The sequence below is a fragment of the Microbacterium trichothecenolyticum genome, assembly GCF_041938625.1.
Lineage (GTDB): Bacteria > Actinomycetota > Actinomycetes > Actinomycetales > Microbacteriaceae > Microbacterium > Microbacterium trichothecenolyticum_D.
Map to the genome: position 1 here is coordinate 798,279 of NZ_CP169427.1, position 57,671 is coordinate 855,949.

Sequence of the window (57,671 nt, forward strand, 5' to 3'; positions counted from 1 at the left end):
AGAGCCGCGCGAAGGCCGAGCGCCTCGAGGCCGAGCTTCAGGCGGCCACCGAACGTCGCCAGGCCGAGATCGACGCGGCGATCGCCGAGCGCCAGGCCGAGTTCGACGCCACGCTCGTCGCCCGCCAGGAAGAGATCGACCGGCTCGAAGCGGCTCTCGCCGACGCGGAGCAGACGCGCCAGACCGAGCTCGCGCGCGTCGCGGCCGAGGCGTCCGCCGCCCGCGAAGAAGAGGGCGATGCCGTCCAGCGGCTCCGGGCGGAGCTCGAGCTCGCGCACGCGAAGATCGCCGACGCCGAGCAGCGTGTGCAGACCCTGAGCGACGAGCTCGTCGGTGCGACCACCGAGTCGCCCAACCGCCAGCAGTTCGAAGAGGTGCTACGCGTCGCAGAAGACCAGGCGAGCCTGCTCATCCGCAATGCGACGATCCAGGGCGACCGGCTCCTCGAGGCCGCCCGCGAAGAGATCGCGAACCGCCGCGCATCGGCGCAGGCCGAGGCCGACGGCATCGTCTCGCAGGCCCGGCACGACGCCCAGCAGATCCAATTGAAGATCGACACCGAGCTGACCGCCCACGAGGCACGTCTCGAGCGCGAGGCCGCCCACGCTGCCGAGAAGGTCTCGCAGGCCGAGCGCGAGGCCGCCGCGATCCGCTCCGAGGCCGAGAAGGGCGCCGCCGTGCTGCGCTCGACCGTCGCCCGCGAGACCGCCCGCGACCGCGCCGAGGCCGAGGAGACGGTGCGGGAGCTGCGCCTGCGCGCCCTCGAGTTCGAGGCATCGCTCACCCGCCGCCAGGACGACGCGCACCAGGAGTTCCTCGTGCTGCACAACCAGGCGGTGGCCCACGCCGAGCGCATCACGCAGGACGCCAACGAGCAGGTGTCGGCGTCCCTCGAGCACGCGCAGCGCGTGTCGGTGAAGGCCGAGGACTTCGAGCGCCTCATGCGCGCCCAGTCGCAGCAGATCGAGGCCGACGCGCAGCTGCGCGCCCGCGAGCACCTCGACCGCGCCCACGTGAAGGCCGAGCGCATCATCGACCTCGTCACGACCCACTCGCAGTCGGTGCTGCGCGACGCCGAGGACCGCACGCGCCAGCTGCGCTGGCAGCAGCACCAGCTGATGAGCTTCATGGCCGAGGTCAAGGAGCTCATCCGCCCTGAGACCCCCCTCACGTCAGCCGAGGCCGCCGCCGAGGGCGACGAGGCTGAGGAGACGGATGCTGCCGCCGCTGTCGACGGCGAGGCCGAGGTTGTCGAGGCCGAGGTGGCGGAAGGTGAGCAGCACGAGCACGAGCACGACGAGGATTGACCCCTCCACCGCTCGTTGAGCGAAGGGTGCTCTGGCGCCCAAGTCGAAACGCCCCGGACTTTCGGTGAAGGCTCGCTCAACGAGCGGTGGAGGAGGCGGGGCGTTCCACCCGCTCGCTCAACGAGCGGTGAGCGAGGTCTCCCGGGCGATCGCAGCGAGGAAGGCGTCGATGTCGTTCTCGCTCGTGTCGAAGCTGCACATCCAGCGGACCTCGTTCTTGGCAGCATCCCAGTCGTAGAACCTGAACGAGGTGCGGAGGCGGTCGGCGACGCCGTCGGGCAGGGTCGCGAAGACGCCGTTCGCCTGCGTCGGCTGCGTGAACGCGACGCCCTGGATCGAGCCGTCGGCGAGCCCCGCCTCGATGCCGGCGCGCAGGCGCTGGGCCATCGCGTTGGAGTGCGAGGCATTGCGGTGCCACAGGTCGCCCTCGAGCAGGGCGAGCAGCTGCGCCGACACGAAGCGCATCTTCGAGGCGAGCTGCATGTCGAGCTTGCGGAGGAACTTCAGCCCTTCCGACGCCTCCGGGTTGAGCACCACGACGGCCTCGCCGAGCATCGCGCCGTTCTTCGTGCCGCCGAAGCTCAGCACGTCGACGCCCGCGTCGCGCGTGAAGGCGCGCAGTGGCACGTCGAGCGAGGCGGCCGCGTTCGAGATGCGCGAGCCGTCCATGTGCACGTGCATGCCGAGGCTGTGGGCGTGGTCGGCGATGGTGCGGATCTCGTCGACCGTGTACAGCGTGCCGAGCTCGGTCGACTGCGTGATCGACACGACCAGCGGCTGCGCGCGGTGCTCGTCGCCCCAGCCCCACGCCTCGCGGTCGATGAGCTCGGGGGTGAGCTTGCCGTCGTCGGTCGCGACCGTGAGCAGCTTGATGCCGGCCACGCGCTCGGGCGCGCCGCCCTCGTCGACGTTGATGTGCGCGGTGCCGGCCGAGACCACCGCACCCCAGCGGGGGAGCATCGACTGCAACCCGACGACGTTCGCGCCCGTGCCGTTGAACACCGGGTATGCCTCGACGCCGTCGCCGAAGTGGCGGGCGAACACGACCTGCAGGCGCTCGGTGTACACGTCGTCGCCGTACGCGACCTGGTGGCCGTCATTGGCGGCGGCGATCGCCGCGAGCACCTCGGGGTGGATGCCGGAGTAGTTGTCGCTGGCGAAGCCGCGCAGGTTCGGGTCGTGGATCGTGGTCACGGGTGTCCAATCTCGTATCGCGTGCGGCGGGCCGGGTGCCGGGGGCCGTCACAGCGAGGGGTCGGTCAGGTCGACGATGGTGTCGTTGATCTCGGTCGCGTCGGCGATCCAGAGATCGGCGAACCGCTGCGCGAGCGCCTCCTCCAGTCCGTCGAGGCTCTTCACGCGGAAGATCACGGATGCTGCGGCCAGCGGTCTCCCGGAATCCCGGGCGTCCTTCGCGAAGCCCTGCGCGACGGCGCGCGTCCACGCCTCGGTTGCGGCCTTCACGGCAGCGTAGTTCGCGCCTCCGGCGAGCGGACGTGCCACGGCGGTCGAGGACACCACCGCGAGGCGGCCCGCACCTGAGGCACGCAGATCGGCGTCGAACGCACGGCTGACGTGCCGGAGCGCCGTGAGCGAGCCCTCCAGGAAGCGGAAGTCCGCGTCGGTCTGGGCCGCCAGCCCACCTCCGCCGCGCCAGCCGCCCACGAGGTGGAGCAGGCCGTCGACGGGTCCCTCGGTCTCCCGGATGCGTTCCGCCAGCGAGGCGACCGCCGCCTCGTCACCCAGATCGCACACCTCCGTACGGACGACCCCGGCAGGATCCGAGCCGAGGGGCGCAGCATCCGTTTCCAGTGCACCGGCCAGGTCGCGCAGCTTGCCGGCGTCGCGGCCGACCGCCACCACGCGCGCACCCGCGTCGCGCAGCACACGCGCGGCCGCGAGGCCCGAAGCACTGGTCGCGCCGGCGATGATCACGAGTCTGCCTGAGACGCTCATGTCTCCACCTTTCCACGTCGCGAACGAGCGTTCTCGGCGAGAGGCGAGCCTCGCCGAGAACGCGCGCCCGCGTCAGGAGTCGCGTCCGGTGATCCCGGCGGTCGATTCGATGACGGGCTTCATCTTCTTGTCGAGCGCCTCGAAGAACATCGACAGTGGGAACTCGTCGTCCATGACCGCGTCGGTGTAGCCCTTCGGCGTGCCGGCGAGGATCTCGTCGGGGAGGCCTCGTGCCCACCGCGAGGCGGGGTTCGGCGTCAGCGTCGAGCGCACCAGATCGTACGCCGCGAGCCAGTGCGCGGTCTTCGGCCGGTCGATGGACCGCCAGTACAGCTCGTCGATGGCCTCGCCGAGCGCGATGACGGCGGCGGGCACGTCGTCCCAGTCGAAGGCGAGCGCGGTGTCGGTCCAGTGCAGCACGTCGCGCTGGTGCAGCCAGGCGAACAGCAGCTGGCCACCGAGCCCGTCGTAGTTGCGCACGCGCGTGCCGGTGATCGAGAACCGGAAGATCCGGTCGAAGATCACGGCGTACTGCACGAGCTTCGCGTGCTCGAGCATCTCGGTCTCGGCGGGGCTGAGCGACTCCTGCGCGGCGAGGCGCTTCTCGATCGCGACGCACTCGCGGAACGCGGTGAGGTCGCAGCGCAGCTCTTCGAGCGAGTACAGGAAGTACGGCATCCGCTGTTTGATCATGAACGGGTCGAACGGCAGGTCGCCGCGCATGTGGGTGCGGTCGTGGATGATGTCCCACATCACGAACGTCTTCTCGGTGAGCTCCTGGTCGTCGAGCATGCGCGCGGCTGCCTCGGGCAGGTCGAGCTTGGTGATCTCGGATGCGGCGCGCACGACACGGCGGTAGCGCGCGGCCTCGCGGTCCTGGAAGATCGCGCCCCAGGTGAACGTGGGGATCTCGCGCATCGCGACGGTCTCGGGGAACAGCACCGCGCTGTTCGTGTCGTATCCGGGCGTGAAGTCGAGGAATCGCAACGACACGAACAGCTTGTTGCCGTAGTCACCGGCTTCGAGCTGGGCGATGAACTCCGGCCAGATCACCTCGACGAGCACCGCCTCGACGTGCCGGTCGCGCGAACCGTTCTGCGTGTACATCGGGAAGACGACGAGATGACGGATGCCGTCAGCCCGCTGCTGCTGGGGCTGGAAGGCCTCGAGCGACTCGAGGAAGTCCGGGATGGCGAATCCCTGGTCCGTCCAGCGCTCGAAGTCCCCCACGGATGCGGAGAGGTAGTCGGCGTCGTGGGGGAACGCGGGCGCCAGCGCGCGGATGCCGGCCGTGATCTCGGCGACCAGAGCGCGGGCCTCGTCGTGGGCGGCAGCATCCGGAATCGATCCGTCCTGCGCCTGGAGGCTCTGGATCGCGGTCGCGGCGGCTTTGAGGCGCAACCAGGCCTCACTGGTCTCGGCCAGGCGCGCGTCCTCGACGACCTCGGGTTCGCCGACGATCGCCTTCGACGTGTGAAGGGTGCTGCTGGACATGGTGAACCTCCGATCTTCGAGTGCGGTTTCGCGCTCCATTCTAGAGAAGTTCCCTTCATCACGAGATTCGGCAGGAAAATTTCCTGTTGGCCGCGTAGAGTCGAGCCATGCCCGGGCTGGAAGACGCGATGGATGCCGCCATCGTGCGCGAGGTGTCGCAGGACGCCCGTGCCACCCTCGCCGACCTGTCGGCAGCGGTCGGGCTGTCGGTGTCCGCCGTGCAGGCGCGACTGCGCCGGCTCGAGAGCCGCGGCGTCATCACCGGCTACCGCGCCCTCGTCGACGCCGAGGCGGTCGGCAAGCCGCTCGCGGCCTTCGTCGAGATCACTCCGCTCGACCCCGCCCAGCCCGACAACGCGCCGGAGCTCCTCGAGCATCTCTCCGAGATCGAGGCGTGCCACTCGATCGCCGGTGACGCCAGCTACATCCTGCTCGTGCGGGTCTCGACGCCGCGTCATCTCGAGTCGCTGATCCGCGACATCCGTGCCGCCGCGTCGGTCAACACCCGCACGACGGTCGTGCTGCAGACGTTCTACGAGAACCGCCCGATCCTCCCGGCCTGAGGCATCCGCTGCCTCGCGGACCCGCAGATCGCGGGCTTCGGTGCAAGCCCTCCGCCGAGGTGGACGGCTATCGGTAGCCTCGCCACATGGACGCGGCTCAGAACACCCCGGCCGAGGGCCGGAGAGTGCTCATCGTGCGGAACGTGCAATCCGGCACGGCGGTGATCCGGTCGGACCCCGGGGCGACGTTCGCCGAGCGCCTGCCGCACGCCGTCGTGCACGAGCTTGTCGAAGGGGAGGACCTCGCCGAGGTCGTCGGCGCCGCGATGGCGTCGGATGCCCCACCACACGTGCTCGGGATCTACGGCGGCGACGGATCGGTCTCGCGCATGGCGCACCTCGCCCGGCAGTACGACCGTCCGTTGCTCGCGATGCCCGGCGGGACGTTCAACCACTTCGTGCGGGCGCTCGGCGTGGACAGCGTCGACGCCGCCATCGACGCGTACGAGACGGGGTCGACGGTCGAGGTCGGCGTCGCCGATGCGACCGCAGACGACGACGCACCGCTCACGGTGCTCAACGTCGTCTCGGTCGGCGCCTACCCCGAGCTCATCGAGGAACGCGAGCGCCGGAACAGCCTCGGAAAGTGGCTCGGCGGAGTCGCTGCCACGGCGGTGGCGCTGCAACGGGCGGAGCCTCTCACGATCGTGCGGAGCGGACACCGCGCCCGCGTGTGGTCGGTCTTCGTGAGCGTCGGCCGCAACGATCCCGACCGGGTCGCCACGATGCAGCGTCAGGAGGCGGAGGCCGGCGTGCTCGATGTGCGCATCCATCATGCACGCGGATCCAAGGTGCGCGCCTTCGCGTCCCTGGCGTTCGGCAAGCGGTCCGCGGCGGTGCTGCGTGCGGCGCGCCTCTTCCCACGCGATGCGGACGTCGAGCGTCTCGTGGTTCCGGAGCTCGAGCTGCGGGTGCGCCCCGAGCAGGGGCATCCGTCCGTCTTCGTCCATGACGGCGAGTTGGAGCAGCGGGATCCCGGCGGCTTCATCCTGCGCTGCGTCGCGGTGCCGCGCGCCGTGACGGTCTTCGCGCCTCTCGGCGAACGCTGAGGTGAAGGGTCCAGGCGGACGGCGCCGGTGGTGGTGCGTGAACACTCCTGTGTGGTCGATGAACTTCCGGCTCACACGGGCATGGAGGTTCGCGTGTGGTTGATGAACTTTCGGCTCACACGTGTTCCCATCCTCGAGGGGAGCCGTGTGAGCCGGAAGTTCATCGAGGTTCTCGGAGCAGTCGAGCGCATCGGTGCCGCTGCGCGCGACTCAGTGTGAGTGGACCGGAGGCGTCAGTCGTGCTGGGGGAAGCCCAGGTTGATGCCGCCGTGCGACGGGTCGAGCCAGCGCGACGTGATCGCCTTCTCGGCCGTGAAGAACTCGAAGCCGTGCGGGCCATAGGCCTTCGCGTCACCGAAGAGCGACGCCTTCCAGCCGCCGAACGAGTGGTACGCCACCGGCACCGGGATCGGCACGTTGATGCCGATCATGCCCACGGTCGCCTCCCGCTGGAACCGCCGGGCGGCGCCGCCGTCGTTCGTGAAGATCGCGGTGCCGTTGCCGTACCGGCTCGAGTTGATGATGCCGAGGCCCTCTTCGTATCCCTCGACGCGCACGACGGAGAGCACCGGCCCGAAGATCTCGTCGGTGTACACGGTCGACGAGGTGGGCACGTTGTCGATCAGGGTCGGTCCGAGCCAGAAGCCGTTCTCGTCGCCGTCGATCTCGACGTCGCGCCCGTCGACCACGACCGACGCGCCGTCCGCGCCCGCCACGTCGAGGTACGACGTCACCTTGTCGCGGTGCTGACCCGTGATGAGAGGGCCCATGTCGCAGCCGCGCGTGCCGTCGCCGACCTTGAGGCCCGCCATCCGCTCGGCGACCTTGGCCACGAACGCGTCGGCGACCGTGTCGACCGCGAGCACGACCGAGATCGCCATGCAGCGCTCGCCCGCCGAGCCGAAGCCCGCGTTGACGGCGGCGTCGGCGGCGAGGTCGAGGTCGGCATCCGGAAGCACCAGCATGTGGTTCTTCGCGCCGCCGAGCGCCTGCACGCGCTTGCCGTGCGACGTGGCGGTCTCGTAGACGTACTTGGCGATCGGCGTCGAGCCGACGAACGAGATCGCGCGCACGTCGGGGTGCTCGAGGAGCGCGTCGACGGCCTCCTTGTCGCCGTGCACGACGTTGAACACGCCGTCGGGGAGTCCCGCCTCGGTGAGCAGGCCCGCGAGCCAGTTCGCTGCGGTCGGGTCCTTCTCGGAGGGCTTCAGCACCACGGCGTTGCCCGCGGCGAGAGCGATGGAGAAGAACCACAGCGGCACCATCGCGGGGAAGTTGAACGGGCTGATGATGCCGACCACGCCCAGCGGCTGGCGCAGCGTGTAGACGTCGATGCCGGTCGAGACGTTCTCGGAGTAGGCGCCCTTGGTCAGGTGCCCGAGGCCGCATGCGAACTCGACGACCTCCATGCCGCGGGCGATCTCGCCGCGCGCGTCCGAGAGCACCTTGCCGTGCTCGGCGGTGAGGATCTCGGCGAGCTCCTCCTTGCGGGCGTTGAGCAGCTCGCGGAACGCGAAGAGGACGCCCTGGCGCTTGGCGATCGACGCGTCGCGCCACTGCAGCCACGCCGCGGACGCAGCATCCACCGCTTCTCCGACGTCTTCGCGCGACGCGAACCGCACCTCCTTCTGGACCGTCCCGAGAGCGGGGTTGAACACCTGGCCGGTGCGCTCGGATGCCCCGGCCCAGGGGGCGCCGTTGATCCAGTGGTCGAGTACCGCCGTCTCGGTGCGCGGCAGGGTGTCAGTCATCGTGTTCCTCCTTCGGAAGCCCTCCTCGTGAGAGGGCGTGCACGTGTCACGCGAGGTCGCCTTCGACCTTCGTCAGAGCTTCATCGTAAATCGAGATCGCCTCCTGCACCTCCCCGGCGGTGACGACGCAGGGCGGCACGACGTGGATGCGGTTCTCCGCGGCGAAGGGCAGCAGGCCCCGCGAGGTGAGCTCCTTCTTGAGGCGGCCGATCACGTCGGCGCCGACCGGCTCACGCGTTTCGCGGTCGGTCACGAGGTCGAGCGCCCAGAACACGCCCTCGCCCCGCACCTCGCCGATGAGCGGGTGCTTCTCGGCCAGCTCGGCCAATCCGGGCCCGATCGTCTCCTCGCCCACGCGGCGCGCGTTGTCGACGATGCCCTCCGACTCCATCGCATCGATGGCGGCGATGATGGATGCTGCGGCCAGCGGGTGCCCTGAATACGTGAGTCCGCCGGGGAAGACGCGATCGTCGAACGTGGCCGCGATCTCCGGCGAGATGATGACGCCGCCCACCGGCACGTAGCCCGAGTTCACGCCCTTGGCGAAGGTGATGAGGTCGGGCACCACGTCGTAGCCCTGGAACGCGAACCAGCGGCCGGTGCGGCCGAAGCCCGCCATGACCTCGTCGAGGATCAGGACGATGCCGTACTTGTCGGCGAGCGCGCGAACTCCGGCGAGGTAGCCCGGCGGCGGCAGCATGATGCCGGCGGTGCCGGGGATCGACTCCAGCAACAGGGCCGCGATCGTGGACGGCCCCTCGGACTGGATGACGCGCTCCAGGTGGTGCAGCGCCCGCTCCGACTCCTCCTCGGGGGTCGTCGCCCAGAACTCGGTGCGATAGAGGAAGGGACCGAAGAAGTGCACGTGTCCGCGGGCGTACTGGTTCGGCATCCGTCGCCAGTCACCCGTCGCCACGATCGCCGCCCCGGTGTTGCCGTGGTACGAGCGATACGTCGAGAGCACGGTGTCGCGGCCGGTGTGAAGGCGGGCCATGCGGATCGCGTTCTCGATCGCGTCGGCGCCGCCGTTGGTGAAGAACACCTTGGCGAATCCGTCGGGCGCCTTGTCGAGGATCTTCTGCGCCGCCTGGCCGCGGTGGAGATTCGCCGTGGCGGGGCCGATGGTCGCGAGACGCCCGGCCTGCTCGCGGATGGCGGCGACGACGGCAGGATGCTGGTGCCCGATGTTCACGTTGACCAGCTGGCTCGAGAAGTCGAGCATGCGGTTGCCGGCGTGGTCCCACACGACGGTGCCCGAGCCGCCGGCGATCACCGGGAGGTCCAGGCCCGCCTGCGCGGACCACGAGTGGAACACGTACGCGCGGTCGAGCTGCGTCGCGAGGGCGTCGAGATCTTCGGTCATCGCTTCATCCTCCTCGTCGAGGTGCGGGGGCGCCACGCCTTCGCGTGACACCCCCGCTGGTGATGGTGCCTACTGGCCGCCCTCGGTGAGGGTGACGTCGATCGGCGTGTACTCGCCGGCGACTTCGACCCCCTCGTCCTTCAGCTCGGCCAGCGCCTTCTCGATGTACTCGTTGGAGTACGCCGAAGCCGGCGGGTCGGTCGTGATGAGCTCGAGGTCGTCCTGGTTCTTGGCCGACAGCGCACCCGCGACCGTCTTGTCCCAGGCCGCCTGATCGACCAGGCCGAAGTCGGCGCCGGTCCAGATCAGCTTGTTGACCTCGTTCATCTGCCACTGCTGGTGCACCGGGCCGACCGGGAACGCCGCCTCGGCGTTGGAGGCGATGTCGTAGACGATCGACGCCGCCTCCTCGGGATTGTCGCGTGCGAAGATCCAGCCCTTGGTCACGGCCTTGAGGAACCGCACCGCGGCGTCCGCGTACGCGGGATCGTCCTCCAGGCGCTGCGTGTCGGCCCAGATGGCATCCTGCAGCATGGCGCCTTCGGTGTCTTCGTATGAGATGACGTCGAAGTCCTCGGGCTGGTACAGCTCGCCCGTCGCCGGGTTGACGACCTCGAGGATCTGCGCCCACTCGTTGTACGTCATCGCCTGGGCGGCGTCGACGTCCCTGTCGAGGAGCGCGTTCATCGAGAAGTCCTGCGTCGTGATCGAGACGGTGGTCGAGTCGAGGTCTTCCGCGGCCATCGCCGCGAAGATCTCCCACTCGTTGCCGAAGCCCCACGAGCCGATCCGCTTGCCCTCGAAGTCCGCGACCTCGGTGATCCCGTCGCCGGCCCACGAGACCTGCAGTGTGCCCGACTTCTGGAACACCTGTGCGATGTCGGTGAGTTCGACGCCGGTGGCCTCGAGCGTTCCGAGCACCTTCGGAACCCACGCGATCGCGAAGTCGACGTCGCCCGCGACGAGGGCGTCCTGCGGCACGATGTCGCCGCCCGACGGGACGATCTCGACCTCGTCGAAGCCCTCCTCCTCGAAGTAGCCCTTCTCCTGCGCGACGTAGTACCCCGCGAACTGCGCCTGCGGCAGCCACTGCAGCTGCAGCGTGATCGACGTGAGCGGCTCGAAGTCCTCGCTCCCGCCTCCGCCGTCGTCGCCGGAGTCTCCGGACCCGGAACAGGCGGCGAGCGCGATTGCCGCCACGGTGAGGACGGATGCCGCGGCCCAGCCGCGTCTGATGCTGTGTCTCATTGCGTTCCTTTCGTGTGGAGCGTTGTCTTTCCCTCGGTGGTTGAGCTTGTCGACCGTCGGTTCAGGCCGACGACCGCCTCGTCGCCAGCCGCTCCAGGAGTGAGGTGACGAGGAAGAACACGAGGCCGATGATGATGCCGCCGAGCACATACGCCCACGCCAGCGCGGCGCGGCCGGACTTCGCGTAGGTGGCGATCGCGGTGCCGATGCCGTCGGCAGGGCCGCCGAAGTACTCGGCCACCAGGGCGGCGATCACCGCGAGCGAGCTCGCGATCCGCAGGCCCGTCATGAGGTACGGAAGCGCCGTGGGCAGGGTGAGCACGCGGAAGGTCTGCCACCCGGACGCCGCGGACGCGCGCAGCAGGTCGCGGTGCACCGGGCGGGTCTGCCGGAGGCCCCGCAGGACGTTGACGAACACCGGGATGAAGGCGGCGATCGTGGCCACGGCCTGGCGCCCGAACTGGCTGGAGGCGCCGAACATCGTGTTGAGGATCGGCGTGATCGCGACGATGGGGATGACCGCGAGCGCCGACACCAGCGGAGCGAGCATGCCGTCGATCGGCTTGGCGGCGGCGGCGAGCCCCGCGAACAGGAGTGCGAGGAGCGAGCCGACGACCAGGCCGATCAGCGCGTTCGTCGCGGTGATCCTCATGTCGTCGAGGATGATCGGGAACCGCCGCACGAACTCCTCGGCGATCGCGATCGGGCTCGGCAGCATGCGAGGTGCAGTGCCGAGCACGTCGACCCAGAAGATCCACACGGCGAGGATGAGGATCCCCACGATGATCGGCGCGACCCACTTCAGCCAGCCCGGAAGCTCGCGCTCGGCCGGCATCGGGCGTGGCGCCTTGCCCGACGGCGTCGTGGTGGCGGGCAGCATCGTGGTCGCGGCATCCGTCATGATTCGCTCGCCCTCGTCACGGGGGCGCCGTGGAGTGCCTCGCGGACCGCGGTGACGCGGTCGAAGAACTCGGGGGATTCGCGCAGGGCCTCGTCGCGCACGTCGCCGAGGCTCGTCTCGATGACGTCTGTGATGCGGCCGGGGCGCGGGCTCATCACGACGACGCGGTCGGAGAGGAAGACCGCCTCGGGGATCGAGTGGGTCACGAAGACGACGGCGGCCGAGGTCTCTGCGGCGATGCGGGTCAGCTCGGACTGCAGGCGCTCGCGCGTCATCTCGTCGAGCGCGCCGAAAGGCTCGTCCATGAGGAGGAGCTTCGGACGCGCGGCGAGCGCGCGCGCGATCGCGACGCGCTGCTGCATGCCGCCGGAGAGCTGATCGGGATAGCGATCGACGAAGTCCGAGAGGCCCACGAGTTCGGCGAGCTCGGCGACGCGCGCGGCGCGGGCCGCCTTGCCGGTGCCGTGCAGCTCCAGCGGCAGGCCGATGTTGGCGCCCACGCTGCGCCAGGGGAGGAGTCCCGCCTGCTGGAAGGCGATGCCGTAGTCCTGGTCGATGCGGGCGCGCTTGGCCGGCTTGCCGAAGATCTCGAGGGTTCCGCTCGTCGCCTGGTCGAGGTCCGCGATGAGACGCAGCAGGGTCGACTTGCCGCAGCCCGACGGGCCGATGAGCGACACGAACTCCCCGGCCGCGACCTCGAGTTCGACACCGGTCAGCGCGACGACCTCCCCGGTCTTCGTCGGGAACACCTTGCCGACGCCGGCGGCGTGGACTGCGAGGTCCGTCATACGGTCGCTTCTCCTCTGCGGTAGTTGGCGAGCCCGAGGCCGATGAGGGCGACCGAGCCGGCAGCGATGAGGCCCAGCGCGATGGAGCCGAACGTCGGACCCCACGGGGCGGCGGGGTCGGAGGAGGCCTGACCCGCGAGCTGGATGAGCATGCGGCCGATGCCCCCGCGCATGCCGATCGAGACCTCGGCGACGACGGCGCCGAGCACCGCGTTCGCGGCCGCGAGCCGGAGCGCGGGAAGGAGGTGCGGCACCGCTGCGGGCAGGCGGAGGCGGAAAAGTGTCGCCCAGTAGCCGGCGGCGTAGCTGTTCATGAGGTCGAGGTGGATGCGGTCCGGCGACGCGAGGCCGCGCAGCACACCGACGGCGACCGGGAAGAACGCGAGATACGACGCGATGACGGCGACCGAGAGCCATTGCGGCCAGGTGCCGCCGCCGCGGTCGATCTGGTTGCCGATGGCGTTGACGACGGGGGCGAAGGCGATGAGCGGCACGATCTGGCTCACCACGATCCAGGGGAGAAGACCCCACTCCAGCAGACGCCAGCGCTGCATCACGAGGCCCAGCACGGCGCCCACCGCGACGCCGATCAGCCAGCCGACGGCCGCGATGCCCAGAGTCACCAGCGCGGCGCCGGCCACCGAGACCCAGAGGGGCGGGGTGTCGCCGCCGCTGGTCGGCGCGAACAACCGCGTGACCATATCCCAGACGTGCGGCATGGCGCGGTCGTGCGTGCGGGGGAGGAGCATGACGCCCGAGCCGGACTCTCCTGGCACCGCGCCGACGATGAAGCCTTCGCTCGGTCCCGCGAACTTGTACAGCTCCCACAGCACGAGTACGGCGAGCACTCCGAGAGCGCCCCAGCCGGCTGCGATCCATCCCCGCAGCTCGCCCTGTCGCCGGGCCGACCAGCCGATGGGCCTCATGCGGCCGCCGTCACTTCTTCGCCGTCACGTGGGCCGAAAGTGCCGGGATCACCGTCTCGCCGTAGACGCGGAGCGTCTCCTCCTTGTTGTCGTGCTGCAGGTAGCCTGCGAACTGGGTCACTCCGAGCTCGCGCAGCTGCTCGAGCTTCGCGATGTGCTCGTCGGCCGTTCCGAGGATGCAGAAGCGGTCCACGATGTCGTCGGGCACGAAGTCGACGTGGTCGTTGTCGGCCTTGCCATGGGTGTTGTAGTCGTAGCCCTGGCGTCGCTCGATGTAGTCGGTGAGCGCCTCGGGCACGCCTTCGCCGTGGTGGCCGTACTTCGCCACGATGTCGGCGACGTGGTTGCCGACCATGCCGCCGAACCACCGGCACTGGTCCCGCATGTGCTCCCAGTCGTCGCCGATGTACATCGGCGCCGCCACGCAGAAGGCCAGCGACTCGGGGTCGCGGCCGGCGGCGGCCGCGGCATCCTTCACCGACTTGATCATCCAGGCGGCGATGTCGACGTCCGCGAGCTGCAGGATGAAGCCGTCGCCGACTTCGCCGGTGAGCTTGAGTGCCATCGGTCCGTACGCGGCGACCCACACGTCGAGCTCGGAGCCGCGGCTCCACGGGAACTGCAGGGTCGCGCCCTTGTACTCGACCGGCCGCGAGTTGGCGAGCTCGCGGATCACGTGGATCGACTCGCGCAGCTCGGCCATCGTCGTGGGTCTGCCGTTGGTGACGCGCACGGCCGAGTCGCCGCGGCCGATGCCGCAGATCGTGCGGTTGCCGTACATCTCGTTGAGGGTGGCGAAGACGGATGCCGTCACCGTCCAGTCCCTCGTCGCGGGGTTCGTCACGAACGGCCCCACGGTGATGCGCTTGGTCTCGGCGAGGATCGCCGAGTGGATGACGTACGGCTCCTGCCAGAGCAGGTGCGAGTCGAACGTCCACACGTGGCTGAAGCCGTGCGCCTCGGCGAGCTTGGCGAGCTGCACCGTGCGTGACGCAGGCGGATTGGTCTGGAGGACGACACCGAAGTCCATGGGCTGCTGCTCCTCAGATCAGGTACTGCGACAGGCCGCGCTTGAGGAACCGGCCGTCGCCCTTGGCGCCGAGGTAATGGCCGCCGTCGACCACGACCTTGCCGCGCGAGATGACGGTGTCGACGTGCCCGTCGATCTCGTAGCCCTCCCACGCGGAGTGGTCCATGTTCATGTGGTGCGTGCGGCCATCGCCGATGCCGATCGACGTGTGGCCGTTCGGGTCGTAGACCACGACGTCGCCGTCGGCGCCGGGCTGGATCACACCCTTGCGTCCGTACAGGCCGAACATGCGCGCCGGGGTGGTCGAGGTGAGCTCGACCCATCGCTCGAGCGTGATCTTGCCGGTCACGACACCCTGGTACATCAGGTCCATGCGGTGCTCGACCGAGCCGATCCCGTTCGGGATCGCGCGGAAGTCCGCGAGGCCGAGGTCCTTCTGTCCCTTCATGCAGAACGGGCAGTGGTCAGTCGACACCATCTGGATGTCGTTCGTGCGCAGCGCCTGCCACATGTGGTGCTGGTGGCCCTCCTTGTTGCTGCGCAGCGGCGTCGAGCACACCCACTTCGCGCCCTCGAACTGGCCCCACTCCTCGCTGAACGCACCGAGCTGCTCCTCGAGCGACAGATACAGGTACTGCGGGCACGTCTCGCCGAACACGTTCCAGCCCTGATCGCGCGCCCAGGCGAGCTGATCCACCGCCTGCTTCGCGCTCACGTGCACGACGTACAGCGGGGCGCCAGTGAGGTTCGCCAGCATGATCGCGCGGTGCGTGGCCTCCTCCTCCATCTGCCACGCGCGGGCGATGCCGTGGTAGTACGGCGCCTTCTTGCCGGCATCCGCCAGCTGCGCCGCCAGCACGTCGATCGCCGGGCCGTTCTCGGCGTGCATCATGGTGAGCAGACCCGTCTCCTGCGAGACCTGCATGGCCTTCAGCACCTGCGCGTCGTCGGAGTAGAAGACCCCTGGGTAGGCCATGAAGAGCTTGAAGCTCGAGACGCCCTCGTCGACGAGCCCCCGCATCGCGGCGAGCGACTCGTCGTCGACGCCGCCGACGATCTGGTGGAAGCCGTAGTCGATCGCGCAGTTGCCTGCCGCTTTCTCGTGCCACGCGGCGAGGCCGTCCTGCACGCGCTCGCCGTAGCGCTGCACGGCGAAGTCGATGATCGACGTCGTGCCGCCCCAGGCCGCCGCGCGCGTCCCGGTCTCGAACGTGTCGGAGGCGTTCGTGCCGCCGAACGGCAGCTCCATGTGCGTGTGCGCGTCGATGCCGCCCGGGATCACGTACTTGCCGGTGGCGTCGATGACGGTGTCGACGGATGCCGCGACATCCGTCCCGAGAAGCTGCGAGCCGGGCGCGAGCACGGCCGCGATGGTCTCGCCGTCGATGAGCACGTCCGCTTCGCCGCGTCCGGTGGCCGAGACGACGGTGCCGCCCTTGATGAGTGTGGTCGCCATGTCAGTCCCCGTTCGTCACGGCTTCGCGATCTTCGTGTAGGAGTCGGGCCGGCGATCGCGATAGAACTGCCAGTCGTCGCGCATCTCGCGCACCATCTCGAGATCGAGGTCGCGCACCAGCAGCTCTTCGTGCGTGCCCGAGCCGCGTTCGCCGACGAAGTTGCCCCGCGGATCGATGACCTGGCTCGTGCCGTAGAAGTCGACGGCGAGATCGCCGTACTCGTTGTCCTCACGACCCACGCGGTTCGGCTGGAGCACGAAGTACCCGTTCGCGACGGCGGCGGCCGGCCCTTCCACCTCCCACAGCCGGTTCGACAGGCCGGGCTTCGTCGCGTTCGGGTTGAACACGATGTGCGCATCGTTGAGTCCGAGCTCGCGCCATCCCTCGGGGAAGTGGCGGTCGTAGCAGATGTACATGCCGATGCGGCCGACCGCGGTGTCGAACACGGGGTAGCCGAGGTTGCCCGGGCGGAAGTAGAACTTCTCCCAGAACCGGTCGAGGTGGGGGAGGTGGTGCTTGCGGTACTTGCCGAGGATGGTGCCGTCCGCGTCGACGAGCACGGCGGTGTTGTAGTACACCCCGGTCTCGGCCTCTTCATAGATCGGCAGCACCGTGACGATCCCGAGCTCCTTCGCGAGCGCGGCGAAGCGCTGCACGATCGGCCCCTCCGACGACTCCGCGAAGCGGTAGTACTTCTTGTCCTGCGTGATCCCGAAGTAGGGGCCGTAGAACAGCTCCTGGAAGCACACCACCTGCGCACCCTGGGCCGCGGCATCGCGCGCGAACCCCTCGTGCTTGTCGAGCATCGACTCCTTGTCGCCCGTCCAGGTGGTCTGCGAAATCGCCGCGCATACCGTCGTCATCGTCTCTCCGTTCATGAACCGGCTGGTGCCGTGTTCGTCCGTCCCTCGGGCGGGTCGGGCGGGGTCCGATCGATGGAGCAGCCCCTTTTCCCGATCCTGGCCATCCGACATTTCCCGTCGGTTTCGGCCTGTGACGCGACAGTAAAGCCTCGCCCCGTGCGGCGCAATGGTCGGCTGGGCAGACCTTATGAATCGAGGGCGCGGATGCCGCAGCATCCGTTGCCGTACATCGCTCGACGGACCCCGCCTGGCACAGATACCGCGCGGGACGGATGCTGCGGCCCCGGGCCCTCGCGTAGCGTGAGACGGTGTTCCGCCGACTGAAGACCTCCCAGCTCGTGGTCGACCTGATCGTGGCGGCCGTCTTCTTCGTGATCGCATGGCCGATCGAGACGGTGCTGGCCAGCGGCGCGTACGGCCTCGAATACGGGCTCGGCTCGGTCGGGCACGCGCTGTTCGGCCTGCTCATCGCCGCGTTGTTCAGTGGCGCGCTCGCGCTGCGCCGCCTGTCACCGCCGCTCGCCCTGGGCATCGCGTGGGTCGGTGCTCTCGTGCAGATGGGACTCGGGCGCCCGCCCAGCTTCTCGGACGTGGCGATCTTCGGCATCCTCTACACGACCGCCGCCTACGGGTCCCGGCTCGTCTACTGGGCCGGCTTCGCCTCGGCGCTCGTCGGAGCGCTCGTGATCACCGTCTACCTGTTCGCAGGACCGGTGTTCGCCGGCGGCGGGCTGTCGTGGCAGACGCTGCCGCTCGCGCTCGTCGTGCTCGTCGCGGGCGCGTTCGCGCTGGGACTGTCGTGGACGATCGGCGCCCTCGTGCGCACCGCGGTGCGGGCGCGCGAGAACCGCGAGGCGCAGCAGAGGGCCGAGGCCGAGACGGCCGCCGAGCAGGAGCGCGTGCGCATCGCACGCGACATGCACGACGTCGTCGCCCACTCCCTCGCGGTCGTGATCGCCCAGGCCGACGGCGCGCGCTACGCCGCCACCGCCGACCCCGCGATCGCGACAGACGCGCTCGCGACGATCTCGACCACCGCCCGCTCGGCCCTCGCCGACGTGCGGCTGCTGCTCGGGCAGCTGCGGCACCGGCAGGGCGACGGGCCGCAGCCCACGATCGCCGACCTCGAGGAGCTGTACGCGCAGGTGCGCACCGCCGGGGTTCAGCTGCGCGTCGACGTCGATCCCGCGCCCCCGGGCGAGCCGCCCGCTGCGGTTCAGCTCGCGGTCTACCGCATCCTGCAGGAGGCGCTCACCAACGCCCTCCGGCACGGCGCTCCGGCAGGCTCGGTCGACGTTCGCCTTTCGTGGCTCCCCGACCGCGTCGAGCTCGACGTGCGCAACCCCATCGTGCCGGGTTCGCAGCCGGGCCGGTCGGGCCACGGCATCATCGGCATGCGCGAGCGTGCCCAGCTCGCAGGCGGCCGGCTCGATGCGGCAGACGAAGCCGGCGCCTTCACGGTGCGCGCCACCATCCCTCTCGGAGGACAGGAGTGATCCGCGTCGCGCTGGTCGACGACCAGGCGCTGTTCCGCGCCGGCATCCGGATGCTCGTCGACTCGCAACCCGACCTCGAGGTCGTCGCCGAGGCCGCCGACGGCCGGGAGGCAGTCGACGCCGTGCGTCAGTCCCGGCCCGACGTGGTGCTCATGGACATCCGCATGCCCGTCATGGACGGCCTCGCCGCCACCGCGGAGCTGCTCACCGACCCCGATCCGCCGCGCATCGTGATGCTCACGACGTTCGACCTCGACGAGGCGGCCGCCCGCGCGATCCGCCAGGGCGCGAGCGGGTTCCTCCTCAAGGACGCCGACCCCGAGTTCCTCCTCGCGGCGATCCGCACCGTGCATGCGGGGTCGGCCGTGATCGCAGCATCCGCCACTCGAGAGCTGTTCGAGAGATTCGCGGATGCCGCGCCCCGACCGGTCCCGCCCGCCTATGCCGAGCTCACCGAGCGCGAGCGGGAGATCTTCGCCCTCGCTGCGCGCGGCTTGTCGAACGCCGAGATCGCGGCGCGGGAGTTCCTCTCCGAGGCCACGGTGAAGACGCACATCAGCCGCATCCTCACGAAGCTCGGCCTGCGCGACCGCGTGCAGCTCGTCGTCTTCGCCTTCGAGCACGGCCTCGCCTAGCTCGTCCTCGTCGTCCTCCGTTCCGCCGTTCCGTCGTCTCGCCCCGTTCACTTGCGCTATATGTACGCGCGCACCCGCGATTCGCGTACGAACAGCGCAAGTGAACCGATTCAGAGCGCGGGGAAGAGATCATCCTCGAGGTGTACGACGGATGCGTCGAACGGGCGACGCGCGCGACGGCGGGCCGTCCATAACGTCGTTGGCATGGAACTCTCATCGACCGACCTGGGCCTGGCCGCCCGGGTGCAGCAGCTCACCAAGACCTACGGAACCGGCGAGAGCACGGTGCATGCCCTCGACGGCGTGACCGTCGGCATCCGCCGCGGCGAGTTCACGGCGATCATGGGCCCGTCGGGCTCCGGCAAGTCGACGCTCATGCACATCATGGCGGGGCTCGACGCGCCGTCGTCGGGTCGGGCGTGGATCGGCGACACCGACGTCACCGGCCTCAGCGACCTCGAACTCACGATCCTGCGGCGCCGCCGCGTCGGGTTCGTGTTCCAGGCGTTCAACCTCGTGCCGACCCTCGACGCCCTCGGCAACATCCTGCTCCCGTTCGATCTCGACGGACGCCGTCCCACGACGCTCGAGCGGGCGCGCATCGACGGCCTCGTCGAGCGGCTCGGCCTCACGTCGCGCCTGAACCACCGGCCGCACCAGCTGTCGGGCGGCCAGCAGCAGCGCGTCGCGATCGCCCGCGCGCTCGCCACGTCGCCCGACCTCGTGTTCGCCGACGAGCCCACCGGCAACCTCGACTCGCGCTCCGGGCGCGAGGTCCTCGCGCTCCTCGCCGCCGCCACCCGCGAGCACGGGCAGTCGATCGCCATGGTCACGCACGACCCGGTCGCCGCGTCCCACGCCGACCGCGTGCTGTTCCTCGGCGACGGGCGCATCGTGGCAGACAAGCCCCGCCAGAGCGCCGGGGAGATCTCGGCGTACATGCTCGCCTCGGAGCTCGGCACCGGTGCCGCGGCGGTGGCGTCATGACCGCGATCGCCGACGCGGGATCGATGCGTCGGCCGGCAGCATCCGTCCCGCGAAGCGCCTCCGCCCCGCTCGCGTGGCTGCGCGAACGGGGAATGGGGGCGAGCATCCTGGTCGCGGCGATCTCGAGCGCATTCGGGGTGATCCTGCTGAGTGCGACAGGGTTCATCGCCGCGGTGCTGCGCGCCGACCCGTTCATCGGCGAGAGCGGCACGCTCGCGGTGGTGCTCGCGATCATGAGCGTGCTGCTGATCGGTGTCGCCGTGTACGTCGCGGCGATCGTCACCGCGAACACGTTCGCGACGGTGATCGCCGGGCGGACGCGGCGGATCGCGCTGCTGCGGCTGATCGGGGCGTCTGCGCGCTCGCAGCGCTCCGAGGTCGCGCGCCAGGGGCTCGTCGTCGGCGTCATCGGCGCCGTGCTCGGGCTCGTCGGCGGCACCCTCGTCTCGTGGGCGGGCGTCGTCCTGGCGGGGGTCGCGTTCGGCATCGACGACGTGGTGTACGCCGTCGTGCAGCCGGTGCTGGTGATCCCGGCCGTCGTGGTCGCGCTCACGACGTGGGCGGCGGCGTGGGCGGGCTCGCGACGTGTGCTGACCGTGACGCCGCTGGAGGCGCTCGGCGGCTCGGTCGAGGCATCCCATGATGCGTTCACCCGCAAGGGAGCGCGCAACGGGACCGCGATCACGCTGTTCGCGATCGGCGGGGCGCTGCTGGCGGGAGGCATCGCGATCGGGCTCGTGTCGCCGCTCGGCGTGATCGTCGCCTTCTTCGGCGGGATCTTCTCGTTCACCGGGCTCGCGCTCGGCGCGACGCTCGTGATGCCGCCGGTGCTGCGGCTCGTCGGCACGCTCTTCGGGTCGTCGGCGACGGCGCGGCTGGCGTCGGAGAACGCGCTGCGGTACCCCGAGCGCTCGAGCCGCATGGCGATCGGCGTCGTGATGGGTGTGACGCTCGTGACGATGTTCGCCGTCGCGCTCGAGACGGTGAAGGTCGTGCTGACGACGTCGGCGGGCGGTGAGGCCCCGCAGGAGATGACCACGCTGCTGGATACGTTCGCCGGGATCATGATGGGCCTCGTCGCGGTGTCGGCCGTCATCGCCGCGGTCGGGCTCGTGAACCTGCTTACGATCGGTGTGGTGCAGCGCCGCCGCGAGCTCGGGCTGCTCCGCGCACTCGGCGTCTCGACCGGGCAGGTGCGACGGATGGTGCTGCTCGAGGCCGCGCACATCACGATCACCGCGACCGTCACCGGGCTCGTGCTCGGCATCGCCTACGGATGGGCCGGCGCGCAGTCGCTCCTCGGCGCGGTGCCGATGCCGCCGTCGTTCTCGGCTCCGACCCTCGTCGCCCCCGCCGTGCCGTGGCTGCCGGTGGCGATCATCGTGGTCGCGACGGCGGTGCTCACCCTCGTCGCCGCGGTCGTTCCGACGCGGCTCGCCACGCGGGTGGCGCCGGTGGAGGCACTCGCGGACTAGCAAGAGCGCTGCTCACCTGTCACGAAGTGCTGGCCTGGTCAGCACTTCGTGACAGGTGAGCAGGCAAGACGCCGGGGGGCGGACGGATGCTGCGGTGCAGGGCTTCGCGCCGCAGCATCCGTTTCGACTCGTGGGCTGCTCAACGACCGGGAGGAACGAACGGGACCTGACGGAAGGGGCCGCGCGCGGCGTCGGCCTCGAGTTCGATCCACGCCTCGCCGTCGGTCAGATCGTCGGTCGAATAGAGGTCGGCGACCTCACGCAGGGCGGTGACGAGGTTCTGCTGGGGGACCGCGCCGTCGCCCTTGCCGTGGACGTCCCGACGGGTCGACAGGACGGCGGCGAGCCGGCGGCCGTCGGCCTGGCGTTGCTTCCACAGCGCGTGCAGCGAGCGGGGCGTGGCGTTGCGGCTGCCGTGGTGCCCGACCTTGTAGAGGTCGATGCGGGCGAGCCGGTCGCGAAGCTGCGGGTCCTCCTGCATCTGCTCCAGGGTGCGCCGCCAGTTCTCGATCTGCGCGTCGCCCGGGAACAGCATGGACAGGCCGTCGACCTCGAGCAGAAGGATGACGCTGGTGTTGTTGAGGGCGTCGTCGAGGTCGCGCACGAGCCGCGCGGCCGAGTGCGACCGCTGGTTGGCGAGGCGCTCGATGAGCCAGCGGACGGGGCCGGGTCCGTGCGAGATCGGCGCGGGGCCGCCGGCGCCCCCGTCGGCGGCCGAGCCGACCACACGCAGCGAGGCGCCGAGTGCGGCGAGCCAGTACTCCGGGTCGTCCTCGCGCTGCTTCGCGACGCGCGGGTCCTGGTCGACCGTGGGTGGGCCGAGCACCGTCGCGCGCATCCCCGGAACCATGCCGTCGATGCCTGAATCCACCCCGGCATGCAGGTAGCGGCCCCGATCGCCCGCGGAGAGCTCGTCCAGGAGAGCCACCGCCTCGGCGTTCTTGAGCTGGTCCTCGGCGGCGGCCTTGACCTCGTCGTCGAGGCCCACGAGCTGCGTCAGCTTCGCGACGTGCTCCTGGGCCTGTGCGAGCAGCGCCGCGTACCGCACGGAGGCGCGGCTGAGGCCCTCGGGCGGCTCGGCGGCATCCAGGCCCGCGCCGTCCGGGCCGTTCGCGGTCGCCGACAGCCGCGGATCCTCGGTCCACGACCGCAGCACGAGCTTCGGGGCGAGCTTCCTCATGATCGTCGCTCCGGCATCGACCTCGAACCCGCGCAGATGGTCGCGGTGCCGGTGGGTGACGACGAGCACGTCGAGCTCGCCCTGGGTGTGCTTCTGGATGAGAGCGGCGACGTCGCCCATGCGACCCCGCGCCATGCCTTCGCGCGGCGAGCGACTGGTGCCGTAATCGATGAGGATGTGCCGCTCGGCGCGGCCGTCGGGAAGGGGCTCGTCGTATTCGACCGACACGAGGAAGCAGTCACCGAAGCCGACCTGGTACATGCGGACGCGGACGCGGATCGGAGTGCTCACCATGTCTCCCCGGAGTTCTGTTCGGTGCGGTGCAGCTCGGCGAACGTCTGCCCGCGGGCGGCGCCGTCCGAGAAGCCGAGGCGTCGCTTCGCGTCGATGCGGCCGGTGCGGGCGAGGTGGTCGAGCCGCAGCTGCTGCCGCCGCCAGTCGTCGAGACGCTTGTGGATGTGCAGCTTGAGCCGGCCGAACTGGTCGAAGATCAGCGTGCCGCCGCCGAACAGCTGCACGGGCGTCCGCGGATCGATCACGGAGGAGAGCTGGAGCCCCGACTCGTCGGTGAACTCGCGGGCCGTCATGTCGGCCATCTGCACATACGTGGCCACCGACCGACTCCGGCACGATCAGCCCGTCGGGGCCGATCCGCTGCGTCGGCAGCACCGACTCGATCACGGTGTAGTAATCGGTCGACACGTCGAGACGGCGGGCGTTCTGCCACAGGAACCGCGACACCTCGTCGCGATCGCTGCGGAGCCCTGCGAAGTTGATCCCGAGGTAGCGGGGCGGCAGCTCGGACTCGAGCACGTCGGTCACGCGACCGGACGGGAGCTTGATGCCGGCCTTGGCGAACCCGTCGACCAGAAGCCTCCGGTAGCCGAGGTCGTCGTCGGGCACGACCTCGTGGTCGGCGAGCAGCACCGCGTTGAGCAGGTCGCCGAAGTCGAACTCCACGGGCGGCAGGTAGTCGAGGCCGCGGATCAGCATCGTGAGCAGCTGCGATGCCGCCTTCGCGCCCTCCTCGGCGGCCCGCGCGCGGTCGACGGTGACCCCCTTGCCGGTCCTCGCCTCCCCGTTCGGCCGGGAGAACAGCGCCTGCAGCCGCCTGTCCCAGATCTCGATGAGCAGGTCGAAGGCGATCGCCACCAGCACTTCGCCGCGGCGGTGCGGTTCGAGGAAGTCGGTCCGCTTCGCCCAATCGGCGGGCGGCGGGTTCAGCGCCGACTCCCGCAGCGCGCCGCGGCCCTGCGTCAGCACGCTTCCGATCTGCTCGGCGACGCGGGCGAGCATGCTCCTGCGCAGCGCCGCGGGCTCCACGTGGCTGCGGGGGATGCGCCCGCTCTTGTCGGGCTTGCCGAGCGCCTGCTCGATGACGGGGCGCATCGAGAACACCGACAGCAGCGCGACGATGTCGGCGAATCCCTCGTGGAACGCGGCCTGGTCGGGCAGGCTCGGCTCGAGGAAACGCCCGCGCAGCCCGTCGAGCACGGCGTGCGTCGTCTCGTGCACGACCACATCGTGGCTCAGGCATGTGTAGATCGTGTCGCCGGACGGGTCGGCGGGCGGCACGTAGCCGAACAGCAGCGCTCGATCCTCGATCGAGTAGTAGGCGTTCGCCTCGGCGAACGCGTGCGGCACGAGGAACAGCTGGTGGCTGCGGAAGCCCCACGGCAGTCGTCGGCCGAGCGCCGTCTCGAACGTGGCGAGCGTGCGCGCCGCGGTGGCGTACACGTGCTGCGCGTGGAAGGCCCAGTCGGTGCGCAGGACGTCGTCGCCGGCCTCCGCGAAGAGGTCGTCCTTGCCCAGCGGCTCGTGCTTGACGTACCGGCCGGTCGCGGTGTCGTAGTCGACCACGTGCAGCCGCGCGCCGCGCGGCCCGTCCTCCATGCGCGACCACGGCACCTTCACGTTGGCGGTGAGGATCCTCGCGTCGTCCCCGCTCACCGTCGGATCCTGCGCGATGAGGCGCAGCGTCACGTGCGTGCGCGGCTCGTCGGCGGGTTCCGCGAAGTCGACTCCGTCCGCCATGTCACACCCCCAGGGTCTACGGCTCCACAATGCAGCGACTTTCCCCGCTCTGGAAGAGGGTCGCCGCGCAGGCCTGATACCCCCCGGCGCCCGATGCGCAAGGGGGTGCCCGGCCGGCGGTCGGGGGTGCAGGCTGGCGGCATGCAGATCGAGATCGTCGAGCACGAACCTCCGTACCGCGTCGGCGTGATCGTCGGCAGCCTCTCCCGTGAATCCGTCAACCGGCGCCTCGCCGAGGCGCTTCAGCGCCTGGCGCCCAAGGAACTCGACTTCTTCGAGATCTCCTATGCCGACCTTCCGTTGTACAACCGCGACCTCGACGCGGACTATCCGCAGGTCGCACGCGACTTCAAGGCGGCCGTGGAGTCGGCGGACGCCGTGCTGTTCGTCACTCCCGAGTACAACCGGTCCATCCCCGGACCGCTCAAGAACGCGATCGACTGGGGGAGCCGGCCTTACGGCGACAGCGCCTGGGAGGACAAGCCGACGGGCGTCATCGGAGGGTCGCCGGGCAAGATCGGCACAGCGGTCGGCCAGCAGACGCTCCGCAGCACGTTGAGCTACCTCAACGCACGGCAGATGACCTCACCCGAGGCATATATCCAGATCACGCCGGGCCTGATCGACGACGACGGACGCGTGACCGACGCCGAGACCGAGAAGTTCCTGCGCACCTTCATGGCGAAGTTCCTCGAGTACACGGCTCGCGTTCTGACGGTGATCCCGCAGGCGTGAGGGATCACGGATGCTGCGGCCCGCAGCATCCGTGTCACTCCTCGTCGACGCGCTCGGGGTCGTGGGCCCAGGTCGGGGCCAGCGCCTTCACGCGCGCGGCGCGCCACTGCCACATGCCCCACAGCACCGGCCAGAGAAGGGGAGCCGTCGGGCCGCCGATGACGAGCCGGTCGCGCCATAGCGTCTTGCCGGGCTCGCCGGGTGCGGGTGAGACCGCCATCTGGTGGTCCCACACGTCGAGGCTGGCGAGCGGGCCCGTGAGCGGGATTCCGCTGTCGCGGAAGATCCGGACGCTGCCACCGGGCTCGTCGACCGAGCGCTCGCTGACGTGGATGAGCTGCCGCCCCATCGGCACCGCGCCGAACGCGGACAGCTGCACGGGCACGTCGTCGCCCGGGGTCCACGAGGTCGGCAGCCCGCTCGGCACGAGCGGGGCGAGGTCCAGCAGCGGGCCGTAGAGCTCGGCCACGGCGCGGGGCGAATGCACCGCCCGCCATGCAGCGTCGGCGTCGCAGTCGATCACGAACTTCAGCAGAATTCGCATGCGGTCCAGTGTCGCACTCGCTCCTCACGTCCGACCCGGGCTTGCGTCGGGCGTCGACATCGTGCGATCTCGCCGAGATCGCACGGTCCACGCGCGCACAACATGCGTCGCCGGCGAGAACGCACGATCTATGCAGGTGCCGGGGTGCCGGCGCAGGCATGGAAGAAAACCGAAGAGCGCTCGACATTCACCTCGGCGTCGGTGAACGTTTACCCGATCCTCCCCGATACCGGACGGTGCGTCGGTACGTTCGTTCGCGGCCTGCGCCAGCCCCGAGCGCGGCCGTGAAAGGACCCCGGGAATGAGGCCCCACTCCCGCCGGACACTCCGGCATATCACCGCGATCGGCGGAGCCGTCGCACTCACACTGGCGATCGCCGCGCCCTCCTTCGCATCCGCCCCCGCCGAGGCGACCGCGACGCTCGGCGAACCAGTGCCGTATCTCATCGAGAACGTGCACGCAGCCGGCAAGGTGCTCGAGATCGGCGCCGACGACGCGCAGCCGACCGGCCCCTCCGACGCGCCCTTGCCCGCCGCTGCTGCGATCTTCTCGAAGGCGACGGATGCCGCGTCCCTGCGCGCGCAGGCCGTGCTGGCGTATCCCGTGACCGGTGCCGCGGACACGTACGTGTTCGCGAACGCCGATGGCGACGTGCTCGCGCGCAAGCCGAACGACGACCCGTGGGGGCGCTACCTGGAGATCACGGACCTGACGGTCGCCGAGGCCGCGGCCGACCCGGGCGCCCAGTGGCGCGCGGTCGACGCCGGCGGCGGTGCGGTGTACCTGCACAACGTGCGTCCGTACACGAACGGCGCCACTGCCGCGCTCGACATGTACAACTGGGCCACCGCCGACGGCGCCGAGATCCAGACGTATGACGCCGGCAGCGCCGCGGTGCAGAAGTGGTACCTGCGCTCGCTCGACGCGACCGTCGCCACCCACACCGGCCGCACGGACCTCGGCGTGGCGCCGGCCCTGCCGTCCTCGCTCGTGGCCTCGTACAGCTGGGGGCTTAGCCACACTCTCTCGTCGATCGCGTGGACCGACCCCGGTGCCGGTGTGTGGCAGGCCGAGGGTACCGTGCGTGTCGACGGCACCGCGACCGGGTACTTCGGCGAGGCCGTTCCGGTGACCGCGGAGTACCTCGTCGGCTCGCTCGGCGTTGCGCGCGACGTTCCGGTCTCGGCGCACGTGGGCATGACCGTGGCGCAGCTGCGCATGCTCGCCCCGAACAAGGTAGACCGCACTATCTCGGGCTCCGATGCGACCGTCACCGCGCCCGTCACGTGGGACTGGTCCGCCGTGACCGACGCCTCGATGGCGCAGGAGGGCACCTTCACGGTGCCCGCGACCGCGGCGACCGGCTTCGCCGCGCAGCTTGTGGTGACCGTGGTCGCTGTCGAGCAGGTCAACATCCTCCGTGAAGCGGGCGTCCACTACACCTACACGCATAAGGACGACACCCGCTTCGCCCTGACCGACGGCGTGCGCGACGCGGTCGGCTTCGCGGACTGGCGCAGCGGCGGCGCGGCGAACCGCGTCAACCCCAACACCGTGTCGTTCTACTTCGACACCCCGCGTCAGATCACCGGCGCCGCAGTGTACGACATCAACGGCACGAAGAACGTCGGCTCGGTGACCGTGCAGTACCGCACGCTCACCGGCGGCTGGCGCGACCTCCCGGCCGAGGGCATGACATGGCCTGCGGTGAACGCCACAGCGGAGCTCACCCTCGAGGTCGACAGCGAGACCGTGCTCGCCACCGGCGTGCGCGTCGCGATCGGCAACAAGTCGACCGCCCACCTGGATGTCCCTGTCAGAGGTCGAGGTCTACGGACCCGGCGCGGTGCCCGCGAGCTGATGATGCGCACCGCCACAACCCCGCCCGAACCCCACTCGCAAGGAACCCCGATGCCTTCCCCCGCAACGCGCCGCGCCCGCGGCGTGCTTACCACCGCAGCGCTCGCCGTCGCGGCGGGCCTCATCGTCACGACGGGCGGCGCTGCGGTGGCCGCACCGCAGGCGTCGGCTCGCAGCATCCCGTCGTCCGTCACGAGCGTGGCCGCCGCGGCCGAGGCGCACGCCGGCGACCGGTCGAGCTTCGTGCTGCCGGTGCTGCCCGACACCCAGTTCTACTCGCGCTACAGCGCCTCGCAGTTCGTGCCGAGCTACGGCACCAACCCGTTCGAGGTGCAGGCGAAGTGGATCGTCGATCACCAGGACGAGCTCGACATGCCCTTCACGGTGCACGTCGGCGACGTCGTCGATCAGGAGTGGGTCACCACCGAATGGGATGCCGCCGAGGAGGCGATGCGCCTCCTCACGGACGGCGGCATGCCGTACTCGGTCGTCCCGGGCAACCACGATGTGAAGAACTCCGGGGCCCGCTCGTCGGTGGCCAGCTCGGGCAACTACCTCGCCCGCTTCGGCGCGGTCGACCTCGCCGCGCAGGCAGGGCCTGCGCTGATCGGCACGTTCCAGGACGGCTTGTCGAGCGCCTACCTGTTCGAAGCCGAGGGCCACACGTGGATGTCGCTGGCGTTGGCGTGGAACGCGTCGGACGACACGTTCACGTGGGCTCAGGGCATCCTCGACGCACACCCCGGGGTGCCGGTAATCCTGTCGTCGCATGCGATCATCAACATCGCCGAGGACCAGGTGTCGCCAGCCAGCTGGTGGTGGGGCGAGGAACTGTGGGAGAAGTTGATCCGTCGCAACGACCAGATCATCCTGACGCTCAACGGCCACTTCCACGGAGCGACCTCGCAGACGCGCCTGAACGACGCCGGCAACCCCGTGCACCGGTGCTGACCGACTACCAGATGGCCGCCGACGGCGGCGGCAACGGCATCATGTCGCTGTTCGAGTTCGACCTGTCGAACAACGCGATCGACATCGAGACGGTCTCGCCGTGGGTCACGGTCAAGCACGAGGAGTCGCTGACGTCGTCGGACACCCCCGTGCTCGACGGGCCGTGGCAGTCGTTCAGTCTGCCGCTGGACTTCGGGGCGCGCTTCGGCTGGACGGTCGACGCCGCCGACGAGACCGGCGTCGACCTGTCGGAGCGGGCGAAGGCGATCGTGTCCGAGGGATGGGACGGCGACGACGCGGGCGCCGCGCTCGAACGTGCCGGCAGTCCGGCCGATTACATCGAGGCCGAGGGAACCGTGGCGCACTGGCGCTTCGGTGAAGTCCCGGAGGGCGTGATCGACGAGAACACCGTTGTGCCCGACATCGCCGGCGGGAGCCCGATGCACCGCAACCCGATCGACGAGACCGACGCCCCCGAGGAACTCGAGGACCTCATCGTCACCCACGAGAACGCGGCGTTCTACTCGGCCGACGCGGGCGCCTCGTGCTTCACGAACGTCTACCGCGACGCGGCCGGCGGTCCGGACCGGCTCTCGTTCCTGACGACCGAGTACGGCGCGCCGGCGACCTTCGCCGACCTGAACTCGGACGCGGGCTACACGATCGAGACGTTCCTGCAGCTCGACGCCGACTGGACCGAGACCGACAACCGCTGGAGTGCCGCACTCACCCGCGGCGGCGCCCGTGAGTGGGCCGGGATCAACGACGGCTCCGACCCGGGGGCCGGCGTCTCCTGGCTGGGCATCTCGAACCTGCGCGAGTACCAGTTCTCGGCGGCCGACACGGCGAGCTCGAACTCCTACACGCTGTGGTCGGGTGAGATCATGCCGGGTGCGTGGCACCACGTCGCGATCGTCAACGACCCCGCGAGGAACACCGCCATCATGTACGTCGACGGCGTCCCTGTGCTGCGCAACGCGTCGAACGTCGCCGGCATGGTCGCCGAGGATTACATGCCGTGGCTGATCGGCACGTCGACCTGGTACACGGAGCCCGACCACGGCTGGCATGGCTGCGTGGGCGAGACGCGCATCGTCGAGCAGGCGCTCGACACCGGCGAGTTCCTCTACAACCGCGTCGACATCGACGGCGACGGCGGCTCGTTCGCGCTCGGGACCGACCTGAGCCAGGTGCAGCCGGCGGATGCTGAGATCGCCGCGTTCGAGGGCATCGGCCACGTCGGCGCCACCGTCCGCGTCGAGGTCGCGGGCGAGGACCGCGGCTCGGCCGAGGTCGGCTCCGACGGGCGCTGGTCGATCGCGCTCGACGAGGCCGTCGCCGGATCGGGCACGCACGAGCTGTCGTTCGTCCAGTCGATCGGCACCCGCGACGGCAAGCCGTACAGGGCGGTCGTCGTGATTGCCGAGGACGCGGGCTGGACGCCCGCCGACCCCGAGTCGATGCCCGATCTCGAGGGCCGCATCACCATCACGCCCGAGACGTTCGCCCCCGGCGACACGATCACGATCGAGCTGCCGGAAGGGTACGAAGGCACCGCGATCACCGCGTTCGCCTTCTCGGCCCCGACGGCGCTCGGCTCGGGCACCGTCGTGGACGGCGCGATCACCGTCACGACGCCCATGACGCTCGCGGCGGGCGTGCACCGCGTCGCGGCTTACACCGCCGGGGGCGAGATGGTCGGCTGGAACACCGTGTTCGTCGACCCGGCAGCCGGCTCGGCGGAGTCGGGCGATCCGGCGGGGGAGGCCGCGGGCAGCCCGTCGGCCGAGGAACTCGCCGCGACCGGCATCACCACGACCGCGCTCGTCGTGCTCGCGCTCGCCGCGGCCGCGGCGGTCGTGCTCGGTGTGTTCGCGGTGCGCCGCCGCCGCAGCATCGGCTGACCCACGCGGGTTCAGAGGCCGGGCGGAACCAGTTCCGCCCGGCCCTCTCGCATGCCCGTGCGTTCGTATCGTGTGCTGTCACCGAGCGCACCCGTTGTTCAGGTGCGGATCGCGTGGTTTCGGTGAGAGCACGCGATGTGAACGCGGGGCGGACCCCGGATGCTGCCGCCTACGCTGGACGGATGCCCGAGAGCCCCTTCGACCAGCACCGGTACCAGGTCCGTCACGACTGGGGAATCGAGGGACTCCGGCGTCTCGCGCCCGCGGACGTCGTCGTGATCGTCGACGTGCTGCGGTTCTCTCCACGACGGTGACGGATGCTGTCGCCCGGGGTGAGACGGTGGCCCTCGACGCGGACGCGCACGCGGTGTCGATCAACGGCGCGGCGCTGGCCGAGGCAGCGGCGCAGTCCGGCGCCGTGGTGCTGCTCGGATGTCTCCGCAACGCGGCGGCGCTGGCCCGGGCCGCGCTCGACATCCAGCACGAGCGCGCCGCGCGCACGAGCATCGCCGTGATCGCGGCGGGCGAGCTCGCCGGACGCGAGCCGGGGTCGCCGCTGCGGTTCGCGGTCGAGGACCAGCTCGGCGCGGGCGCGATCGTCGATGCGCTGGGCGACCTCGGCGTCGATCACACCTCGCCCGAGGCGGCGGCAGCGTGCGAGGCATTCCGTGGCCTGCGTGGCGCCGTGCGCCACCTTCTGACCGCCAGCGGCTCGGGGCAGGAGCTCCTCGACCGCGACGCCCGCGACGAGGTGCTGAACGCGGCCGCGGTGGATGCGGCATCCGTCGTCCCGGTCCTGCGCGACGGGACGTTCGTCGCGTGCTGACGCGGGTCAGTCGCGCGGGGTCATCGCGGCCAGGCGCGTCGCGCGGGTGATCTCGCGGCGGGTCCAGGTGAACGCGTGGCGCTCGTCGAAGTGCGGGGCGCACTTCGCGCACGAGGTCGGCCGTGTCGCCTTGCGATGGCGGTAGGCGACGTGGCCCGCGGGGCAGACGCCGATCCACGGGGCGAGTTCGGTCGCGGTCTCGCCGTTGTGCGTGGCGCCGCCGACGTAGCCGAGCTCGCGCGCCACCGCCTTCCACCGGGCGCCGTGGCCGGCGCGCGGCCCGGCGAGGGCGTGCGCGACCTCGTGCAGCAGCGTCTGGTGGTTGGTGTCGTCGTCGTACCGCGCGGCGAGGTAGCGCGACACGCTGATGCGCTTGTGCGTGTAGTCGCAGAGCCCGGCCCGCCGCTTCGCGTTGTCGAACGCGAAGCTCCATGAGTCGTCGAGGTGGAGGGCGATGAGGGCCTCGGCCCAGTGCCGCACGCGATGCAGATCCGACATGTGCGCGAGACTAGAACGTATCTCCGACACTCCGGCTTACGGTGCCCACCTCAGCTGGCGACGGATGCTGCGGCCCGGCGCCGGTCGGCGGCGTCGATGGCGAGGAGGGTCGACTCGAGCTGGTCTTCGGTGGCGCCGGACTCCTGGCGCAGGAACAGCGCGCGCTTGAAGTCCTTGCGGGCGGACTCGAAGTCGCCGGCGTCGTAATTGACCTTGCCGCGGTGCTGGTAAGCGAAGGCGCCGATGCCCGCCCAGCCCTGACCGTCGGCCTCCTGGGCGCACGTGGTGAGCTCCTGCTCGGCGGCACTGTACGCGCCGCGCGCCTGCAGCACCGTGGCGTGGAGGATGCGCGCCCGCAGGAGGTCTTTGCGGGTGCCGGCCATGCGTGCGACCCGCACCGACTGCTCCGAGATCACGAGCGCCTCGTCGGCGCGGTCCAGGACCTTCAGCAGCCACACCCGCTCGAGCAGCGCCGGAAGGCTCCGCTGGTCGCCGATCTCCTCCAGCCGCTCCTTGCACTGGCTCGCGTTCACCTTTTCGCGGAGAGTGTCGGGATCGTACCCGCTGATGTAGCTCACGTCTGACTCCCTTCGCCGCGCCCGGTGGCCTGTTCCAGTGTGCCTTGCCGCCTCGCCGGACGCGGTCGTGCCACGCCGGGTCGCAGCATCCGTGAACCGGTCAGCGGGTGAAGACGGATGCCGAGGGCTTCGGCGACGGCGTCGCGTCGGCGTCCGTCGCCACTCGCGCGCTGCGCACGAACTCGTCCAGCTCACGGCCTTCGGCGACCTTCGCGGGGTGGGGGCCTGCGGCCATGAGGCGGGGGAGCCACTCGGTCGGAAGCGGTGCGCGGGAAGCGGCGATCACGAGGTTGCCGAAGCGGCGGCCCTTGAGCGTCTGCACCTCGGCGAGGACGATCACGTGCTCGAGCACGGCCCGCACCGTCGCGACCTCACGGCGGGCGAACGCGAGCCCCGCGCCGTCGGCGACGTTGACCAGCAGCACGCCGTCGGGAGCGAGGAAGCGCGCGGCCTCGGTGAAGAACTCGACCGTGGTGAGGTGGGCCGGTGTCTGCGCGCCGGAGTACACGTCCGAGACGACGAGGTCCGCGGCGCCGACCAGCCCCGCGGGCAGGCGCGCGAGCGTTTCGCGCGCGTCGCCGATGCGCACCCGGATCGAGGCGCCGCGGGGCAGCGGAAGGTTCTCGCGCACGACGTCCCACAGCGCCGGCTCGAGCTCGACGACCTGCTGGCGCGAGCCCGGCCGCGTCTGCTCGATGTAGCGCGGGATGGTGAGGGCACCGGCGCCGAGGTGGATCGCGGTCAGCGGCTGGCCCGGCATCCGCAGCCGGTCGATCACGGCGCCCATGCGCGCGACGTACTCGAAGTGCAGGTGCGTCGGATCGTCGAGGTCGACGTGCGACTGCGGCGTGCCGTCGACGTCGAGCTCCCACCCGCCCCCGTACGGGGAGCGCATCACGCGGGCGAGCGTGCCGTCCGAGAGGCGGACGGAGGGGACGGATGCTTCGTCCCGCGCGCGTGCCATGGCCTCCACGTTAGCCGTCCCGGCCTGTCGGCCATGCCGCGACTGACACATCTGCTCGCGAGTCCGCACAGGCATGACGCAGTTCGCCCAGTCCGCGGCATCCGTCCTTGTCGAAACACAATCGAGACACAGGTGTAATCCTCGATGCGCTCCTTCGCGGGTAGCGTCGGAGCATCACTCCCCGCTGAGGGCTGCGCGCACCTCTGCTCCACGACGATGTGCAGCGGAGCCCACACGACATGGAAGGTGCACAGCACATGTTCCACACTGCGAGAAGGCGCTGGCTCACCGGCGCCGCGACGGTCGCCATCGGTGCGATCGTCCTCACCGCCTGCGCGAGCGAGCGCGGCGGCGGCGACGACGACACGGCCGCCGACGTCGACGGCACGTTCGTCTTCGGAGCCCCCTCCGACCCGGCCAACCTGGATCCCGCGTTTGCGCAGGACGGTGAGACCTTCCGCGTGTCGCGCCAGATCTTCGAGGGGCTCGTGGGCACCGAGCCCGGGACCGCCGACCCGGCGCCACTCCTCGCCGAGTCGTGGGACTCCGCCGAGGACGGCATGTCGCACACGTTCGAGCTGAAGCAGGGTGTGACGTTCCACGACGGGACGCCGTTCAACGCCGAGGCCGTCTGCGCCAACTTCGATCGCTGGTACAACTGGACGGGCCTGGCGGCCACCGAGTCGCTGTCGTACTACTACGGCAAGCTCTTCCGCGGTTACGTCGAGACGCCTGAGTCCGCGGTCTACAAGTCCTGCACGCCCGACGGCGACTATTCGGTGACCATCGAGCTCAACCAGCCATTCGCCGGCTTCATCCCGGCCCTGTCGCTGCCCGCGTTCGCGATGCAGAGCCCGACGGCGCTCCAGGAGTACGACGCCGACGCAGTGAGCGGCTCGGAGGAGGCCCCCGAGCTGACCGAGTACGGTCAGGGACACCCCACCGGCACGGGGCCCTACAAGTTCGACGAGTGGGCTCCCGGTGAGAGCGTGACGCTCTCCGCGTACGAGGACTACTGGGGCGAGGCGGGACAGATCGACGAGATCATCTTCCGTACGATCGACGACCCGACCGCGCGCCGCCAGGCGCTGGAGTCCGGGTCCATCGACGGCTACGACCTCGTCGGTCCCGCCGATGCGGCCGCCCTGGAGGACGACGGCTTCACCATGGTGTCCCGTCCGCCTTTCACGATCCTGTACCTCGCCTTCAACCAGGCGGTCCCTGAGCTCCAGGACCCGAAGGTGCGCGAGGCGCTGTCGTACGCCATCGACAAGGACGCCCTCATCTCGCAGGTGCTCCCGGAGGGCACCGAGAAGGCGACCCAGTTCATTCCCGACGTGGTCAACGGATGGAACCCCGACGTCACCACGTACGAGTACGACCCCGAGAAGGCCATGTCGCTCCTCGCTGAGGCAGGCTACGACGAGGCGAACCCGCTGACGCTCGACTTCAACTACCCGGTCAACGTCTCGCGTCCGTACATGCCGGACCCCGAGCAGATCTTCACAGTCCTGTCGTCGCAGCTGTCGGAGGTGGGCGTGGTCACCAACCCGGTCACCGACGCGTGGAGCCCCGACTACCTCGACAAGATCACAGGGTCCTCGGACCACGGCATCCATCTGCTGGGCTGGACCGGCGACTACAACGACACCGACAACTTCGTCGGCGTGTTCTTCGGCGGGCAGTCCTCCGAGTGGGGCTTCGACAACCCGGAGCTGTTCGCGGCGCTGCAGGAGGCCCGCGGCGTTCCGAACCTCGAGGAGCAGACGGCGCTGTACGAGGAGATCAACCAGATGGTCGCGGAGTTCATCCCCGGCGTGCCGCTCGCGCACCCGGCGCCCACGCTGGCGTTCGCGCCGCGCGTGGAGAGCTACCCGGCCAGCCCGGTCAATGATGAGGTCTTCACGGACATCGTCCTGACCGAGTAACGACCGGCGCCCGTCCAGCGCGGTGCGGAGGAGGGCGATCCCTCCTCCGCACCGCGCGTCGATCCGACCCGGAGATCCCCCGTGCTGCGTACCATCGGCAACCGGCTACTGCTGCTCATCCCCACACTCCTCGGCCTCAGCATCCTCCTGTTCGTCTGGGTGCGCTCGCTCCCCGGCGGCCCCGCCGTCGCGCTTCTCGGCGAGCGCGCGACCCCGGAGGCCGTCGAGCGGATCAACGAGCTCTACGGGTTCAACCGCCCGATCCTCGAGCAGTACTTCGTCTGGCTCGGACGGCTCGCCACCGGCGACTTCGGAACGTCGATCGAGACGTCCCGCGCGGTGCTCGACGAGTTCTGGCGCCGGTTCCCCGCGACCGTCGAGCTGTCGATCGCCGCCCTCACCATCGCGGTCGGGATCGGCATCCCCCTCGGTTACTGGGCGGCACGTCATCACGGCAAGCTGAGCGATCACGCGGCGATCGTGTTCAGCCTCGTCGGCATCACCATCCCCGTCTTCTTCCTCGCTTTCCTGCTGAAGTACGTCTTCGCGGTGCAGCTGGGGTGGCTGCCGAGCGACGGGCGGCAGGATCCGCGCATCGATGCGACGCACCCGACGGGCTTCTATGTTCTCGACGGCATCCTGACGGGGGAGTGGGATGCCGCGTGGGATGCGATCCTTCACCTCATCCTGCCCGCGATCGCCCTCGGCACGATCCCCCTCGCGATCATCGTCCGGATCACACGCGCCTCGGTCCTCGAGGTGCAGAACTCCGACTACGTGCGCACCGGGCGGGCGAAGGGAATCAGCACCGGTACGCTCCGGCAGCGGTTCATCCTGCGCAACGCGATGCTCCCCGTCATCACCACGGTGGGTCTGCAGGTCGGGCTGCTGCTGGCCGGTGCGATCCTCACCGAGACGGTCTTCGCGTTTCCCGGGATCGGTTCGTTCATGGCCAACGCGATCCAGGCGCGCGACTTCCCCGTCCTGCAGGGCTTCATCATCTTCATCGCCATCATCTACGCATTCATCAACCTGACCGTCGACATCTCGTACAGCTTCATCGACCCGAGAGTGAGGGTCTCATGACCGTCCGCCCGCGCCCGAAGGGAGCTGCCGCGTGAGCTCCGTCATCCTGCCTCCCGCCCCCGACAGCGGCGGCGTCGACGACACCGCGATCGACGACGCCGAGCTGTTGGCCGCCAAGACGCGCGGCGGCGGAGGCTTCTGGCGCGATGTGTTCCGGCGCCTGCGCCGCAACCCGAGCGCGTGGATCGGCGCGGGGATCGTCTTCGTCTTCGTGGTCGTGGCGATCCTCGCGCCGTGGCTGGCCCCGTACCCCGAGACGGCACTGCCGGGCGCGGCGTACATCACGCCGACCTATATTCCGGGTCCCGGCGAGCTGCCGCAGTTCCCGCTGGGACTCGACCGCTTCGGCGGCGACGTGCTGTCCAAGCTCATCTGGGGAGCGCGCGCGTCGCTGGTGATCGGCGTCGTTTCGACGCTGTTCGGGCTCATCGGCGGCATGATCCTGGGCCTCATCGCCGGTGCGTTCGGCGGATGGGTCGACACCGTGATCATGCGGTTCGTCGACATCCTGCTCTCGGTCCCCAACCTGCTGCTGGCCGTCTCGATCGCCGCGATCCTCGGTCAGACCCAGCTCTCGGTGATGATCGCGATCGGGGCGTCGCAGGTGCCCATCTTCGCGCGGCTGCTGCGCGCATCGATGCTGCAGCAGCGCAACGCCGACTACGTGCTCTCTGCACAGACCCTCGGCCTCGGGCGCGGCACCATCACGATGAGCCACGTCCTTCCCAACAGCATCGGGCCCGTGATCGTGCAGGGCACGCTCACGCTGGCCACGGCCGTCATCGACGCGGCGGCGCTGTCGTTCCTCGGTCTCGGCGGCGGTCGCCCCGAGACGGCGGAGTGGGGCCGAATGCTCACCTACGCGCAGGCTGAGCTCGCGATCGCCCCGTGGCTCGCCTTCCTCCCGGGTCTCTGCATCATGATCACGGCCCTCGGCTTCACGCTGTTCGGCGAGGCGCTGCGCGAGGCCATGGACCCGCGCACGCGGGCTCGCTGACCCCTCGAAGGGCTGAGCGACCGGCGCACGTCCGCTCGCTGAGCCTCTCCGAACGCGCTGGTCAGACGGCGATGTCGAGCTCGTTGCCGGGGATCGACGCGAGGAGGCGCCGCGTGTACGGGTCGCGCGGATTGGTGAAGATCTCCTCGGAGGAGGCCGCCTCGACCAGCTCGCCATCCTTCATCACGCAGACGTAGTCGCTGATGAGTCGCACCACGGCGAGGTCGTGCGAGATGAAGAGGTAGCTCAGGCCGTACTCCCGCTGCAGGTCGCCGAGCAGTCGGAGGATCTGGTCCTGCACGAGCACGTCGAGCGCCGACACGGGCTCGTCGCACACGATGAGATCGGGCGCGAGCGCGAGCGACCGCGCGATGGCCACGCGCTGACGCTGGCCGCCCGAGAGCTCCGACGGATAGCGGCTCAGCATCGTCTGCGGCAGCGCCACGTCGTCGAGCAGCTGCCGGACGCGCGCGGCTCGCTCCTTGGAGGACCCGCGCTTGTAGAAGTCGAGCGGCTCGGTGATGATGCGCTCGATCGAGAACATGGGGTTCAGCGACGAGTACGGGTCCTGGAAGATCGGCTGCACCCGCTGGCGGAAGTCGCGGAGCTGACGCCCCTTGAGCGACGCGACGTCGACGCCGTCGAACCGGATCGATCCCTCGGTCGGCTCGATCACTTTCAGCAGCATGCGCGCGGTCGTCGTCTTGCCCGACCCCGACTCGCCGACGATCGCGACCGTCTCGCCGCGCGGGATCGCGAAGGACACGTCCTTGACGGCGGCGAAGTCCTCCTTGCTGCCGCGCACCTGGTAGATCTTCGTGAGCCCCTCCACCTCGACGATGTTGTCGGGAGCGGATGCCTCGGCCGAGGCGTCCGTGCCGGCCTGGTCGATGGCGGGCTCGGCGGCAGTGGGCTCACTCACGGTGGCGGGTGCGGCGTCCTTCTCGTCGGCCGGGGCGATGTCGGGCGCCGGGATCCCCGGCACGCTCGTGCGGAACACCTCGGGCCGCAGCCGCACCGCGGCGACCGAGGGGGCCGCCTTCACGAGGGCCTGGGTATAGGGGTGCTGGGGATCCTCCAGGATCTGCTGCGCCGGCCCCTGCTCGACGATGCGCCCGCGGTTCATCACGACGACCCTCGAGGCCCGTTCGGCCGCGAGGCCGAGATCGTGCGTGATGAGCATGACCGAGGTGCCGCGTTCGCTCGTCATCCGCCCGAGCTGGTCGAGGATGGTCTTCTGCACGGTGACGTCGAGGGCGCTCGTGGGCTCGTCGGCGATGAGCAGCTTCGGGTCGCAGGCGAGGCCGATCGCGATGAGCGCGCGCTGGCGCATGCCGCCCGAGAACTCGTGGGGGTACTGCTTGGCCCGTTCGGCGGCGTTGGGCAGACCGGCGGCCGCGAGCGTCTCGACGACCTTGCGATCCACATCCTTGCGTGTGGCGAGGTCATGGGCGAGCAGGGTCTCGGCGATCTGCGTGCCGATCTTCGCCACCGGGTTGAGGTTCGACATCGGGTCCTGCGGCACCAGACCGATCGAGCGGCCGCGGATGGTGCGCATCCTGCTCTCGGGGGCACCCACCAGGTCTTCGCCCTCGAAGAGGATGCTGCCCTGGGTCACCTTGCCGTTGCCCGGCAGCAGTCCAATCGTGGCCATCGCGGTCGTGGACTTGCCCGAGCCGGACTCGCCGACGATCGCGAGCGTCTCGCCGGCGGCGATGTCGAGGTCGACGCCCTCGACGGCGTGCACCGGACCGTCGATGGTCTGGAACTGGACGGCGACGTCTCGCACCTGGAGCAGCGGCGCTCCGACCGCGAGACGTGGGGTGGTTCGGGCCATGCGCTCCATCCTGCCCCGCGTTGTCGCAATGCGCACCTGCCGACCACCAGCCTTTACGGATCCGTAACGAGGCGCGGCGCGGCGTGAGCATGATGCACCGCACTCAGCGTAGAGGGTTCCGGGGCGCGGGGGCCGTGCCGCAACTCCGCACGATCGGCGCCGTGGGACGCGAAACCCGCCCTACGCGGCGCAACCTCCGGCGTGCTGGAGGAGTTGTGGCACGGGGCCCACCGCACGGCTCCGCAGTACCGTTGAAGAATGGCGACGATCGACCTCAACGCGGACCTCGGCGAGATCGTCGGCGGGGTTCCCACGGCCGACGACGAGGCGATGTTCGCCGTGATCTCGAGCGCGAACGTGGCCTGCGGCGGGCATGCGGGCGATGCCGCATCGATGCGCGAGGCGGTGGTGCGGGCCGAGCGCTTCGGCGTCGCCGTCGGAGCGCACCCGTCTTACCCCGATCGTGGGAACTTCGGCCGCGTCGCCGTCGTGATCGACCCCGCCGAGCTCATCGCCACGGTCGCGCAGCAGCTCGCGGCGCTCGCCGACGCGGGCGCCGACCTCCGCTACGTCAAGCCGCATGGTGCGCTGTACCACGCGGTCATCTCCGACCGCGCGCAGGCCGACGCCGTCGCCCGCGCCATCGCCGACCTCTCGGCGCTGCTCGGCCGGCCTCTGCCCGTGCTGGGCCTGCCCGGCGAGATGGAGCGGGCCGCAGCATCCGTCGGTCTGCCGTTCATCCGCGAGGCGTTCCTCGATCGCGGTTATCTGCCGGATGGCTCGCTCGTGCCGCGCACACAGCCCGGCGCCCTGCTCGACGACCCGGAGTGGGTGGCCGAGCGGGCCGTGCGCCTCGCGCGCGAGGGCGTCGTCGAGGCGCTCGACGGCTCTCTGGTGCGCGCGGACGCCGCGTCGCTCTGCGTCCACGGCGACTCGCCGTCGGCCGTCGACATGGCCCGCGCCGTGCGCGCGGCGCTCGACGCCGCCCGCGTGGAGGTGCGGGCGCCGTGGTGACCCCGCGCGTGCGGCCGATGGGGGAGCGCGCGTTCCTCCTCGAGGTCGGCGCGCTCGACGAGGTGCTTCCGCTGCACGCCGCGCTCGCCGCCTCGCGTCCGGACGGCGTCGTCGACCTCGTGCCCGCGGCGCGCACGGTGCTCGTGCGGGTCGACCCGCGGCTGCTCCCGGTGCCCACGGCCCGCTCGTGGGCGCTCGCTGCGGCGACGACGGCGGTGCGGGAGACGGATGCCGCGGCCCCGACCGTAGAGCTCGACATCGCGTACGACGGGCCCGATCTGGCCGACACCGCGCGACTGCTGGGCGCCGACGCCGACGAGCTCGTGCGGCGCCATGCCGGGGCGCAGTGGCGCGTCGCGTTCACCGGCTTCGCCCCGGGCTTCGGCTATCTCGTGAGCGACGACTGGCCGTTCGACGTTCCCCGGCTCGAGTCGCCCCGCACCCGCGTGCCGGCGGGCTCCGTCGGGCTCGCGGGCGCCTTCAGCGGCGCCTACCCGCGCGACACCCCTGGCGGCTGGCGGCTCATCGGCACGACGGCGGCACGCCTGTTCGACCTGGATGCCGCGTCCCCCGCGCTCCTCTCCCCGGGTGCGCGCGTGCGGTTCCGCCCGGTGCCCACCGCCGACTCCGGGGCTCGCTCCGCTCCGATCGCAAGCCGCTCCCCTGTCACGGATGGTCGGCATGAGCAGCAGGTTGTGACGGGTGAGCGGTTGCATGCCGGGGGTGTGGGGGGCCACACGGAAGAGCGGGCGGCGGGTCGCAGCATCCGTGTCGTCGAACCGGGTCTTCTGGCGACCGTGCAGGATCTCGGGCGGGAAGGTGCAGGCGCCGTCGGCGTCGCGGTGTCGGGGGCCCTCGACCGCGGTGCGCTGCGCACCGCGAACCGACTGGTCGGCAACCCGGAGAGCGCCGCCGGCCTCGAGGTGACGATGGGCGGGCTGCGCGCCGTCGCCGACGCCGATCTCTGGGTCGCGGTGACGGGCGCGTGGGGCACGGTGCGTCTCGACGGGCGCGAGGTGGATCCGTACGAGGCTCACGAATGGCGTGCCGGCGCAGAATTGCACGTCGACTGGTTCGCGCACGGCGCGCGCGGCTACGTCGGCGTCCGCGGCGGCCTCGACGCGCGGGTCGCGCTCGGCTCGCGGGCGACCGATCTGCTCGCGGGCCTCGGGCCCGCGGCGCTTCGCGCAGGCGACATCGTGCGCGTGCGCGACGACGTCGCGGCACCCATCCCTGTCGCTCCTCCCGCCGGCTGGGGGGCGCCGCACGATGACGAGCTCGAACTCGAGCTCGCGCCCGGTCCGCGGGCCGACTGGTTCGCCCCGGTGGCGCTCGCGACCCTGTACGACACGGTGTGGACCGTGTCGAACCACGCCGACCGGGTCGGCGCCCGCCTGGACGGGCCGGAGCTCGCGCGCGTGCGCACCGGCGAGCTCGCGAGCGAGGGAATGGTGCCGGGCGCGCTGCAGGTGCCGCCGAGCGGCCGACCCACGATCCTCCTCGCCGACGGCCCCGTGACCGGCGGCTACCCCGTCATCGCGGTCGTGGCCGACGCGAGCCTCGACCTCGTCGCGCAGGCGCGTCCGGGAACCCGCATCCGCTTCCGGCACGCCCGACCGGCGGGCTGATCCCGCGCCTCGCGTGCGGCGGCCCACGGGGCCCGCAACGGGCTCCCGCGGGTCGTGACACCCCGAAGCGGAGCGGCTACTGCGAGCCGGACTCCAGCAGGTCCGCCGTCGCCCGCAGGATCGCGACGATCGCGGCGGTGCGCACGTCGGCAGCGGAGCGCTGGCCGTCGGTCTCGGCGACGAGCTTCTGCGCTTCGACGGTGTCGTGCAGCGACGTCAGCAGCACCCGAGAGCCGAGCGGGCCGGCCGCCGAGAGCATCGGCCGCTGCTCGTAGGTGTCGTCGATGATGTCGAACACGGCGGCGACGAACTCGCTGTTCGTGAGGCCCGGGCTCTTGGCCAGCACGGCGAGCGCCGCGGTCGTGAACACGCCGTGCCCGTTCGTCTCGAGCGCCACCTGGTCGGGCTGGCACGCGCTGAAGAGCACTTCGCGCTGCTCGCCACGGGGTGCCGGAGCCTCGGCGGCGCGGTCGGTCTCGACCGCGACGACGCGCTCCCAGGCCGCTCGCCGGAAATCGTCGCCGAGGGCGGCGGCCCGCTTGTCTCGGAAGGCCTCCACCTCGTCGCCGTCGAGCACCGTCATGCGGGGCGTCGTGCCGGGAGGGAACTTCTTCGCATCGAACTCCGAGCGCGTGAGGCCGCGGTTGACGGTGCCCGAGTGGCACGAGTCGAAGAAGAGCGTCGCCGCCACGCCGTCGGGGATCGCATCCCAGATCGCGCCGAGGTCGTCGTCGATGATCAGCTCGCCCCCGCGGAAGTCGACGGGGCAGAGCGCCTCGTCACTCGCGCCGAACGTGTCGGTCTCGTCCCCGTCGAGGTCGGGGACGAACGTTCCGTGCCCGGCGAACTGGATCGCGACGACGTCGCCGTCCCGCGCCGTCGAGACCTTGTCGAGCATCGCACGGAGGATCTCGTCGCGCGTCGCGTCGCCGTCGCGGATGTACTCGACCTCGAACTTCGCGGCTTCGAGGGCGGCGCCCCAGGCGTTGGCGTCGGCCACGCAGCCGCCCAGAGGGTCCTTCGGGTACTTGTCGATGCCGATGCACAGCGCGAGCTTGCGGGGCACGGCGCCCCGTACCCCCGTCGGCTCGGGGCGCGGCGTGCGCGAGCTCCCGCCTTCGAGCACGACCTCGCGCGCCCGCTTCGGGAAGTCCGCGACACCGTCGGGCTCGTCGCTGTCGGGCACACCGACGACACGACGCGCGAGGCTCATCATCGTCTCGACGTCGTTGTCGAAGTCGCCGTGGGAGGTCGCCTGCGTGCTGCTGAGACGGCCCTTCGAGACCGGGCCCCTCACGAGGCGGCCGGGGTCGTCGCCGAGGTACGCCATGGTGCGCCCGGCACCGCGGAGGTGCTCGTCGAGCCCGAGGATCTTGGCACCCTTCTCCGCCTCGAACGCCCGCGAGACGAGGTACAGCAGGGACTTGCGGTAGACCCCCGCGGTGTTGTCCCGCTTCTCGTGCGTCTCATCCATCGTGAAGATCGCGACGTCGTGGATCTTCCCGGACTCGGCCAGGGGCAGCAGCGTCGCCTCGAAGGTGTCGAGCCGCACGGCCGGCGCGAGGAAGGTCACGCTCGCGACGTGATCGACGGCATCGGCGCCGTCGAACAGCCGCGGGACGAAGTGCGAGTGGTAGATCGATCCCGCGCTGTGCCCGGCCACGTGGATCTCTATCGCCCCCTGGTTGGCGGCCATGTACTCGCGGAGGGCACCGGCGAGCACGTCCGCACCGCCGCGGGTGCCGTCCTTCAGTGAGGGGAGGCAGGCGGCCGCCGAGTCGAGCTTCATGTCGTCCCAGAACTTGCGCCCGCCGAGCACGCGCGCGGCGGCCTCGACGGCGAGATCGGTGATGTCGGTGAAGCCCCGCTTGCCGGTGGCCTTGCCCGAGAGGACGTCGGCCAGCGTCGTCATGAGCCCGCTCTCCCACACGAGGTGGATCGGGTACACCCCGTTCTTCTTCCACCACGCGACCTGGTGGTGGGCCGTCTGCAGACCCGCGCCCTTGTCGGTGAGTCCACCATGCGCCCAGATCAGCACCGGGACGGGCGGCGGCACGTCGCCCTTCGGCGCCTTCTTCGCCTGCTGCTCGACGAACGCCGCGAGATCGGTCGTGACGATCCGGCGCACGTCGTCGGCCGTGGTCGCGAAGTCCTCGACGCTGCGGGGCTTCGCCACCGCCGTCTTCGCGAGCTTGCCGTCGGCGGTGTGGACGACGTGCTTGCGCAGCGCTGCGAGATCCGCCGCGCTCAGGGTCGCCCCTCGGGGGGCTGTGGTGGTGGGCATGGTGTCACGTCCTGTCTGCTGGTGGATGGCGGTGGGCGGTGGTGCGGCGGCCCGTGCGCGCGGGCCGCTCATCGGGGTTCGAACCTCGCGCGGGGATCGGCGAAGACGGTGAAGGCGAGCGAGGTGAGATCTCCCGCCTCGCGGGCGGCGCGGCGCGCAGCCAGAACGGCCTCGCCGAGGGTGGCGCCGTCGCGCAGCGCCTGCTCGTAGAACGTGCGGACGAACACCGATGTGACGTCGTCGCGCACGGCCCACGAGCACCCGATGAACACCCCGACCCCTCCCCGCAGGAACACCTCGGCGAACCCGCCGAGCCCGGTGGCTCCCGAGCGCAGGCGCCCCACATCGCACGCGCTCAGGAAGACGAACGGCGTCGACTCCCGCGCGCGATCGCCGTCGGCTTCGGGCATGTCGCGTCGGGCATCGGAGTCGGTGTACGAGGCGGAATCGTCGTTGCGGCGGAGCGAGAAGCGCGCGAACGCGATCTCCTGGCCGAGCGGCGCGACGTCGCGCCAGCGGCCGTGCCCGGCGAAGTGCAGGAGGTCGAAGTCGCCCTCGCTGATCGCGGCGCGCAGCTGCGCGGAGTCCGATGCGGTCCGGGGCGCCCGCTTGAGGAGCTTCTTGAGCACCGTGACCTCCTCGCGGGCGCGAGGCAGGCGCAGACGCCGGTTGACGTAGCTCGGCGCGATGGCGACGACACGGCGGGGATCGATGGGGATGACGGTGGGCCGGGGCGTCCCGTACATCCACCGCATGAGCCCGAGGTCCCCGAGGAAGAACCGATCCGCGTCCGGCCGCTGGTTGCCCACCGGCACCAGGTGCACGATCTCCCACGGGATGTCGAGCTCGCCCGACGTCTGCAGCACCAGCTGCGAGATGCGCCGCCGCCGGTTCCACAGCAGGGAGTTCACGTCGTCGCCGAGGAGCTCGCGCGCGATCCGCGCACCGAGCGAGCGCACCTCTCGCCGCGCGGTCGCGGCGGCCGCTTCGGCGTCGGCCTTGGCCTCTTCCTCATACGTCGAGCGGATGCCCGCGAGATCGGCGTAGATCTGCTCGACGTACGCCGCCTTGTCGGGCAGGTGCGCGGTGTGCCGCGCGACGGTGTCGCCGATCTTCACGGTGATGACGAGCTCGCTCTCGCCGCTCGCGATGGACTCGTCGATCGCGAGCGTCGGCAGGTCGGCGATGCTCCGCGGCGGGACGGCGACGGATGCCTCGACCACGTGCGGGTCGCCCGGATCGGCGCCGCCCGCATCGGCGGGGAGGATCGGAGCGCTCAGCGCGAGCGTGGCGAGTGTCGCCATGACGGGCGGCTGCGTGAACTTCACGGTGATGTGGCCGCGTCCGGGATCTCGAGGCACGAGCCGGAAGACGAGCCGTCGGGGTTCGTCGGCGGAGGCGGGCAGGGTGGTGGTCAGAGACGCCGTCTGCCCGTCGGCGAACGAGAGCCCGCGGAGCTGGACCGCCACCTCGATCTCGCGCGTCGGGTCGAAGGTCGCCGGCGCCTTGATGTGCGCGGTGCCCGCGGCCGGGACGAGGTCCTGCAGCGACACCCGGATCACCGCCTCGAACTCGACCCCCTGCAGGAGCCGCGACGGGATCGCCGCGTCGACGAACGCCGGGACGGGCGCAGCGCCCGACACACCGGTCGACGGTGCTGCCGGCCGCGCCGCAGGGCCGGGCGCAGGCGCCGGTACAGGAGTCGGCGCGGGCGGGGGCGCCGGTGCCGGAGCCGCCATCGGCGGGGGCGCGAGTCCGGGGGAGCGACCACCCGTGCCGAAGCCCCCGCCGAAGACGTCTCCGAGGTCGGGCGGCGGTTCGGCCATCGTTGCCTCTTCGCCGCCGGCGCCCATGCCCCCCTGCGCGACCTTCTCCTCGAGCGCGGCCATCCCCGTCTCGAAGTCGCTCGCGACGATGCTGAGGTGCACCCTCTCGCCGTCGGCCACTGCGATCCGCACAGAGTAGCCGTCGCCGTCGGGCTCGAGGTGGACGAGCTCCACCCCGGAGTCGCGCGCGACGATCACGGCGTAGTGGAAGTCGTCGGATCCGTGCACGCGCACCGTCGCCACGGTGTCCGCGCGCGCTTCCAGCACGGCGTCGGCCAGCAGAATGATGCCCGTCGGGTCCGGGCCGGTGCCGGGCGGGGCGGGATCCAGGCGCACCTCGAGGGCGTCGGCGTCGGCGTCGACGCCGACGCGCGGCACATCCGGAACCAGAGCCATCCCGACCCCCTCGCTCCGCTGCCCGTTCCCCACGGGCACCGCCACCTGATGAATCCGAGGAGTGCAGTCCGGTGCACAGCATACGAGCGCACACCTCACCGCACCAGAGCGCTTCGCGACAGGTCCTGATACCTCGGATTCACGGATGCTGCGGCCCGCAGCATCCGTCCTGCTACCAGGCTTTCAGCGCCTCGGCGACGGTCGCGAAGTCGTGCTCCGCGAGCGCCAGCTGCACCGCCTCGGCGACGGTCAGCTCGGCTCCGGCGATCTCGCCCGCGTCGACGCTCTGCGGATCGCGGCCGCGGAGGATCTCGAGGTACGGGGTGTGGACCGTGAAGGCCTCCACGTCGAAGATGCCGATGCGCCGGCGGATCTCGCCGGCCGCCACGGCCAGGGCCGCCGCCCGCCACGCGTCGCCGTGCGCGGCCGCGACCGCGCACACGCCCTCGAGCCCGTACGCGACGCCCTCCTCGTAGTGCAGCCCGACCGACAGCAGCAGCGTGTGCACGAACTCCCGCTCCGCCTCGTCGATGCGGCCGAGCTGGAAGTTGAGCCGCGACCGGAGGTTGCCGGCGACGGAGGTCGTGAACAGGTCACCCCGTGACTGGGCCACCGCGGTGGCGCGATCGAAGTGCGCGAGGGCATCGTCGGTGGAACCGCGCACCCATGCGAGTCGACCGAGGGAGACCTCGGTGATCGCCTCGGCCCACGTGTTGCCGCGATCCCGCAGCGTCACGACCGCTTCGCGCAGCTCGGCCTCGGCCTTGTCGGTGTCGAGATGGGAGAACTGCACGCGCGCCGTCGCGCGGGCGGCGAGCGCCATCGCCGCGGCATCCTCGTCGCCGCTCTCGCGGAAGAGGCGGACGCACTCGCCGAGGCCCGCCACCACCTGTTCGCTGGGCCGCTGCCACATCTCGCCCCACAGCGCGAAGAACCACGCGATCGCGCGGGTGTGAGCTGTGATCGGCTGCTCGTGCTGCTTCTCGAGGAGCTCCAGCATCCACACCCGCACCTCGGCGAAGAAGCCGGAGATCCACCAGTAGATGAGCAGGCTCCATGCGAAGTCGCCGGCGTCGTCGAGCCGGTTCGTGTAGACGAGGTGGCGCACGGCCGCGCGCAGGTTCGGCAGATCGAGGCCGAGCCGCACCACCGCGTCGGCCTGTCCGCGCCCGCCGAGGTCGGGGGCGATCTGCTGGACGAGCCCCCGGTAGTAGTCGGCGTGTGCGCGCCGCACGCGCTGTGCGTCGCCGCGCTCCTTGAGGCGTCCGAGCGCGTACTCGCGCACGATCGCGAGCAGCGAGAACACCCGCCGGCCGCCGACCTCGCTCTGCTTCACGAGTGAGCCGTCGGCGAGGGCCGCGAGCGCGTCGATCGCGTGGCCGCCCCACGAGCGCCCCTCGCCGAGCGCCTCGACGGCGTCGAGCGTGAACCGCGTGGCGAACACCCCGAGGTCCTCGAGGAGGTCGCGCTGCTCAGGCGGCAGGAGACTCACGCTCCAGTCGATCGTCGCCCGCATCGTGCGGTGGCGCTCAGGCAGATCGCGCACGGCCGCCGTCAGGAGCGGGAGGCTCTGCTCGAGGCGCGAGGCGATCTGCGCCGGGGTGAGCAGGCGCACCTTCGCCGCGGCGAGTTCGATCGCAAGCGGCAGCCCCTCGAGCCGGCGGCAGATGTCGGCGAGGTCCCGGGCGTTGTCGGGCGTGACGTCGAAGTGGGGATGGATCGCCCGCGCCCGGTCGACGAACAGCGACACGGCCGCCGAGCGCGTGGTGCGGTCGAGGCTCGCCGGGCCCTCGCCGGCGGGCGTCGTGAGCGGCGGCACCTCGTAGACACGCTCGCCGCGGATGCGCAGCACGATGCGGCTGGTCACCAGGAACGTCGCCTTCGGCGCGACCGTGTACAGCCGCACCAGGACGGGTGCAGCATCCACGATCTGCTCGAAGTTGTCGAGCACGATCAGCACGCGGCGATCCGCGAGGGCATGGGCGATGCGCTCCTCGAGCGCGGCTTCGCCGTTGTCGCGGATGCCGAGATAGTAGGCGATGGTCGGCAGCAGCAGTCCCGCCTCGAGCACGCCCTCGAGGAGGACGAAGTACACGCCGTCGGGGAACAGGTCGGCGCAGGCCCGGGCGGACTCGATCGCGAGCCGGCTCTTGCCGATGCCGCCGGGACCGATGAGGCTCACCACGCGGTCGGTGCCGCGCGCCAGGAGCGTGCGCACGGCATCGATGTCGACCTCGCGGCCGATGGTGGTCGTGTACGGCACCGGGACGCGGCCGACCAGGCTCACCGGAGCGGCGCCGGCGTCGAGCTTCTCCGGCGCACGGGATTCGTCGAAGCGTTCGGCGAGGAGCATGGCGAGGTCGCCGGCGACCTGGTCTTCGAGGTCTTGGGCGTTGTGGAAGTGGAGGTAGGCGGCGGTGTCGTCGGCTTGGATGCGGGCGATGAGGTCTGCCAGGCGGGGGTCGCGGGTGTCGGCGTCTTTGACGTAGATGAGTTTGGGCATGCCGGCGGGGGCGAGGTTGTATTCGTCTTCGAGGCCGGAGACGTTCTCGTCGGGGGCGATCCAGCCGTAGCTCTGGCCGTAGATGCCGATGAAGATGTCGGATTGGGCGAGGTAGGAGCGGTAGAGGTCTCGGGGCGGGTGGGGGCGTGCGCCGAGTTCGAACATCACGGGGGCGAGCCGGAGTCGCTCGATCGCCGACCGCACTGCTTCGCGTTCTTCCGCGAGCTCGCGCAGGGTCGAGCTCACGAACACCCGGATCCGCTGGTCGGGCGTACGGATCACGGGAGTCCGCTCGAGGCCCGTCACCACGAAGGGACCTTCTCGCGGACGTCCGCGTCGGCGTCGGGCAGCGCGATCGCGATCGCCTGCGCGAGGCCCATCTCCCTGCCCGCGCGCTCGCCGGCCTCGACGCTCTCGGGGTCGACGGCCCGCAGCGCCTCGAGCGGTGCGAGGTGCACGGCGAACCCTTCGATGTCGTAGATGCCCGTCGTCTCGCGGATCGTCGCCGCCACCGCGGCCAGGGCGCCGGCCCGCCAGGCGTCGCCGTGCGAGGCGGCGATCGCGCACATGCCCTCGAGTCCGTAGGTGGCGCCGTCGACGAAGTGCAGCCGGATCGACAGCAGCAGCGTCAGCAGGAACTCCGCCTCGGCCTCGTCGCGCTCGCCCAGCACGAAACGCAGACGCGCGCGGTTGTTCCCGGCCACGACGCGGGTGAACGCGTCATCAGCGGCGTCGGCGATGTCGACCGCCCGCCCGAGGTGCTCGAGCGCCGCCGGGATGTCGCGACGCAGCATGCCGAACTGACCGAGCACCGTCTCGGCGAGGGACTCCGCCCAGCTGTCGCCGAGGTCGTGGAGCGTCGCGATCGCCTCGCCGATCTCGGCCAGGAACACCTCTTCGTCGAGGTCGGCGGACTGCAGCCGGGTCGACGCCTTCGCGGCGAGCGCCATCGCGGCGGCCTGCTCGTCGCCGCTCTCGGTGAACAGCCACACGACCTCGCCGAGGCGCTCCACCGCCTGATCGTTCGGGCGCTGCCACAGCTCCGCCCACAGCGGGAAGAACGTCGCGATCGCGCGCGTGCGCGGGGTCAGCGGCATCCGCTTCTCAATCAGTTCCAGCATCCACAGCCGCACGTCGGCGAAGTACCCGCAGATCCACCAATAGGGGAGCATCGTCCACGCGAAGTCGCCGGCGTCGTCGAGGCGGTTCATGGAGACGAGATGGCGGGCCGCGGCGCGCAGGTTCGGCACCTCGAGCCCCAACTCGGCGACGGCGTCGATCTGCTCGGCGCCGCGCAGCCGCGGCGCGATCCGGTGCACCAGGTCGAGGTAGTAGTCGGCGTGGGCGATCCGCATCGCGTCCGCCGCGCGGCGGGATTCGAGCGTCTCGAGGGCGTACTCGCGCACGATCGCCAGGAGCGAGAACACCGAGCGGCCGCCGGAGTCGATGCGCTGCACCAGCGACGCGTCGATCAGCGCGGCGAGCGTCTCGATCGTCTGGGGACCCCACGAGCGGCTCTCGCCCACCGCCTCGACCGACTCGAGGCTGAACCGGGCGGCGAACACGCCGAGGTCCTCGAGCATCGCGCGCTGCTCGTCGGCCAGGAGGCCCACACTCCAGTCGATGGTCGCGCGCATGGTGCGGTGGCGGTCGGGGAGGTCGCGCACCGAGGTGGACAGCAGGGGGAGGGTGTGCCCGAGCCGCTCGGCGACGTCGTGCGGCGAGAGGAGCCGGATCTTCGCCGCGGCGAGTTCGATCGCGAGCGGCAGCCCGTCGAGCCGGCGGCAGATGGCGACGACGTCTGCCGCGTTCTCGGTGGTCAGCCGGAACCCGGGCAGCGCAGCGGCGGCACGCTCGGCGAACAGCACGCACGCCGAGGACGCCTCCGCCTGAGCGAGCGTTGCGGGCACGTCCGGCGCGGGCGTCGCGAGAGACTCGACCTCGAAGACGCGCTCCCCGCGGATGCGCAGCACGATACGGCTCGTCACCAGGAAGCACGCGCGCGGCGCCAACGAGTACAGGCGCACGAGGACCGGCGCCTCGTCGATGATCTGCTCGAAGTTGTCGAGCACGATCAGCACGTGCCGGTCGCCGATCGCCTGCGCGATCCGCTCCTCGAGCGTGGCGGCGCCGGTGTCGCGCACGCCCAGGATGTAGGCGATGGTCGGCAGCAGAAGACCGGGTTCGAGCACCCCCTCCAGCGGCACGAAGTAGACCCCGTCGGGGAACAGATCGGTGTTGGCGTGGGCCGCCTCGATGGCGAGCCGGCTCTTGCCGATGCCGCCGGGACCGATGAGGCTCACGACCCGGTGCAGGCCGCCGGCCAGCAGCGCCCGGATCTCGGCGAGCTCGCCCTCCCGCCCGATCGTCTCGGTGTACGGCTCGGGCACGCGTGCGGCGAGCGAGATCTCGGCGGCCGTTGCAGGCTCCGTGCGCCGCGACTGGTCGAAGCGTTCGGCGAGGAGCATGGCGAGGTCGCCGGCGACCTGGTCTTCGAGGTCTTGGGCGTTGTGGAAGTGGAGGTAGGCGGCGGTGTCGTCGGCTTGGATGCGGGCGATGAGGTCTGCCAGGCGGGGGTCGCGGGTGTCGGCGTCTTTGACGTAGATGAGTTTGGGCATGCCGGCGGGGGCGAGGTTGTATTCGTCTTCGAGGCCGGAGACGTTCTCGTCGGGGGCGATCCAGCCGTAGCTCTGGCCGTAGATGCCGATGAAGATGTCGGATTGGGCGAGGTAGGAGCGGTAGAGGTCTCGGGGCGGGTGGGGGCGTGCGCCGAGTTCGAACATCACGGGGGCGAGCCGGAGTCGCTCGATCGCCGACCGCACTGCTTCGCGTTCTTCCGCGAGCTCGCGCAGGGTCGAGCTCACGAACACCCGGATCCGCTGGTCGGGCGTACGGATCACGGGGTGTTCCACCCCAGTCATGTGCATATATTGGCGCGATCTGGGGAGTTTCGCCATGGTTTCGGTGCATCGATGTATCGGTGGTCGTGCGCCGTCCGGCTTCCGGGCGTGCTTCGGCAACTCCCTTCCACGCCGGCGCGCGCAGGAGTATGTTGCGGCGGTGACGGCGTCGACGGGGACGCAGTCCGTCCGAACCGGGGCCTCGGGCGTCATCTCGAGGAGGAGAAGAGCGATGAAGAAGGCCTTGGCGTGTGCGGTCGTGGCGATCGGGCTGGTGCTCGGCAGCGGCGGAGCCGCGATGGCAGGAGAAGTGAACGGCAACGGGGACGACATCCCGGCGCCGGGGAAGGCGCACTCTGCGTGCGTGTTCTCCGGACAGGACACGGAGGACACCGTCGAGATGAATCCCCCGGGCTTCGACGACGATGCTCTTGCGGAGCGGGGCAACCAGAAGCACGGGTACAAGGGCATCCAGAGTTATGGCATGTTCGTGAGCGCCGGACTGAAGGACATGGTCCCGAGCCCCGGGATGGCCTGCAATCCCAACGGCGGCTTCGAAGAATAGGCGATCCGCGCACGACGGCCCTCCCCGGTCTCCCGGGGAGGGCCGTCGCGTTCCGCACCGGCTTATACCGCAGCATCCAGAACTTTTCAAGAATCCGACTGGACACGGCGCGTCGTCCGACGTATAGTGGGTCTTTGCGCTCTTGGATTCCCCCTGCCCTCATATGGTGGTCGGCTGTGCCTGCGCCCCCTCACGTTCACGTGAGGAGTGCCGCGCGGGTTTCGGGGATGACGAGCACTCCACCTGACGACAAGGAAACGAGCCCTACGGGCCCACGGAGGTAATCCCCTTGGCTGCTGCGAGCAACGCATCCAACCCCACCACCCCCAAGAACGGACGCGGAGCTTCCCGCCTCTCGTTCGCCAAGATCTCCGACACGCTGACGGTCCCCGACCTTCTCGCGCTGCAGACCGAGTCGTTCGACTGGCTCGTCGGCAACGAGGCATGGAAGGCCCGCGTCGCCGACGCGAAGGCCGCCGGCCGCACCGATGTGCCCGAGGTCTCGGGACTCGAGGAGATCTTCGAGGAGATCTCGCCCATCGAGGACCTGAGCGAGACCATGCAGCTCTCGTTCACGAACCCGTACCTCGAGCCCGAGAAGTACTCCATCGAGGAGTGCAAGGAGCGCGGCAAGACGTACGCGGCCCCGCTCTACGTCGAGGCCGAGTTCATGAACCACCAGACCGGTGAGATCAAGACCCAGACGGTCTTCATGGGCGACTTCCCGCTCCAGACCGACAAGGGCACGTTCATCATCAACGGCACCGAGCGCGTCGTCGTGTCGCAGCTCGTCCGTTCGCCCGGCGTCTACTTCGACAAGACCCCCGACAAGACGTCCGACAAGGACATCGTGTCGGCGCGCGTCATCCCGTCGCGCGGTGCCTGGCTCGAGTTCGAGATCGACAAGCGCGACCAGGTGGGCGTGCGCATCGACCGCAAGCGCAAGCAGTCGGTCACCGTCTTCCTGAAGGCCCTCGGCCTCACCAGCGAGGACATCCTCGCCGAGTTCGCCGGCTTCGACTCGATCGAGGAGACGCTCTCGAAGGACACGATCCTCACCAAGGAGGACGCGCTCCGCGACATCTACCGCAAGCTCCGTCCGGGCGAGCAGGTCGCCGCCGAGGCCGCCCGCGCGCTCCTGGACAACTTCTACTTCAACCCGAAGCGCTACGACCTCGCCAAGGTCGGCCGGTACAAGATCAACCACAAGCTCGGTCTCGACAAGCCGCTCACCGACTCGGTGCTGACGGTCGACGACATCGTCGCGACGATCAAGTACCTCGTCCGCCTGCACCGCGGCGACGTCACGTTCGACGGCGTGCGCGGCGGTAAGCCGGCCGAGATCCGCCTCGATGTCGACGACATCGACAACTTCGGCAACCGCCGCATCCGCGCCGTGGGCGAGCTCATCCAGAACCAGGTCCGCACGGGTCTGTCGCGCATGGAGCGCGTCGTCCGCGAGCGCATGACCACGCAGGACATCGAGGCGATCACGCCGCAGACCCTGATCAACGTCCGCCCCGTCGTGGCTGCGATCAAAGAGTTCTTCGGCACGTCGCAGCTGTCGCAGTTCATGGACCAGAACAACCCGCTCGCGGGTCTGACCCACAAGCGCCGCCTCTCGGCCCTCGGCCCCGGCGGTCTGTCGCGTGAGCGCGCAGGCGTCGAGGTCCGCGACGTCCACCCGTCGCACTACGGCCGCATGTGCCCCATCGAGACGCCGGAAGGCCCGAACATCGGCCTGATCGGCTCGCTCGCCTCGTTCGCGCGCATCAACGCGTTCGGCTTCATCGAGACGCCGTACCGTCGTGTCGTCGAGGGCAAGGTCACCGACCAGATCGACTACCTGACCGCCTCGGAGGAGAGCGACTACATCGTCGCCCAGGCCGGCGTCGAGCTGAAGGCCGACGGCAGCTTCGCGCAGGACCGCGTCCTCGCCCGTCGCGGCAACGGCGGCGAGGTCGACCTCTTCCACTCGGAGGAGATCGGCTACATGGACGTCTCGCCGCGCCAGATGGTGTCGGTGGCGACCTCGCTCATCCCCTTCCTCGAGCACGACGACGCGAACCGCGCCCTCATGGGTGCGAACATGCAGCGCCAGGCCGTCCCGCTCCTGCGTTCGGAGTCGCCGGTGGTCGGCACGGGCATGGAGGGCTTCGCCGCGATCGACGCCGGTGACGTCGTCACCGCCGACAAGCCCGGCGTCGTCGTCGAGGTCTCGGCAGACGTCGTGACCGTGCAGCTCGACGAGGGCGGCACGCAGGACTACTTCCTGCGCAAGTTCGACCGCTCGAACCAGGGCACGTCGTACAACCAGCGCGTGGTCGTCTCGGCCGGTGAGCGTGTCGAGGCCGGAGAGGTCATCGCCGACGGTCCCGCGACCGAGAACGGCGAGCTCGCCCTCGGCAAGAACCTCCTCGTCGCGTTCATGACGTGGGAGGGTCACAACTTCGAGGACGCGATCATCCTCAGCCAGGACCTGGTGAAGGACGACACCCTCTCCTCGATCCACATCGAGGAGTACGAGGTCGACGCCCGCGACACCAAGCTCGGCAAGGAGGAGATCACGCGTGACCTCCCCAACGTGAGCCCCGACCTGCTCAAGGACCTCGACGAGCGCGGCATCATCCGCATCGGCGCCGAGGTTCGCCCCGGCGACATCCTCGTCGGCAAGGTCACGCCGAAGGGCGAGACCGAGCTCTCGGCCGAGGAGCGCCTGCTCCGCGCGATCTTCAACGAGAAGAGCCGCGAGGTGCGCGACACGTCGCTGAAGGTGCCCCACGGTGAGCAGGGCACGATCATCGCGGTCAAGGAGTTCAACGCCGAGGACGGCGACGACGAGCTCGGCTCGGGCGTCAACCGCCGCGTCGTGGTCTACATCGCCCAGAAGCGCAAGATCACCGAGGGTGACAAGCTCGCCGGCCGCCACGGCAACAAGGGCGTCATCGCGAAGATCCTCCCCGTGGAGGACATGCCGTTCCTCGCGGACGGCACGCCGGTCCAGGTCATCCTGAACCCGCTCGGCATCCCCGGTCGAATGAACTTCGGCCAGGTCCTCGAGCTCCACCTCGGCTGGATCGCCAAGCAGGGCTGGAAGGTCGAGGGCACCCCCGAGTGGGCCGCCCGGCTGCCCGAGCAGGCGTTCGAGGCTCCGGCGGGCACCAAGGTCGCCACGCCGGTGTTCGACGGCGCGTTCGAGGCCGAGATCGCGGGTCTGCTCGACTCGACGAACCCGACCCGCGACGGCGAGCGCCTGATCGACTCGTCGGGCAAGACGCAGCTGTTCGACGGCCGCTCCGGCGAGCCGTTCCCGGCTCCGATCTCCGTCGGCTACATGTACATCCTGAAGCTGCACCACCTCGTGGACGACAAGATCCACGCGCGCTCGACGGGCCCGTACTCGATGATCACCCAGCAGCCGCTCGGTGGTAAGGCGCAGTTCGGTGGCCAGCGCTTCGGTGAGATGGAGGTGTGGGCCCTCGAGGCCTACGGCGCCGCGTACGCGCTCCAGGAGCTCCTCACGATCAAGTCCGACGACATCCTGGGCCGCGTCAAGGTCTACGAGGCGATCGTCAAGGGCGAGAACATCCAGGAGCCCGGCATCCCCGAGTCGTTCAAGGTGCTCATGAAGGAGATGCAGTCGCTCTGCCTGAACGTCGAGGTCCTCTCGGCCGACGGCACGGCGGTCAACCTCCGCGACACCGACGACGACGCCTTCCGCGCCGCTGAAGAGCTCGGCATCAACATCTCCAGCCGCTTCGAGTCCTCGTCGATCGACGAGATCTAAGCGCGCCAGGTAACGAACGAATTTCCGACACAGGAGAACCAGTGCTCGAATCAACCACTTTCGATCAGCTTCGCATCGGCCTGGCCACCGCTGACGACATCCGTCGTTGGTCCTACGGCGAGGTCAAGAAGCCCGAGACCATCAACTACCGCACCCTGAAGCCCGAGAAGGACGGTCTGTTCGGCGAGCAGATCTTCGGACCCTCGCGCGACTGGGAGTGCGCGTGCGGCAAGTACAAGCGCGTCCGCTTCAAGGGCATCGTCTGCGAGCGCTGCGGCGTCGAGGTCACCAAGTCCTCCGTCCGTCGTGAGCGCATGGGCCACATCGAGCTCGCCGCGCCCGTCACGCACATCTGGTACTTCAAGGGTGTTCCCTCGCGCCTCGGGTACCTGCTCGACATGGCGCCGAAGGACCTCGAGAAGGTCATCTACTTCGCCGCCTACATGGTGATCTCGGTCGACGAGGAGGCGCGTCACCGCGACCTCTCGACGCAGGAGAACAACATCCGCCTCGAGCTCAAGACGCTCGCCGACCGCCGCGACGCGCGTGTGGCCGCTCGCCTCCAGAAGCTGGAGGAGGAGCTCGCCGCGCTCGAGGAGGAGGGTGCCAAGGCCGACCAGAAGAAGAAGGTCAAGGACGCCGCCGAGAAGGAGATGGCCGCTATCCGCAAGGGTACGGACGACCAGATCACGCGTCTCGAGAAGGTGTGGGAGGACTTCCGCACGCTCGAGGTCGGCCAGCTCAAGGGCGAGGACGAGATCTTCCACGAGCTCCAGGACCGCTTCGGTCAGTACTTCGAGGCCCACATGGGCGCGGAGTCGATCAAGCGCCGTCTCGAGGCGTTCGACCTGGCGGCCGAGGCCGACAGCCTGCACCTGCAGATCTCGGAGGGCAAGGGCCAGCGCAAGATCCGTGCGATCAAGCGCCTCAAGGTCGTCAACTCGTTCCTCCAGACCGGCATGAGCCCGGCCTCGATGGTGCTCGACGTCGTTCCGGTGATCCCGCCGGAGCTGCGCCCGATGGTGCAGCTGGACGGTGGCCGCTTCGCGACCTCCGACCTCAACGACCTGTACCGCCGCGTGATCAACCGCAACAACCGCCTCCGTCGCCTGATCGACCTCGGTGCCCCCGAGATCATCGTCAACAACGAGAAGCGCATGCTGCAGGAGGCCGTCGACGCGCTGTTCGACAACGGCCGCCGTGGTCGCCCCGTCACCGGTACCGGCAACCGCGCCCTCAAGTCCCTGAGCGACATGCTCAAGGGAAAGCAGGGTCGCTTCCGCCAGAACCTGCTCGGCAAGCGCGTGGACTACTCGGGCCGTTCGGTCATCATCGTGGGTCCGCAGCTCAAGCTCCACCAGTGCGGTCTGCCCAAGCAGATGGCGCTCGAGCTGTTCAAGCCGTTCGTGATCAAGCGCCTGATCGACCTCGGTCACTCGCAGAACATCAAGGCGGCCAAGCGCGCCGTCGAGCGCACGCGTCCGGAGGTGTGGGACGTGCTCGAGGAGATCATCCGCGAGCGTCCCGTGCTGCTCAACCGTGCGCCTACGCTGCAC

The 57,671-nt window shown here is 70.3% G+C and carries 42 protein-coding genes (2 of these 42 cut by a window edge); 20 read left to right on the forward strand and 22 right to left on the reverse strand.

Going from position 1 to position 57,671, the window contains the following annotated elements; all coding sequences use genetic code 11:
• Window positions 1-1,307 carry the 3' portion of a hypothetical protein gene (locus ACEYYH_RS03675; RefSeq protein ID WP_374976938.1) on the forward strand. It extends 241 nt beyond the left edge of the window, so 1,307 of the gene's 1,548 nt are visible here — the last part of the coding sequence; its start codon lies beyond the left edge, outside the window; its stop codon occupies window positions 1,305-1,307.
• A gap of 117 nt (window positions 1,308-1,424) precedes the next feature.
• Here the strand turns inward: ACEYYH_RS03675 and ACEYYH_RS03680 are convergent, their stop codons facing one another.
• From ACEYYH_RS03680 to ACEYYH_RS03690, 3 genes are all read right to left on the reverse strand, one after another.
• Window positions 1,425-2,501 carry a threonine aldolase family protein gene (locus ACEYYH_RS03680; protein WP_374976939.1) on the reverse strand — a complete coding sequence of 359 codons (1,077 nt, stop codon included), beginning with the start codon at window positions 2,499-2,501 and terminating at the stop codon, window positions 1,425-1,427.
• A gap of 48 nt (window positions 2,502-2,549) precedes the next feature.
• Window positions 2,550-3,263 carry an SDR family NAD(P)-dependent oxidoreductase gene (locus ACEYYH_RS03685; RefSeq protein WP_374976940.1) on the reverse strand — a complete coding sequence of 238 codons (714 nt, stop codon included), beginning with the start codon at window positions 3,261-3,263 and terminating at the stop codon, window positions 2,550-2,552.
• A 72-nt stretch (window positions 3,264-3,335) separates the two neighbouring features.
• On the reverse strand, window positions 3,336-4,757 hold the full coding sequence (locus tag ACEYYH_RS03690; RefSeq protein WP_374976941.1) for a DUF6421 family protein: 1,422 nt from the start codon (window positions 4,755-4,757) through the stop codon (window positions 3,336-3,338).
• Between the two features lie 107 nt (window positions 4,758-4,864).
• Between ACEYYH_RS03690 and ACEYYH_RS03695 the strand changes: the two genes are divergently transcribed.
• Window positions 4,865-5,320: an Lrp/AsnC family transcriptional regulator gene (locus tag ACEYYH_RS03695; protein WP_374976942.1), complete on the forward strand. Its 456-nt coding sequence runs from the start codon at window positions 4,865-4,867 to the stop codon at window positions 5,318-5,320.
• A gap of 86 nt (window positions 5,321-5,406) precedes the next feature.
• The gene (locus tag ACEYYH_RS03700; protein WP_374976943.1) at window positions 5,407-6,369 is read left to right on the forward strand and encodes a diacylglycerol/lipid kinase family protein; all 963 of its coding nucleotides are present in this window, start codon (window positions 5,407-5,409) and stop codon (window positions 6,367-6,369) included.
• A gap of 233 nt (window positions 6,370-6,602) precedes the next feature.
• Here the strand turns inward: ACEYYH_RS03700 and ACEYYH_RS03705 are convergent, their stop codons facing one another.
• The 9 genes from ACEYYH_RS03705 to ACEYYH_RS03745 form a co-directional block, all read right to left on the reverse strand.
• Window positions 6,603-8,120, reverse strand: a complete 1,518-nt coding sequence (locus ACEYYH_RS03705; RefSeq protein WP_374976944.1) for a CoA-acylating methylmalonate-semialdehyde dehydrogenase — start codon at window positions 8,118-8,120, stop codon at window positions 6,603-6,605.
• Window positions 8,121-8,166: 46 nt separating this feature from the next.
• Window positions 8,167-9,483: an aspartate aminotransferase family protein gene (locus ACEYYH_RS03710; protein ID WP_374976945.1), complete on the reverse strand. Its 1,317-nt coding sequence runs from the start codon at window positions 9,481-9,483 to the stop codon at window positions 8,167-8,169.
• 69 nt (window positions 9,484-9,552) lie between these two features.
• Window positions 9,553-10,731 carry an ABC transporter substrate-binding protein gene (locus ACEYYH_RS03715; protein ID WP_374976946.1) on the reverse strand — a complete coding sequence of 393 codons (1,179 nt, stop codon included), beginning with the start codon at window positions 10,729-10,731 and terminating at the stop codon, window positions 9,553-9,555.
• A 61-nt stretch (window positions 10,732-10,792) separates the two neighbouring features.
• Window positions 10,793-11,632, reverse strand: coding sequence for an ABC transporter permease (locus ACEYYH_RS03720; protein ID WP_374976947.1), 840 nt, complete (start codon window positions 11,630-11,632; stop codon window positions 10,793-10,795).
• A complete protein-coding gene (locus ACEYYH_RS03725) occupies window positions 11,629-12,420 on the reverse strand; it encodes an ABC transporter ATP-binding protein (RefSeq protein ID WP_374976948.1) in 792 nt (263 codons plus the stop codon). Before ACEYYH_RS03725 ends, ACEYYH_RS03720 begins: the two co-directional genes overlap by 4 nt.
• Window positions 12,417-13,346: an ABC transporter permease gene (locus ACEYYH_RS03730; protein ID WP_374976949.1), complete on the reverse strand. Its 930-nt coding sequence runs from the start codon at window positions 13,344-13,346 to the stop codon at window positions 12,417-12,419. Before ACEYYH_RS03730 ends, ACEYYH_RS03725 begins: the two co-directional genes overlap by 4 nt.
• 10 nt (window positions 13,347-13,356) lie before the next feature.
• Window positions 13,357-14,376: a TIGR03842 family LLM class F420-dependent oxidoreductase gene (locus ACEYYH_RS03735; protein ID WP_374976950.1), complete on the reverse strand. Its 1,020-nt coding sequence runs from the start codon at window positions 14,374-14,376 to the stop codon at window positions 13,357-13,359.
• Between the two features lie 13 nt (window positions 14,377-14,389).
• Window positions 14,390-15,832, reverse strand: coding sequence for a dihydropyrimidinase (gene hydA, locus ACEYYH_RS03740; protein WP_374976951.1), 1,443 nt, complete (start codon window positions 15,830-15,832; stop codon window positions 14,390-14,392).
• Between the two features lie 15 nt (window positions 15,833-15,847).
• A complete protein-coding gene (locus tag ACEYYH_RS03745) occupies window positions 15,848-16,696 on the reverse strand; it encodes a nitrilase-related carbon-nitrogen hydrolase (RefSeq protein WP_374976952.1) in 849 nt (282 codons plus the stop codon).
• A 308-nt stretch (window positions 16,697-17,004) separates the two neighbouring features.
• Here ACEYYH_RS03745 and ACEYYH_RS03750 point away from each other — a divergent pair, with 308 nt between their 5' ends.
• The 4 genes from ACEYYH_RS03750 (at window position 17,005) to ACEYYH_RS03765 (ending at window position 21,289) form a co-directional block, all read left to right on the forward strand.
• On the forward strand, window positions 17,005-18,192 hold the full coding sequence (locus tag ACEYYH_RS03750; RefSeq protein WP_374976953.1) for a sensor histidine kinase: 1,188 nt from the start codon (window positions 17,005-17,007) through the stop codon (window positions 18,190-18,192).
• Window positions 18,189-18,827: a response regulator gene (locus tag ACEYYH_RS03755; protein ID WP_374976954.1), complete on the forward strand. Its 639-nt coding sequence runs from the start codon at window positions 18,189-18,191 to the stop codon at window positions 18,825-18,827. The genes ACEYYH_RS03750 and ACEYYH_RS03755 overlap by 4 nt, the downstream gene beginning before the upstream one ends.
• Before the next feature lie 204 nt (window positions 18,828-19,031).
• On the forward strand, window positions 19,032-19,814 hold the full coding sequence (locus ACEYYH_RS03760; RefSeq protein ID WP_374976955.1) for an ABC transporter ATP-binding protein: 783 nt from the start codon (window positions 19,032-19,034) through the stop codon (window positions 19,812-19,814).
• 23 nt (window positions 19,815-19,837) lie between these two features.
• Entirely contained in the window at window positions 19,838-21,289 is a 1,452-nt protein-coding gene (locus tag ACEYYH_RS03765) for an FtsX-like permease family protein (RefSeq protein WP_374978153.1), read from the forward strand.
• 139 nt (window positions 21,290-21,428) lie between these two features.
• On the opposite strand, the gene ACEYYH_RS03770 is transcribed toward ACEYYH_RS03765, so the two are convergent.
• Window positions 21,429-24,503: a hypothetical protein gene (locus ACEYYH_RS03770; RefSeq protein ID WP_374976956.1), complete on the reverse strand. Its 3,075-nt coding sequence runs from the start codon at window positions 24,501-24,503 to the stop codon at window positions 21,429-21,431.
• A 141-nt stretch (window positions 24,504-24,644) separates the two neighbouring features.
• Between ACEYYH_RS03770 and ACEYYH_RS03775 the strand changes: the two genes are divergently transcribed.
• Window positions 24,645-25,238 carry an NADPH-dependent FMN reductase gene (locus tag ACEYYH_RS03775; RefSeq protein ID WP_374976957.1) on the forward strand — a complete coding sequence of 198 codons (594 nt, stop codon included), beginning with the start codon at window positions 24,645-24,647 and terminating at the stop codon, window positions 25,236-25,238.
• A gap of 34 nt (window positions 25,239-25,272) precedes the next feature.
• Here ACEYYH_RS03775 and ACEYYH_RS03780 read toward each other — a convergent pair whose 3' ends face one another.
• Window positions 25,273-25,782, reverse strand: a complete 510-nt coding sequence (locus ACEYYH_RS03780; RefSeq protein ID WP_374976958.1) for a hypothetical protein — start codon at window positions 25,780-25,782, stop codon at window positions 25,273-25,275.
• Between the two features lie 301 nt (window positions 25,783-26,083).
• Between ACEYYH_RS03780 and ACEYYH_RS03785 the strand changes: the two genes are divergently transcribed.
• From ACEYYH_RS03785 to ACEYYH_RS03800, 4 genes are all read left to right on the forward strand, one after another.
• Window positions 26,084-28,594 (forward strand): metallophosphoesterase, encoded by a 2,511-nt coding sequence (locus ACEYYH_RS03785; protein ID WP_374976959.1) that lies wholly within the window; start codon window positions 26,084-26,086, stop codon window positions 28,592-28,594.
• Entirely contained in the window at window positions 28,588-30,498 is a 1,911-nt protein-coding gene (locus ACEYYH_RS03790; protein WP_374976960.1) for a LamG-like jellyroll fold domain-containing protein, read from the forward strand. The genes ACEYYH_RS03785 and ACEYYH_RS03790 overlap by 7 nt, the downstream gene beginning before the upstream one ends.
• Before the next feature lie 182 nt (window positions 30,499-30,680).
• Entirely contained in the window at window positions 30,681-30,812 is a 132-nt protein-coding gene (locus tag ACEYYH_RS03795) for a hypothetical protein (protein WP_374976961.1), read from the forward strand.
• Window positions 30,809-31,324: a 2-phosphosulfolactate phosphatase gene (locus tag ACEYYH_RS03800; RefSeq protein ID WP_374976962.1), complete on the forward strand. Its 516-nt coding sequence runs from the start codon at window positions 30,809-30,811 to the stop codon at window positions 31,322-31,324. Before ACEYYH_RS03795 ends, ACEYYH_RS03800 begins: the two co-directional genes overlap by 4 nt.
• 6 nt (window positions 31,325-31,330) lie before the next feature.
• Here ACEYYH_RS03800 and ACEYYH_RS03805 read toward each other — a convergent pair whose 3' ends face one another.
• From ACEYYH_RS03805 to ACEYYH_RS03815, 3 genes are all read right to left on the reverse strand, one after another.
• Window positions 31,331-31,822 carry a SprT-like domain-containing protein gene (locus tag ACEYYH_RS03805; protein ID WP_374976963.1) on the reverse strand — a complete coding sequence of 164 codons (492 nt, stop codon included), beginning with the start codon at window positions 31,820-31,822 and terminating at the stop codon, window positions 31,331-31,333.
• 50 nt (window positions 31,823-31,872) lie between these two features.
• Window positions 31,873-32,400, reverse strand: a complete 528-nt coding sequence (locus ACEYYH_RS03810; RefSeq protein ID WP_374976964.1) for a hypothetical protein — start codon at window positions 32,398-32,400, stop codon at window positions 31,873-31,875.
• Between the two features lie 100 nt (window positions 32,401-32,500).
• Window positions 32,501-33,364: a spermidine synthase gene (locus tag ACEYYH_RS03815; RefSeq protein WP_374976965.1), complete on the reverse strand. Its 864-nt coding sequence runs from the start codon at window positions 33,362-33,364 to the stop codon at window positions 32,501-32,503.
• 257 nt (window positions 33,365-33,621) lie between these two features.
• On the opposite strand from ACEYYH_RS03815, the gene ACEYYH_RS03820 reads away from it, so the two are divergent.
• From ACEYYH_RS03820 to ACEYYH_RS03830, 3 genes are all read left to right on the forward strand, one after another.
• A complete protein-coding gene (locus ACEYYH_RS03820) occupies window positions 33,622-35,292 on the forward strand; it encodes an ABC transporter substrate-binding protein (RefSeq protein ID WP_374976966.1) in 1,671 nt (556 codons plus the stop codon).
• An 81-nt stretch (window positions 35,293-35,373) separates the two neighbouring features.
• Window positions 35,374-36,378: an ABC transporter permease gene (locus tag ACEYYH_RS03825; RefSeq protein ID WP_374976967.1), complete on the forward strand. Its 1,005-nt coding sequence runs from the start codon at window positions 35,374-35,376 to the stop codon at window positions 36,376-36,378.
• 88 nt (window positions 36,379-36,466) lie between these two features.
• A complete protein-coding gene (locus tag ACEYYH_RS03830) occupies window positions 36,467-37,375 on the forward strand; it encodes an ABC transporter permease (protein ID WP_374978154.1) in 909 nt (302 codons plus the stop codon).
• A 61-nt stretch (window positions 37,376-37,436) separates the two neighbouring features.
• Here the strand turns inward: ACEYYH_RS03830 and ACEYYH_RS03835 are convergent, their stop codons facing one another.
• Window positions 37,437-39,212, reverse strand: coding sequence for a dipeptide ABC transporter ATP-binding protein (locus ACEYYH_RS03835; RefSeq protein ID WP_374976968.1), 1,776 nt, complete (start codon window positions 39,210-39,212; stop codon window positions 37,437-37,439).
• Between the two features lie 258 nt (window positions 39,213-39,470).
• On the opposite strand from ACEYYH_RS03835, the gene ACEYYH_RS03840 reads away from it, so the two are divergent.
• Both ACEYYH_RS03840 and ACEYYH_RS03845 read left to right on the forward strand, forming a co-directional pair.
• Entirely contained in the window at window positions 39,471-40,226 is a 756-nt protein-coding gene (locus ACEYYH_RS03840) for a 5-oxoprolinase subunit PxpA (RefSeq protein WP_374976969.1), read from the forward strand.
• Window positions 40,220-41,854: a 5-oxoprolinase/urea amidolyase family protein gene (locus ACEYYH_RS03845; protein ID WP_374976970.1), complete on the forward strand. Its 1,635-nt coding sequence runs from the start codon at window positions 40,220-40,222 to the stop codon at window positions 41,852-41,854. Before ACEYYH_RS03840 ends, ACEYYH_RS03845 begins: the two co-directional genes overlap by 7 nt.
• A 76-nt stretch (window positions 41,855-41,930) precedes the next feature.
• Here the strand turns inward: ACEYYH_RS03845 and ACEYYH_RS03850 are convergent, their stop codons facing one another.
• The 4 genes from ACEYYH_RS03850 to ACEYYH_RS03865 form a co-directional block, all read right to left on the reverse strand.
• Complete coding sequence (locus tag ACEYYH_RS03850) at window positions 41,931-44,138, reverse strand: caspase family protein (protein WP_374976971.1); 2,208 nt, start codon at window positions 44,136-44,138, stop codon at window positions 41,931-41,933.
• Window positions 44,139-44,206: 68 nt separating this feature from the next.
• Window positions 44,207-46,360, reverse strand: coding sequence for a CHAT domain-containing protein (locus ACEYYH_RS03855; RefSeq protein ID WP_374976972.1), 2,154 nt, complete (start codon window positions 46,358-46,360; stop codon window positions 44,207-44,209).
• Between the two features lie 172 nt (window positions 46,361-46,532).
• Window positions 46,533-49,172 (reverse strand): DUF4062 domain-containing protein, encoded by a 2,640-nt coding sequence (locus ACEYYH_RS03860; RefSeq protein WP_374976973.1) that lies wholly within the window; start codon window positions 49,170-49,172, stop codon window positions 46,533-46,535.
• Window positions 49,166-51,784: a DUF4062 domain-containing protein gene (locus ACEYYH_RS03865; RefSeq protein WP_374976974.1), complete on the reverse strand. Its 2,619-nt coding sequence runs from the start codon at window positions 51,782-51,784 to the stop codon at window positions 49,166-49,168. The genes ACEYYH_RS03860 and ACEYYH_RS03865 overlap by 7 nt, the downstream gene beginning before the upstream one ends.
• Before the next feature lie 139 nt (window positions 51,785-51,923).
• Between ACEYYH_RS03865 and ACEYYH_RS03870 the strand changes: the two genes are divergently transcribed.
• From ACEYYH_RS03870 to rpoC, 3 genes are all read left to right on the forward strand, one after another.
• A complete protein-coding gene (locus ACEYYH_RS03870; protein WP_374976975.1) occupies window positions 51,924-52,328 on the forward strand; it encodes a hypothetical protein in 405 nt (134 codons plus the stop codon).
• A gap of 289 nt (window positions 52,329-52,617) precedes the next feature.
• Complete coding sequence (gene rpoB / locus ACEYYH_RS03875) at window positions 52,618-56,115, forward strand: DNA-directed RNA polymerase subunit beta (RefSeq protein ID WP_374976976.1); 3,498 nt, start codon at window positions 52,618-52,620, stop codon at window positions 56,113-56,115.
• Window positions 56,116-56,156: 41 nt separating this feature from the next.
• Window positions 56,157-57,671, forward strand: partial view of a DNA-directed RNA polymerase subunit beta' gene (rpoC, locus tag ACEYYH_RS03880; protein WP_374976977.1) — the beginning only. 2,358 nt of this gene lie beyond the right edge of the window; only the first 1,515 of its 3,873 coding nucleotides appear in the window; it begins with the start codon at window positions 56,157-56,159; its stop codon lies beyond the right edge, outside the window.

What these genes read in the sequence shown, in the direction of transcription:
- ACEYYH_RS03720 (WP_374976947.1), bottom strand. Translation starts at nt 11,632, where the DNA reads ATGACGGATGCCGCGACCACGATGCTGCCCGCCACCACGACGCCGTCG.
- ACEYYH_RS03685 (WP_374976940.1), bottom strand. Translation starts at nt 3,263, where the DNA reads ATGAGCGTCTCAGGCAGACTCGTGATCATCGCCGGCGCGACCAGTGCT.
- ACEYYH_RS03725 (WP_374976948.1), bottom strand. Translation starts at nt 12,420, where the DNA reads ATGACGGACCTCGCAGTCCACGCCGCCGGCGTCGGCAAGGTGTTCCCG.
- ACEYYH_RS03735 (WP_374976950.1), bottom strand. Translation starts at nt 14,376, where the DNA reads ATGGACTTCGGTGTCGTCCTCCAGACCAATCCGCCTGCGTCACGCACG.
- ACEYYH_RS03795 (WP_374976961.1), top strand. Translation starts at nt 30,681, where the DNA reads ATGCCCGAGAGCCCCTTCGACCAGCACCGGTACCAGGTCCGTCACGAC.
- ACEYYH_RS03760 (WP_374976955.1), top strand. Translation starts at nt 19,032, where the DNA reads ATGGAACTCTCATCGACCGACCTGGGCCTGGCCGCCCGGGTGCAGCAG.
- ACEYYH_RS03710 (WP_374976945.1), bottom strand. Translation starts at nt 9,483, where the DNA reads ATGACCGAAGATCTCGACGCCCTCGCGACGCAGCTCGACCGCGCGTAC.
- ACEYYH_RS03775 (WP_374976957.1), top strand. Translation starts at nt 24,645, where the DNA reads ATGCAGATCGAGATCGTCGAGCACGAACCTCCGTACCGCGTCGGCGTG.
- ACEYYH_RS03730 (WP_374976949.1), bottom strand. Translation starts at nt 13,346, where the DNA reads ATGAGGCCCATCGGCTGGTCGGCCCGGCGACAGGGCGAGCTGCGGGGA.
- ACEYYH_RS03695 (WP_374976942.1), top strand. Translation starts at nt 4,865, where the DNA reads ATGCCCGGGCTGGAAGACGCGATGGATGCCGCCATCGTGCGCGAGGTG.
- ACEYYH_RS03855 (WP_374976972.1), bottom strand. Translation starts at nt 46,360, where the DNA reads ATGGCTCTGGTTCCGGATGTGCCGCGCGTCGGCGTCGACGCCGACGCC.
- ACEYYH_RS03745 (WP_374976952.1), bottom strand. Translation starts at nt 16,696, where the DNA reads ATGACGACGGTATGCGCGGCGATTTCGCAGACCACCTGGACGGGCGAC.
- ACEYYH_RS03705 (WP_374976944.1), bottom strand. Translation starts at nt 8,120, where the DNA reads ATGACTGACACCCTGCCGCGCACCGAGACGGCGGTACTCGACCACTGG.
- ACEYYH_RS03770 (WP_374976956.1), bottom strand. Translation starts at nt 24,503, where the DNA reads ATGGCGGACGGAGTCGACTTCGCGGAACCCGCCGACGAGCCGCGCACG.
- ACEYYH_RS03865 (WP_374976974.1), bottom strand. Translation starts at nt 51,784, where the DNA reads ATGACTGGGGTGGAACACCCCGTGATCCGTACGCCCGACCAGCGGATC.
- ACEYYH_RS03820 (WP_374976966.1), top strand. Translation starts at nt 33,622, where the DNA reads ATGTTCCACACTGCGAGAAGGCGCTGGCTCACCGGCGCCGCGACGGTC.
- ACEYYH_RS03835 (WP_374976968.1), bottom strand. Translation starts at nt 39,212, where the DNA reads ATGGCCCGAACCACCCCACGTCTCGCGGTCGGAGCGCCGCTGCTCCAG.
- ACEYYH_RS03690 (WP_374976941.1), bottom strand. Translation starts at nt 4,757, where the DNA reads ATGTCCAGCAGCACCCTTCACACGTCGAAGGCGATCGTCGGCGAACCC.
- ACEYYH_RS03840 (WP_374976969.1), top strand. Translation starts at nt 39,471, where the DNA reads ATGGCGACGATCGACCTCAACGCGGACCTCGGCGAGATCGTCGGCGGG.
- ACEYYH_RS03780 (WP_374976958.1), bottom strand. Translation starts at nt 25,782, where the DNA reads ATGCGAATTCTGCTGAAGTTCGTGATCGACTGCGACGCCGACGCTGCA.
- ACEYYH_RS03700 (WP_374976943.1), top strand. Translation starts at nt 5,407, where the DNA reads ATGGACGCGGCTCAGAACACCCCGGCCGAGGGCCGGAGAGTGCTCATC.
- ACEYYH_RS03785 (WP_374976959.1), top strand. Translation starts at nt 26,084, where the DNA reads ATGAGGCCCCACTCCCGCCGGACACTCCGGCATATCACCGCGATCGGC.
- hydA (WP_374976951.1), bottom strand. Translation starts at nt 15,832, where the DNA reads ATGGCGACCACACTCATCAAGGGCGGCACCGTCGTCTCGGCCACCGGA.
- ACEYYH_RS03805 (WP_374976963.1), bottom strand. Translation starts at nt 31,822, where the DNA reads ATGTCGGATCTGCATCGCGTGCGGCACTGGGCCGAGGCCCTCATCGCC.
- ACEYYH_RS03815 (WP_374976965.1), bottom strand. Translation starts at nt 33,364, where the DNA reads ATGGCACGCGCGCGGGACGAAGCATCCGTCCCCTCCGTCCGCCTCTCG.
- ACEYYH_RS03715 (WP_374976946.1), bottom strand. Translation starts at nt 10,731, where the DNA reads ATGAGACACAGCATCAGACGCGGCTGGGCCGCGGCATCCGTCCTCACC.
- ACEYYH_RS03765 (WP_374978153.1), top strand. Translation starts at nt 19,838, where the DNA reads ATGCGTCGGCCGGCAGCATCCGTCCCGCGAAGCGCCTCCGCCCCGCTC.
- ACEYYH_RS03850 (WP_374976971.1), bottom strand. Translation starts at nt 44,138, where the DNA reads ATGCCCACCACCACAGCCCCCCGAGGGGCGACCCTGAGCGCGGCGGAT.